A 46,784-nucleotide genomic window follows, 5' to 3' on the forward strand; every position below is an offset into this window, starting at 1 on the left:
CATGGCTAATACTTTCGTGATCGCCGCCGTCAAGGTCGTCTTGCCGTGGTCTACATGCCCGATCGTCCCCACATTCACATGCGGCTTTACCCTCTCAAATTTTGCCTTCGCCATATCTCCTCCTTGCGTAACCTTTTATCCCAATCTCGAGAAAACCGTAATATATGATCGTTATGCGCCCTTTACCTTGGCGACTATTGATTCCATGATATTCTTCGGCACGTCTTCATAATGAGAGAACTGCATGGTGTAGTTCGCCCTTCCCTGGGTCTTGGACCTGAGGTCCGTGGCGTAGCCGAACATCTCCGAAAGCGGGACCATCGCCTTGATCACCTGCGCGCTGCCCCTCTTCTCCATCGATTGGACCTTGCCGCGCCGGGAATTGAGGTCGCCGATCACATCGCCCATATACTCCTCGGGGGTGACGACCTCGACGCTCATGATCGGCTCGAGCAGCGAGAGCTGCGCCTTCTTAGCCCCCTCCTTCAGCGCCATCGAGCCGGCGATCTTGAAGGCCATTTCCGAAGAGTCGACCTCGTGATAGGAGCCGTCGATCAGCGTCACTTTCGCATCGACCAGCGGATAGCCCGCCAGCACGCCGCCGTCCATAGCCTCTTTCACGCCCTTCTCGACCGCGGGGATGTACTCTCTCGGGATCGCGCCGCCCACGATCTTGTTGACGAACTCGAATCCCTTGCCCCGCTCGAGCGGCTCGATATCGATCCAGACATGGCCGTACTGACCGCGGCCTCCGGACTGCCTGACGAACTTTCCTTCGACCTTCGCGGCGTTCCTGATCGTCTCCTTATAGGCGACCTGGGGCTTGCCGACATTGGCGCCCACCTTGAACTCCCGCAGCAGGCGGTCGACGATGATCTCGAGGTGGAGCTCACCCATGCCCGCGATGATCGTCTGGCCCGTCTCCTCGTCGTAGGAGACCCTGAACGAGGGGTCCTCCTGGGCGAGCTTGCCCAGGGAGAGGGAGAGCTTTTCCTGGTCCGCCTTGGTCTTCGGCTCGATGGCGACGGAGATGACCGGCTCCGGGAACTCGATCGACTCGAGAACGACGGGGTTATTTTCGTCGCAGAGGGTATCGCCGGTGAGCGTGTTCTTCAGGCCCACGACCGCCGCGATATCGCCCGCCCGCACTTCCTTTATCTCTTCCCGTTTGTTGGCGTGCATCTTCAGCAGCCTGCCGATCCTCTCCTTCGCGTCCTTCTTCGAGTTGTAGACGTAGGAGCCCGCGCTCAGCACGCCCGAATAGACCCGGACAAAGGTGAGCTGCCCCACAAAGGGGTCGGTCATGATCTTGAAGGCCAGAGCAGAAAAAGGCTCGTCATCGGACGCACGGCGCTCGACCTCGGCGTCATTGTCCGGATTGATCCCTTTGATGGGCGGGACATCGAGCGGCGAGGGAAGGTAATCGACAATGGCGTCGAGCAGGAGCTGCACGCCCTTGTTCTTGAACGCCGAACCGCAGACCACGGGAGTGATCTCGAGGCTGACCGTCCCCTTCCGGATGGCCTTCTTTATCTCGGCAGCCGAGGGCTCCTCGCCCGAGAGGTACTTCTCCATGATCCCCTCATCGACATCCGCGAGCGCCTCGAGCATCTTGTCCCTGTACTCTTTCGCCTTGCCGGCAAGCTCGGCGGGTATATCGCCTTCGACGTATTTAGCGCCGAGGGTCTCGTCATCGAAGAAGAAGCCCTTCATCGTCACGAGATCGACCGAGCCTCTCAATTTATCTTCGCTTCCGATGGGGATCTGGATGGGAACGGGCCGCGCGCCGAGCTTCTCGACCATGCTCTCGACGGCCATATAGAAATCGGCCCCCACCCGGTCCATTTTATTCATGAAGGCGATACGCGGCACGCCGTACTTCGTGGCCTGCCTCCAGACCGTCTCGGACTGGGGCTCGACCCCGGCGACGGCGTCGAAGGCCGCCACGGCGCCGTCGAGCACCCTCAGGGAGCGCTCGACCTCGATGGTGAAATCGACATGGCCCGGCGTATCGATGATATTTATCTGGTGATCCTTCCAGGTGCAAGTCGTCGCAGCCGAGGTTATGGTAATGCCCCGCTCCTGCTCCTGGACCATCCAGTCCATGACCGCCGTACCCTCATGGACCTCGCCGATCTTATAGGTAACACCCGTATAATAGAGTATGCGCTCGGTCGTCGTCGTCTTACCGGCATCGATATGCGCCATGATGCCGATATTGCGCATCCTTTCTAATGGAAACCGTGACATCAGTAGAAACTCTCCTTACCACCTGTAGTGAGCAAAAGCCCTGTTCGCTTCTGCCATTTTATGCGTATCTTCCTTTTTCTTTATGGAGGCGCCGGTATTGTTGTAGGCGTCCAGCAGCTCGCCGGCGATGCGCTCGCGCATCGTGGTCTCTTTGCGGTTCCGGGCGTAGCTCGTGATCCACCGCAGGGCCAGCGCGATCTTCCGCTGCGGCCGCACTTCCATCGGGACCTGATAGGTGGCGCCGCCCACCCTTCTCGGCTTCACCTCGAGGAGCGGCTTTACGTTCTCCACCGCGGTCTTGAATACCTTCAACGGGTCGGACCCGGTCTTATCCTTGAGGATATCGAAGGCGCCGTAGCATATCCGTTCGGCCGTCGCCCTCTTGCCGTCCTTGAGCAGCACGGTGATGAACCTGCTCACCAGCTTGCTGCTGAACTTCGGGTCCGGTAAAATCTCTCTCTTTTCTGGTACTCTTCTTCTTGCCATGCTCTATCGCTCCCGAATCGGTTCCTCACAGCGGCCTCAGCGAGGCACTGCGGGTAGACTGTAATGGTGTACTATTTCGGCCTCTTCGCCCCGTACTTGGAACGGCCCTGCTTCCGGTCCGCCACGCCCGCGCAGTCGAGGGCGCCTCTCAGGATATGGTATCTCACACCGGGAAGGTCCTTGACCCTGCCGCCCCTGATCAATACGATCGAGTGCTCCTGAAGGTTGTGGCCGACGCCCGGGATATACGCGGTGACTTCCATACCGTTCGTGAGCCGCACTCTCGCCACTTTCCGCAGCGCCGAGTTCGGCTTCTTCGGGGTCGTGGTATACACCCTCGTACAAACGCCGCGCTTCTGCGGGCAGCTCTTCAGCGCAGGGCTCTTCGTCTTCTTCTCAACCTTCTTGCGCCCATTCCTTACCAGTTGTGCGATTGTCGGCACCTTTCCTCCAATGCATTAAGCTATTGATAAATAAAATCTCCGATTTATCGGAAAACCTGTTAAGCTTACCAGAGAATTCTTTCTTTGTCAAGCACTAACGAGCACGCTTGATGAAAACGGCACGCGGCACTAGGAAAGAGAAATATAACACATATTTTCAAAAAAATAAAGAGGTGCTCCGTATGCTATACTTCTCCCGTCGGGAGCGATTACCGTGCCCGCACCAGGCAGTTACCGCAGCGGCGGCAGCATCATTAATCATTTATCTCTTATCTCTCTTCGCACGCTCATGGGCAGCAAGATAAACAACGAGACCGTGATCCGCCTCTTCAGGGAGCGGCAGGGCTTTCTCTCGGGCGAGGAAGTCGCCCGGGAGCTCGGCGTCACGAGGGCGGCGGTCTGGAAGAAGATCACCGCTCTCAAGAGAAACGGGTATGTCTTCGAGACATCGGCGGCACGGGGCTATCGCCTCGTCCGGTCGCCCGACCTCTCCGTCGAGGATCTCCGCAACGCCCTGTCGGGCAGGGAGCGGGTCATCGGGCGGGAGGTTCTTTTCTACAGCGCCGCAGATTCGACCAACACCCTCGCCGCCGAACTGGCCGGAGCCGGTGCAGCCGAAGGGACCGTGGTGATCGCCGACAGCCAGACCGGCGGCAGGGGACGGCGCGGGCGTACGTGGCTTTCGCCGCCGGGAAAGAACCTTTATATGAGCGTTATCGTGCGGCCGGCGCTCTCTCCCCGGGACGCGACGCTCCTCACGCTCATGACCGCCGTCGCCGCAACAGCCGCGATGAGAACCAGAACGCATCTCCCGGTGAGCATAAAATGGCCCAACGATCTCATGGTGCGGGGCAAGAAGCTGGGAGGGATCCTGACCGAGATAAAAGCCGACATGGACCGCATCTTTCACGCCGTCATCGGCATAGGGATAAACATCAACCTCGAGCACGATGATATGCCGGACGATATCAAGGATACGGCGACCTCGGTGAGCATCGAGGCTGGAGCGCCCCGTATGAGGACCCCCTTCGCCGTAGAGCTGCTCGAAGAGCTCGACCGCTGGTACGGTCTTCTCGTGAGAGAGGGCAGAGGACCGATAACCGCAGCATGGCGGCGGATGTCCTCGACCATCGGCAGGGCGGTCCGTGTCGTACTGAACGATGAGGTCCTGACGGGCATCGCCGAGGATATCGATGAGGAGGGCATGCTCCTCGTCAGAGAGGACACCGGCGGAGAGGCGCCCCCTGCGCTGCGAAAAATAAGCGCAGGAGATATCACCATCCTGAGGTAAAAAGACAAGCAAGAAGTAAGAAGTGAGAAGTAGGAAGTGAAGACAAGATTCAGAACTCAGGAGCCAGTCGGAGCGACCCTTCGCGCAGACCCGCTTCGGGGAGCCAGAATAAAAGAACTCCCCTAAGCTCCCCCTTCTTCTTACTTCTCACTTCTTACTTGCCTTACCTCGGCAGAAATTCCATGATGAGCGGGTAGAAGTCCCGTATGAAGGCTACGCCGGCTGCATAGGCGCTCTCCCTGTCGGCATTGAAAGGAACGGAGACCCTGATGAATGCGGACTCTCTCCGGCTGTACAGCATCGAGTTCACGATTTCGTAGAGCTTGAGGGAATACTCGTCGGAGAGCGCCCGGTCCTTTACCTGGAACCAATAGAGGAAGAGCTCGCTGTCGCCGCCCTTCTGGTAAACCGCCTTCACCAGTCGCACACGGCTCTGCCCGCCGAGGTCCACCGCGACCCGCTCCTCGGCAGCCTGGTACCACCCGCTGCCGGGCATGCAGTGCTTCGGGGAGTGGATGCCCCCGCTCTCCTTGCCGCCGCTGTGATAGCCGACATATATATGGACGGGAACACCGTCCCCGTTGACGTACACTCTATAAATGTAGTCGGTAGGCTTCAGCACTTTGAGCACGTTCGTACTGAACGAGGATTGCGACACCATGCGCCACTCCCGGTGGTGCCGGGGGAGTTCGGCAAAAGGCCTGTTTATCGGGACCGCAACATCCTCGTGGAGATGGAGGAAGAGCGTCGTTCCTGCGAGGAGAGCAAAGACTAGGATAAATCTCCACCGCGGTATCATCTGCGCCGCCCTCTCAGGAGGATGGAGCAGCCGATCAGCAGCGCCAGGGCGAGACCGAAGACCGCCAGACCTGCAAACTCATGGAAGCCCCCCCCGGCGATGACCGGCACGAGGAAGCCGTGCGAATAGGTGGAGGCGTCGTACCACTGCTTTACCATCAAGGGCACGATGGAATAATAGATGCTCCCCAGGAGCGCGAGGGTAATAGTCAGGCATCCCGCGTTTCTCCTCAAATTTTCCGGAAGGGTCTGATGCACAGCCTGCTCCACGCTATCCATTCTAAAATTATAGTAGGCATTGCGCCGTTGCACAATTCTTTCTTTCGGCCCCTGTTCACCTGGAGGCGAGCTGCCGATAGCTATTGTCCCGGAGGGTGAGGTACAATAAAAAGCTTTGTAATGCGCCGATAGTGTCGTATTATTTTTAGAGCGTCTCACAGAGTGAGAGGGGGAGGAGGAGAAGGGGACGGCGATGCTCATTGCGGTAGACATCGGCAATTCGACGATCGGTATCGGCCTCTTCACGAACCCCGAAAGAAGCAGCCGCCTTATCGTGAGAAAGGTTCCCGTCCCTCCCACCACCAGAGCCGGCAGGACCGCCGGGAGCGCGGCAGCGTACAGAAGAATCGTTGCGGCCCTCATCAACGAGGCGGCGCCATCGTCCCGCACCGCGCGGAGCGCGTCCGGGAAAAGCCCGGTCAGCGCCGTGCTCTCTTCCGTAGTGCCCGCGCTTACCGGGCCTATGGCCGAAGCGCTCACCGCGCTCTGCGGTGAGCAGCCGCTCGCAGTTACCGCCCGGCTCGAGAGCGGGCTCTCGTTCGGCGTCAGGCATCCTGAGAAGACAGGAGCCGACCGGATCGCCACTGCCGTGGCGGGCTGGGGGATAGTCGGGGCGCCGGTGGCGGTCATCGATTTCGGGACCGCGACCACCGTAACCGTTGTCGGCAAGGGCCCCCGCTTTCTTGGCGGCGCCATCCTCCCCGGCATCCGCCTTATGCAGCAGTCGCTCCACACCGGCACGGCAAGGCTCCCGCTCATCTCCCTGACGCGTCCGAAGGCCGCCCTCGGCAGGGATACCGCTGCAGCAATGACATCTGGTATTATTAACGGGACCGCCGGGGCTGTCGAATATCTCATTGAGGGGATAGAGAAAGAGCTGGGGTATGCGGTAGAATTAATCCTGACAGGCGGCAATGCGGCGATGCTTTCGCCCCTGCTGCGGCGGAAGCACCGGGTGGCGCCCGCGCTGATCTTCGAGGGAATGCGCCTGCTTTATGTGATGCACAGGGAACAGCGCCGTAACGAGCAGTCGCAGACTTCTGCCGGGAGAGACGTACGCTGAGGGATGCGCTTCTTCAGCGGTGGTGATACCATATTTCAAAGGGAGGATACCAGCAATGCTGACCAGGAGAATTCTTTTTCCCACCGATTTTTCCGAAGGCGCCCTGAGCGCCCTGCCTCACGCCGTCGATTATGCGAAGAACTGCGGAGCGAAGCTCTACATGCTGCATGTCGTCTACGACATCGCCACCGCCTCCGGCCTCTATGTCCCCCACGTCTCGGTCGATGAAATGTACAAGGAGCTCGAGGCAGGAGCGCGGAAGCAGCTCGAGAATTTCGGCGTGGAGCTGCGGCGGGACATCAAAGAGGTGGAGTATGCGGTGCTCCGCGGGGTGCCGTATGAAGAGATCCTGCACTTCGCCCGGGAGAACAAGATAGACCTGATTGTCATCGGCACCCACGGCAGAAAGGGGCTCGACCGGTTCCTCTTCGGCAGTACCGCGGAAAAGGTGGTGCGCTATGCGCCGTGTCCGGTGCTGACCGTGCGGGGAGAGGAACAGAAATAAGGGACGCCGTATGGCGTGGGGAGGCAGGGGGCGTCCTTTACCGGCCTCTTCTTCGGTTGAGCGATGCTGCGAACCAAGGTGTTGATCATCGGCGGCGGTCCTGCAGGCGCTACGGCGGCAAAGTTTCTGGCCGGCAGCGGCGTCGATACCGTGCTCGTGGAGCGCGACCTTTCCTATAAGAAGCCCTGCGGCGGCGGCATCCCCTCCTCTGCCTTCGACGAGCTGGATATCCCGAGAGACGCCGTCACCAACGAGATAAGCACCGTACGGATCGTCTCCCCGCGGGGCGAGACGGTCGACGTGGAGCTGAAAGGGGGGTGGATCTGCATTGCGGAGCGGGGCGTCCTCGACAGGTCGCTCAGAGACCAGGCAGGGCAGAAGGGCGCCCATATCATAGAGGGAGCGTTCGACCGTTTCGAGACGGTCGGGACACCGATCGTCTCCCTCGTCAGGAGACGCCAGGACGGCAGAGAGCTCGCCATCGCCTCAGACTATGTCATCGCCTCTGACGGCATAACCTCCCGCGTTGCCGCTGCAGCAGGAGCCCTGAAGCAGGACTTCCTCTATACGATAAGCGCCCGTGTTGTACCGTCCCAGGGAAAGGTCTGCGAGTTCTGGTTCGGGGAGGAGCATGCCGCGAATTTCTACTCCTGGGTGTTTCCGTCCCGGGGGTACGCCTCGGTCGGCACCGGCAGCAGCACGCCGCGGGGACTCACGACGCTGCTCGACGCCTTCGTCAGGCGGCGCTACAGCGACTCCCTGCAGAGCCTCGCCGGGAAAGGCGTCCTCGAGAAGACCCGGGCCTTCAGGATACCCGTCTGGAAAGGGACTCCCTTCAGCATCAACAATATCCTTTTTGCGGGCGACGCCGCCGGCGCCGTCATGCCGGTGACCTATGAGGGGATTTACTACGCCATGAAGTCCGGGGAGTTCGCTGCGCGTGCGCTCATCGAGCGGAATCCCGCGGCATACGGAAAACTATGGAACAGCCGCTTCAGAGCCCGCTTTCTCTTCATGAACAGGGTGCGGAAGCATCTCTTCAAAAGCAACGCGACGATCGAGAAGTGGGTCGCCCTTCACAAAAACGCCGATATCCAGGAGCTCGCCGTAAAACTCTGGCTCCATAAACGAAAGGACAAGAATCCTCTCGTCTCATATATGAACGTCTTCAAGCACCTGATTGCGGGTTAGATAATTCTTTACCCCCAATAATCCTCCTCTATGGCAAAAAAACATCTCGGACAGAACTTTCTCTTCGACCCGGCGATCCTGACGAAGATCGTCGAGGCAGCGGATATCGCCGCGGACGATACGGTGGTCGAGATCGGTCCGGGCCATGGCAGCCTGACCAGGCTGCTTGCGCAGAGGGCCCGCAGAGTGGTCGCCATAGAGCTCGACCCCGACCTTTACCAGAAATTGAGCGAGGACCCGCAGCTGCCGGAAGCGGTGACGCTCGTCTTCGGCGATGCCCTCACCTATGCGTACGAGGAGCTCGGTCCGTTCAAGGTCGTCGCCAATATCCCCTACTATATCACCACCCCGATCATCTTCAGGCTCCTCGAGGCGAAGGAGCAGCTCGTCTCGATGACGCTCACCATACAGAAAGAGGTGGCCGAACGCATCGTTGCGGGTCCGAACACCAAGGACTACGGCGTGCTTTCCCTCGGCGTGCAGTTCTATGCAGACCCGCGGATCGCGTTCATCATTCCCCGCAGCGCCTTCAGACCGGCGCCGAAGGTCGACTCCGCGGTCATCCATATGACGATCAGGAAGACTCCCCGCGTGCGGGTCAGGGACGAGCGGCTCTTCTTCAGGACCGTCAAGACCGCCTTCTCGCAGCGGAGGAAGACCCTCTCGAATGCGTTGAAACCGCTCGCGAAGGATGTACGGGACGTGCTCATTGAGGCAGGGATCGATCCTGCCAGGAGGGCTGAAACATTGAGCATCGAGGAATTTGCGAAGCTCGCGGATCTCCTTGCAGACCGGGCTCCGCATCGTTAACATCATTCTCCCCGGAGTATCCGCAATTACCATGCAGATCATGGGAAAAGGGATACACCGCCTGCACAAAACAGCATGAACGGCTATGCCTTGTGCAAGGCATAGCCGTTCATCATGCGTTCTACCGTTCTACTTATCCAGAGATACTTTCTTGGTTACCGAATGAATAGGATATTTGTTGTCGGGGTTGACTGCCTCGTAGACGAGGTCTACGGTGACATCCGCAGCCTTTACTCCTTCCGGAAGATCGAACTCGACGGTCTCCACTTTGGTCTGAAGGGGCTGCAGGCTGGTGTCGCGCAGGTTCGCAACTTTCCACTGGGCGCCGTACTTCATCTTCATGTCGCGACAGTTCGTCGCCTGAGGATGGAAATGCCGTTCAACCTTGCCGATCTCTTTGCCGTCCGACGACTTTGCGGTCACTACCATGACCACTCTGTTATGGGACGGTCAACCGTCGGGTATCCTGTGGCCCGCGGTCGTATTGATCCTCGTGTTCACCACGATCTTGGGGAAGTACGTGTTTGCTTTCCTCAGCCACTCATACGCGTACGCCTGGACATCGAGATTGATGGCATTGGCCAGAAGCTGGGAAGTCTGTTTGTCGTCATTGAAATTCGGGGCGATAAGGTGATCCCCCTTTTGCATATGACACTCCTGGCACGTCTTTGTCCCGCCGTTGGATACATAGTTGTGGAGATAGCTCCCGTAGAGGTTGGCGCACTGGAATGCCTGATCGAACTCGAGATTAGGACCGAGTCCGTGGCACTGACCGCAGTAGACCGAGTCGCTGAAGATAGCGCTCTTCTTGACCTTCGTGAATGTCTTGTCGGGATGGGACGCGATATCCCTTGTACTGTAAAGGACCCCCTTCTCCGGCTCGCCGAGCTCCCGCTTGTGAATAATCGCCTTGGTATTATGGCAGACGGTGCAGGTGATCTGGAGTTTCGCGACTTTGGCTGAATCCTTTGCGAGCAAGGCCTCGGTCAATTCGACCGCGACCGAGTCCTCGGCAGAGGTGATAGCTTGAGGAAGATGGCACTTGAAGCAGGGAAAATTCTTGATCGTCATCTTCTTCGGGTCATCCTCAGAAAAAGCCGTGCTGCCTTTCTCCCCTTTTTTCAATGCAAGGGGCGTCAGCATCAATCCGCCTTTTACCCCCATAAGCGGTCTGGCGTGGTGCGATTTCTCCCACTGAGCGTAGATTTCCGCATGGCACCCCTTACAGCCGGATGAGTCGTACATTTTGGCCAGCTCGTCGATGGTCTTCGCCTTCTCTGCGTTCGCTGTCAAAGGCAAAACGATCAAGAGAACAGCGAGCATCACTAATGCTACTCTCATACCTCCTCCTTTGGATACACCCTGGTTTCTACTGACCCCCTCCTGAAATCTCTCCCTCAGACCCTCCTTTCTTCCTCTTCTTTACGAGACTGAAGCAGAACGCGTCTCTTTATTGCGTGCTACTTACTTATAAGTTATACCACAGGGAAGCGGCAACTTTAAAGGGGAAAGAGAGAATTATCAGGTCATCTGACAGCGCCAGGTTCAGCGGGCACCGGCAAACCGGCGCCGGAGGCGATAGGAGTGGCCGGGGAGGCGCTCAGACCGGTCCGAGCGCCCCGTTGCTCATACGGAGCTGCCGCCCTGCCAGGCGCGCGAGATCGGTATTATGGGTGATCATGATGAAGGTGATGCCCCGCTCCTCGTTCATCGCCTTGAAGAACCTCACCATTTCGGCTTCCGTCGCCTCGTCCAGGTCACCCGTCGGCTCGTCGGCGAGGATGATCTCGGGGTCGTTCATGAACGCCCGCGCTATGGCGACGCGCCGCTGCTGGCCGCCCGACAGCTGCGAGGGGTAAGCGTTTACCTTGTCGCCGAGCCCTACCCTCTCCAGAAGCCCCACCGCTTTATCATGCGCCTGAGCGCCGGTCCCGCCGGGCATGAAGACGAGCGGCAGCAGGACGTTCTCACGGGCCGTCAGCATCGGCAGGAGGCTCGCAAACTGGAACATGAACCCGACCTTCTCGCACCGGTATGCCGAAAGCTCATCGCTCGTAAAGCGATAGATATCCCTCCCCTCGAAAAGGACCCTGCCCGATGTGGGCGCTGTCATGCCGCCGATCATCGAGAGCAGTGTCGTCTTGCCGGAACCGGAATGGCCCACGACAGATACGAACTCTCCCTTGCCCACGGCGAGCGAGACCCCGCGCACCGCCGTGATGGCTTCGCGGTCGACCGGATAGGTCTTGGTCACGCTCTCGATGCTGAGCTGGTCCACGTCATTCACCCTTCATCGCGGCGAGCGGCTCCATGCGCTTGAGCCGCTGCAGGGGCGCTACCGCACCGACGACGCAGACCCCTGTCCCGATCAGGAGTCCGAACAGGGCGATCGCCGCTCTCTCGAGGGAGCCGAGATCGGTCGTCACATGCTTCATGATCGAGAAGCCCTTCGCCAGCAGCATCGAGAGCGATGTCCCCGCCCCGATCCCCGCTATACTGCCTATGCCTCCTATGATGAGTATCTCGATGAGGAAGAGCTTCACGACCTGGGACTCTCTCGCGCCTATGGCCCGCATGATGCCGACCTCCCGGGCCCGCTCGTTGGCTACCGCCGAGAAGACCGCCCATGCCAGGAACACGGAGAGCACGGCAGCGAGCACTACCGTAACGGAGAAGACGCGGTTGATATCCGCCAGGGTGTCGAGCACACCCTTCCCGAGGTCCTTCCGGGCCACGGCGTCGACCTCGATGATCGAGTCCTCGATGAGGCCGGCCACCTTCCGGGGGTCCTGTCCCTTCTTCACTTTCGCGAAGACGATCGATATCTCTCCCGGCCTTATCTTCGCCTTGCCCTGCTTGAGGATGTCGTCGATGTTCGCTTGATCGATGAAGATGGCGTAATCGAGCCCGGTCCCGGTCTTTTCGAGGACGCCGACCATTTTGAAGATGCTGCCGAAGAGGATGCTGTCGACCTCCATCGCGCCGATATCGATATTGAAGGCAGACTCGCTGCCGACGATCGCCTCGCCCTTCTGGAGGCGGCGTCCCAGTTTTTTGGGAAGCCAGGGATTGACGACGAAGTCCGTCTCCTGGTCGAAGGCGATGACTACCGCGTCCGGCACATCGCAGCAGACCCCGGCGATGGTGGTGAGATAGATCTGGGGCGAGACCGCGGCGATGCCGTCGATCTTTCGTATCCGCTCGATGACAGCGCGGTCCATGAGGAACGACTTCACCTCGTTTTCGAGCAGGAAGTCCTCTGCAGCGCCGCGCGAGCCGGTCGGCAGGATGAGCAGGTCCGCTCCGAGGCGTTCAGAGGCGAGCCGTATGCTCGAATCGACACGCCGGATGAACGAGAGGGCGAAGACGAGGAGTGCAACGAGCAGCCCGATCGCGACGATCAGGATCGTCGTCCGCAAGGGCTTCCTCTTCACATTCCTCGCGGCGACGGAAAGCAGGGTGAATTCCTGAGCCATAGAGTCGTATTATAAAGGATTCGGCCTATTCTTTCTATGCGGCTCATCAGGCCGCATAGAAAGAATAGGGATAAGGAAAGGTACGGCGGCTACTTCCTGTAGTTGGCGTCCAGGCCGCAGAGGGTCGCCGGCTTGTCGCCGAGCCCCATCTCCTTGTGGCAGGCAAAGCAGACCGAAACCGACTTGCCCACGATCTTCTTCTCTCCTGCATCGTAAAGCATCACCACGCCGTCCATGATGGTCTTGCCGGGTATCGGCTTCCCCTCGACGTCGCAGGCTTCGGCCGTGCTCCTGACCGTCAGCACCGCGTATTTATCGTCGGGGGTCGGCATCGCGTCATGCACCTCGCCGCTGTTGGGGATCATCTTCTCGTCGACGAGCTTGAGCGTCTTTGCATCGAGCAGCCATACCCGGTCGCCTGCGGACTGGTAGAGATACTTATCGTCACTGGTGAAATACTGCCTGAAGGTGAGCGTCTTTTTCGGCTCTCCCGTGTGGGTCGCCCTGGCGAGCACCTTCCACGTGCCCTTCTCGAGCGCCGGGAGATCGACCATGACGAAGTCTACCTTGCCGTTCGGTTTCCCCTCGCTCTTCTGGTTGAGGACGACGACGAACTTCTTCATGTCGTTCGAGTTGATGCCGTGTACGAAGAGGTAGGAGTCGGGGTCCTTGTAGCCGATATCGCTCACGAACATGCGGTGCTTGAGCTTCAGGTCCTTCTTGTCGAAAACATCCACATACCCCTCGGCGCCCATGAACACCGGCAGGAAGGAACTCTTGGTCTGTCCCGAAGCGCAGTAGAGCGGCATCTTCTTTTCGCCGCCGGTCGCCCTCTTGTCGGGGTCCATGGCGACGTCCTTGATCACGGCGCCGGTCTTCAGGTCGGTCTTCCCGACATGCTGCTTGCCGTCGGGGTCGAGCTTGTAGGTGGACCAGAACATGACGTTCCGATCATTGACATCGATGCGCGCGTCATGTGTTGCATGGGTTGCCTTCGTGCCGATGTCGATCTTGTCGAGGGCGGTGACCTTTATCGGGTCTTCAGCGTTATTGGGATCGATGGTAACATCGGCTTTGGCGAAATGACCGCCCATACCCGCTACATAAATAACCGACGAATAGGTCTTCTTCGCCGCTGTCGCCACCGGCGTCTTCGCGTCGATAACGCTGAACGCGAGATACCCGGCAAACGCCATTACCATTACCCCCAGAACCGCCAGAAAACGTTTTTGCATTACTTCCTCCCCTTTGGAATTATTATTCGTTCACCCGGTCATCATGCAAGAGTGAAGGGTGGTGCTGCACTGTCTGCTGCAAAGATGCTCTGCGTTATTGACATTAACTCACCTCTGGACTAAAGTCAACCTGAAATTTTGGGTTTAGCTTTATTCCCTGGAACCGATACGGGACTTTCCCGCCGAGAGCCTCACCGGCACCGTAAGGGGCCCCGTCTTCCGGAAAGACAAGGTGAGCATGAACTCGTGCCCGCTCTTCAGGTCTCTCGACATCTTGAAGATCATGAGGTGGAGGCCCCCTGGCTTCAGCTCGACCGTCTCCCCTGCCGGGACCGGGATCTCCTCCCTCTTGACCATCTTCCCCTCCCTCGTATCGTGCAGCTCCACGCGGGCGCCGGGGAAGTCCGCCTGCGCACCGAGGAGCATATCGTCGCCCTCACCCGAATTCCTGATCCTCATGAAGACAGAGCCGACACCGAGGAAGACCGGCGAGAGGACCGCCTCCTGCGCCTCGATAGTTATCTGCGGAGCTCCCTGCTGGGAACCCCTTCCGCACCCTGCAAGAGCTGCAGCAGCGATGATCGCTGCCGTCGCAAAAAGGAAGCCCCCCCGGGCAAGGGCACGCCTTGCCGCGACCCGAAGCCCGGAGCGCGGGGTTCTCCCGGAGTCATGCATCGCGCTATTGCCCTTTCGGAAGAGAGAGCGTGCGGTAGGGGACCACGCTCCCCTTTCCCGTTTCGGCGACAAAGCGTTCGGCGCTCTGTCTGTCCTTGAATGCGACAATGCCATATCCCATCGGGGTCTTTACCCCGGAATCGACGACGAAAGAGGCGGCCTCGATAGCGACCGGCTCCCCGGTGGAGAAGTCGAACACCTCCGCATTGGTGTTGAACTGGAGCTCCTTGGTGGCGCACTGCTCCGCCCTCCAGAGGAGAGCGCAGCCGATATCGTCGAAAGCGACCTTATCCGTACTCTTGGTGTCGACCACCGAGAACCGCTTGTTCTGCCCCTCGATCGACATATTGCATGCCGTACAGACCGCCGGGGATGCCGGCTCGGCCCCTGCCGGGACAGGAATAGCGGAAATGCATGACAGGATCATAACGAGAAACAGCCAGACCTTGCGATGTGCCTTCATAAGCGCCTCCCCTTACCATTTATATATAAAGCGCGTGCTGTTTATTCTAAACGTCCTGTCTTCGCGAGCACAAGCCGGAGCCTGAAGCCGGGGTCGGCATGCGCATCGCGCCTCTTGATCAGGAGCCACTCCTTCTCTTTCCCCCTCATCCTGGTGAGGACAAAGCCTCCCTTCAGCTTCTCCCCTTCGAGCTGAAACTCGATCACGCCTTCGGCAATGCTCCCCTTCCGCAGCGCACAAGAGCCCCGGTCCCAGAGAGCGACAGCGCCCGCGCCGTAACTGCCTTCGGGGAGCGTCCCCTCGAACGAGCCGTACTCGAGCGGATGGTCCTCGACCATGACAGCGAGCCGCTTGTCGGCAGGATTCATCGAGGGACCTTTCGGAACCGCCCATGACTTGAGCACTCCCTCCATCTCGAGCCTGAAGTCGAAATGGAGATGGCGCGCGTGGTGCTCGTGGACAACAAAGCAGGGCATACCATCAGCATACCGGAATCAGGAGCGGATTACAATTATTATAAGGTCGAGATGTAGGTTATCGTCGAGGGAGGGTATGGTATGCGAGCGGTATGGTGAGCGTGCGATAGTTTAATTGTTTAGAAATCCCTTGACAATTGATCGTATAATCGTATATAAATATGTTTATGAAAGAAATGCTCACCCTCTTCAAGCTCGTCTCCGACGAATCGCGGCTGCGGATCATCCTGCTGCTCGAAGAGAAGGAGCTCTGCGTCTGCCAGATCATGGGGGTGCTGAACATGTCGCAGCCGCTCGTCTCCCGCAATCTCTCCCTCCTCTCGAGGGCGGGATTCCTCGAGGACCGGAGAGAGGGAAAGCTCATGTTTTACCGTATCAGGAAGGATGTCCCCCCGCGGCAGGCAGCGCTGCTGTCGATGATGCGGAAGTTCCTGAAAGATGATACGATTGCCGTAAAGGATATGGTTTCGCTCCGAGAGTGCGAAGAGTTCCAGAAAAAGACGGGCAAGTGCGACATGGAAACGTTCCTTTCCTATATGAGAACGAATGGTAAGAGTCACTAACGAAATGAAGGGGCTTGGAGTCGGGCGAGGCATAGTACATGAGCGGCTTGGGCAGCCTAGGCGAAACCAGGGATGGTGAAGCGGGATGCCCCGCCTCGGAGGACGGCCTGGATGCCGTCCGAGAATGAGCGAATGTACTATGCCTTGTCCGACTCCCCCTACACACTAAATCAACCACTCTAAATAACAAGGAGGACAGGGTGCTTAACGCAGTGAAAGAGAAGCGGAGCAGGCTCCAGATGATTACCTGGTATGGATTGCCGTTAGTGGTCGTGGGCGGGTGGTTTTTCCCGAAGCTGGGGTTCTTCCTCCTGGCCTGCATGGTCGGCGCGGTGGGCCTCGCCTTTTCCAAAGGCCGGTCGTGGTGCGACTGGATGTGCCCGCGGGGGAGCTTCTACGATCTCTTCCTCGGGAAGATCAGCGCCAAGAGGGAGATACCCGCGTTCTTCAGGAGGAAGGGCTTTCGCGTCTTCATGCTCGTCGTGCTCCTGAGCGTACTCGGAACGCAGATATATCTTTCCTGGGGCGATATCGACGCTATAGGTCGTGCGATGGTGACACTGCTCACCGTAACGACGCTGGTTGGAGCTGTCCTGGGAGTCGTGTACCACCAGCGCATCTGGTGCCACTTCTGTCCCATGGGCACGCTCGGGAACTTCATCGCCGAAGGGAAGCGTCCGCTCACGATCAGCTCTGCCTGCACCTCCTGCGCAGCCTGCGCAAAGGTCTGCCCGATGCAGCTGAAGCCGTACCAGTACAGGGGGAATGAGGTGATGGGCGACAACGACTGTATCAAGTGCTCGACCTGCGTCGCCGCCTGCCCCAAGAAGGCGCTGCTCTTCGCCCCTGCGAACGGAGAGCCGGAATACAAAAAAGCAGCCTGAGCATCGTGAGGGCGTTACGATCGGGAGCGTTATGCTGATCCCTATTCTCTCGAGCATACTTTTAGTGCTGGCGCTGTTCGCCGGAGCGGCCTTCGGCCAGGAGCAGCCGGTGACGCTCAGCGAGGCGGTTACCATCGCCCTCGACCGGAATTACGAGATACGGGCGTACCGGCATGCGCTCTCGGCGCAGCGGGAGGATATCGGCATAGCGCGGAGCTCCCTGCTGCCGAGGATCTCTTTCGAGGAGCGGTTTCTGCGCACCGACAACCCGACCTACTCGTTCATGGCCAAGCTGAACCAGGAGCGTTTCTCCCAGGAAGATTTTCGCATACGCTCCCTGAACGACCCGGAGGCCATCAGCGACTTCCAGACCACTCTCGCCTTCGAGCAGCCGCTCTTCGCGCCGCAGGCCTGGATCGGGCTCAGGATGGCGAGGCTCGACGATGCAGCCGGAGACGGAGCGTACCGCCGGAAGAGGGAGGAGATAGCCTTCAAGGTCACCCGCACCTATTTTTCGCTGCTCACGGCAAAGGAGCAGGCCGGCGCTGCGGAGAGGACGGTCGAAGACACCAGAGAGCACCTCAGGATCGCACGGGTGCGCCACGACGCCGGTCTGGGCCTCTATTCCGACGTACTGCGGGCATCGACCGCGGTCACCGGGGCCGAGCAGCGGCTCGTCACCGCGCAGAAGAATCTCGAAATAGCCCGCCGCGCGCTCGGCCTGCTGCTCGGCAGGGGAGAGCCGGTCACCGCAGCCGACGTCGCCCCTTCCGATATGCAGGTGAGCGACATCGCCTCCTACCTCGCCGCTGCATCAGGCAGAAACGACCTCCGTGCGCTCGCGATGCGCGCGGAGAGCGCGAAGAACGGCGTAACGCGCGCCGAAGCCGCTTACCTCCCCACCGTCGGCGTCGGGGGCGCCTATCAGCTCAACGACCACAACATACCCTTCGGCGCCGAAGGGCAGAGCTGGCAGGTGACCGCCTTTCTGCGCTGGACACTCTTCGACGGGACACGGCGGAAGCACGAACGGGCGCAGGCAGCATCGAGGGCCGCTGAAACGGAAGAGATGCTCCAGGGGCTGAGGGATACGGTATCGTTCCAGGTGCACGAGGCGTATCTCGAGGTGGCCGAGGCGAAGAAGAACACGGAGCTCGCCCGGTCGGCGCTCGAGACGGCCGAGGAGGGGACGCGGCTCGTGCGGATCCGGTACGAAAATTCCCTCTCGCCGCTCGTCGATCTCCTGGATGCGCAGATCAGCCTGGACCAGGCGCGCGCCGGGTATGCGGCGAGAAAGAACGAGTACCGCATTGCCGTTGCGAACCTCGCCTATGCGAGCGGGACCATCCTTAAAGACTTGAAGAGAGAGCAGTGAGGGAGGGAACAATGGAAAGAGGCCGGAATTTGCGAGGACTCCTTTTTTTTATTTCATTCTGGCTCCTGACTCCCGGCTTCTGGCTTCTGACAGCCGGCTGTTCGGACAAGGTCGGGCCCGGCGCGGTCGAGGTGAAGAGGCCGGTCGTTACCGGTGTCGCCCTCACGACGATCACCCCTGCGACAGTGGACGATTTCTATGAAACGTCCGGCACTGTTAAAGCGAAGACCGTAAGCGCCGTGGCGAGCAGGACGATGGGGACCATCACCGCCGTGCGGGTGAGAGAAGGAGACCGCGTAAGGGCAGGGCAGGTCCTGATGACCATAGACGACAGGGACATGGCACAGAGGGTGCAGGCTGCCGAAAGGGCGGTCGAGGCTGCGCAGCAGCAGAAAGCCCTCGAAGACATCACCTATCAGCGGTATCGGAAGCTCCTGGACGAAAAGGCGGTGTCGCGGCAGGAGTTCGACGAGGTCGAGACCCGCCGCACGGTGGCCGAGCTCGGATACGAACGGGCAAAGGCGCAGCTGCGGGAAGCGCAGGTGGGCCAGGGATATGCGCGCATCACCGCGCCCACCAGCGGCGTGGTCGTCGAGAAGAAGGCCGATGCAGGCAGCATGGCCGTGCCCGGCGTTCCCCTGCTCGTCATCGAGGACACTTCGTCGTTCACGGTCGAGGCACAGGTGGACGAGCGCCTCTCGGGCTCGCTGCGCGCAGGCATGCCCGTCGAGGTGGCGATCGATGCAACGGGGCAGAGGCTTACCGGAGCCGTCAGCGAAATCGTTCCCGCTGTCAATGCCCAGTCGCGCACCTTCCTGGTGAAGAGCGCTATCGCCGGTCCGGCGCTCAGGACCGGCCTCTATGCGAAGGTACGCATACCGGTCGGCGCTAAAGAGGTTATCGTCGTGCCGCAGCAGGCGGTCGTCGAAAAGGGGCAGCTAACGGGAGTCTATACGGTGGACGCCCGCGGCATCGTCACCTATCGCCTCGTGCGCCCCGGGAAAAAGCACGGCGGCATGGTCGAAATCCTCTCGGGCATCGCGCCGGGAGAGCGGGTGATAACGGACGGCCTCGAGCGGGCGGTGGACGGCGGGATTATACAGAGCACAGGGCAGCGGGTCCGGAGCCCGGAACAGAGATAAAAGGGAAGAAATGGGAACCATAGGGATCGCAGGCAGGATCGCAAAGACCTTCATCCAATCGAAGCTGACGCCGCTGATCGTCATCGCCTCGCTGATCCTCGGCGTCTTTGCGGTCGTCGTTACGCCTCGCGAAGAAGAGCCCCAGATCGTCGTGCCGATGATCGACGTCTTCGTCTCCTATCCCGGCGCCTCGCCGAAGGAGGTCGAGGAGCGGGTCACCAAGCCGATGGAAAAGTTCCTCTGGGAGATCAAGGGTGTCGAGTACGTCTATACCATTTCGCGCCCCGGCATGAGCATGGCGATCGTGCGTTTCTACGTGGGCGAAAATATGGAGGACAGCCTCGTCAAGCTCTACAACAAGCTGATGTCCAACTACGACAAGATCCCTCCCGGCGTATCGCAGCCCTTTGTTCGGCCGAAGTCGATCGACGATGTCCCGATAGCGACCTTTACGCTCTGGAGCGAACGCTACGGCGGCTACGAGCTGCGGAGGATCGCCGTCGAGGTCTGCGACGAGCTGAAGAAGGACCAGGACATAGCGGAATTCACGGTCATCGGCGGACAGCGGCGGCAGATGCGGATCAGCCTGGAGCCCTCGCGGCTCAGCGCCTACGGCATCACCCCGCTCCAGATAACGGATATGCTCCGGAAAGCCAACTTCGTCCTGCCTGCGGGGGCGTTCCCTTCGAAGAACAGGGAGCTCGTCGTCGACGCGGGCTCCTTCCTCCGCAGCGCCGAGGAGGTGGGCAGCGTCGTTGTCGGCGTCTACAACGGGAGCCCCGTCTATCTCAGGGATGTGGCTGCGGTGACCGACGGCCCGGAAGAGCCCGCGAACTACGTATTCATGGGGTTCGGCCCCGCGTATAACCGTATCGGCGCATCCGAAAATACGCCGGCGCATCGCCAGTACGAAGCGGTGACGATCGCCATCGCCAAGAAGAAGGGGACCAACGCGACGCATATCGCCGAGCGGGCGCTCGAGAAGATCGAGGCGATCAGAGGGGGCGTCATTCCTTCGGACGTGCAGATCACCACCACGAGGAACTACGGCGAAACGGCGAAGGAAAAGTCGGATGAGCTCCTCGAGCACATGCTCATCGCCGCCATCTCGGTCACCATACTCATCGCCCTCGCCCTCGGCTGGAGGGAGTCGCTCGTCGTAGCGGTGGCAGTGCCGGTCACGCTCGCGCTCACCATACTCGTCAATTATATGTACGGGTACACCCTGAACAGGGTGACGCTCTTTGCGCTGATCTTCTCGATCGGCATCCTCGTCGATGATGCCATCGTCGTGGTAGAGAATATCCACCGCCACTTCAAAATGGGGAGGGTCGATACCGATACGGCGGTGGCTGCCGTCGACGAGGTCGGCAACCCGACCATCCTCGCCACCTTCACGGTCATCGCCGCCCTCCTCCCCATGGCCTTCGTCTCGGGTCTCATGGGCCCCTATATGCGCCCCATCCCGGTCGGGGCCTCTGCAGCGATGCTCATCTCCCTGCTCATCGCCTTCATCATAAGCCCCTGGCTGAGCTACATCGTGCTGAAGGGGACCAGGAAAGAGGAGTCCGCGCGTGAGGACAGGGATGAAAGCAGGATCATCGGCGCGCTGAATCATGTCTACGAGAAAAACCTGAGAGGGCTTCTCGAAAGCAAGAGGAAACGCTTTTTCGGCCTGCTGCTCGTCCTGGGGCTCCTCGGCGCGGCCTTTCTGCTCGTGCCCCTGAAGTTCGTGACGGTCAAGATGCTTCCCTTCGATAACAAGAGCGAGCTGCAGGTGATCATCGACATGCCCGAAGGCTCCACGCTCGAGCAGAGCGCGGCAGTGACCCGCGCCATAGGCGACTACCTCGAGACCGTCCCCGAGGTGACGCACTACCAGTCCTATATCGGCACTGCAGCGCCCTTCAACTTCAACGGCCTGGTGCGGCACTACTTCATGCGTTCGGGAAGCACCATGGCCGATATCCAGGTGAATTTCGTTTCGAAAGACAGGCGGAAGGCGCAGAGCCACGAGATCGCAAAACGCCTCAGGCCCGAGATCAAGAGGATCGGCGATGCCTACCACGCCCGCATAAAAGTCGTCGAGATTCCGCCGGGCCCCCCGGTATTGAGCACCCTCGTTGCCGAGATCTACGGGCCCGACTTCGACCGGCAGCTCGCCATTGCCCGGACCGTCAGGGAGGTCTTCGAAAAGACCCCCGGCGTGGTGGATGTGGACTGGTACGTCGAGGACGACCAGAAAAAAATCGTCTTCGACGTGGATAAGGAGAAGGCGGCATACCACGGCATAAGCACCGATGCCGTAGCCCGGACCCTCGGGGTCGCCCTCGGAGGGAGCGTGGCAGGACTCGCCCATATCGAGAAGGACAAGGAGCCGGTCGAGCTCTTCCTCAGAACGCCCCTTGCGGAACGGGCCGGGACCGACGATCTCAGGGAGCTGACCCTGCCCTCGAGCTCGGGGAATCTCGTACCCCTCTCCGAGCTCGTCACGGTGAAAGAGGGCATAGAGGACAAGACCATCTACCGGAAAAACCTGAAGCGGGTCGTCTACGTCACCGGCGATGTAGCGGGCACCGAGGAGAGCCCGGTCTACGCCATACTGAAGATGAAGGAGACGATCAACACCATACGACTGCCTGAAGGATACGCCATGCAGCAGTATTCGGCGGTGCAGCCCTGGCTCGAAGACCGGTACGCGATGAAATGGGACGGCGAATGGCATATCACCTACGAGGTGTTCAGGGACCTCGGTATCGCCTTTGCCGCGGTGCTGATCCTCATCTACGTCATGGTGGTGGGATGGTTCCGCTCCTTCATCGTCCCCCTCGTCATCATGGCGCCGATCCCGCTCTCGCTCATCGGCATACTCCCGGGCCATGCGCTCATGGGCGCCTTCTTCACCGCCACCTCCATGATCGGTTTCATCGCCGGCGCAGGCATCGTGGTGAGGAACTCCATCATCCTCGTCGACTTTATCGAGCTGAAGCTCGCCGAGGGCGTGCCGCTCAAGGAAGCGGTGGTGCAGGCGGGGATCATCCGGTTCCGTCCGATGCTCCTGACCGCTGCCGCGGTCGTCGTCGGCTCGTCGGTCATTCTCTTCGACCCGATCTTCCAGGGCATGGCTATCTCCCTGATGGCGGGCGAGGTCGCGGCTACGCTGCTGTCGCGCACCATGGTGCCGGTTCTGTATTACGTGTATAAAAACCGGGAATCGGGCAAGGCGAAAGGATAGGGCCCCGGCAGAGCGCGGAGTCACGGAACGCCCTTGCCCTTGTTTAAGGAGGAAATTATGTACCTGGCTAAAACCGACGACTGGTATCTGGAGCGGTTCGTCCTGCTCCTTGCCGGGCTCTTCACCCTTGCGAGCGCGGTCCTCGCGTGGGTGTTCAGCCCTTACTGGCTTATCCTGACAGCATTGGTCGGGTTCAACCTGATCGTCTTCGCCCTTACCGGGTTCTGCCTGATGGCGAATATCCTGTACCGCCTGGGAGCAAAACCGCGATTGCAACGATAAGTCGTGACGAGTAATCCGTGATGCGTGATCGGTAAAAGACAGCCCCCATAGCCGTTTTACTCATTACTCATCACGGTCGTTAAAAATCGGTGCTAGAATGTAATTATGTGGAGCCGGATCAATAGCGGCATCGTCAGACTATTGTGGGGGAAGAGACTTCCGGCGCGCAGCAGGGCCGGGGCGTTCATAACGGAGCTGCTGCAGCTGCTCTACGTGGCGGTCCGCGATGTCTACGAGGGCCGGCTTACCCTGCGGGCGACGAGCCTCGTCTACACCACACTGCTCTCGCTCGTTCCGCTCATCGCGGTGAGCTTTTCCGTACTGAAGGCCTTCGGCGTACACAACCAGCTGTGGCCGCTCCTGCTCAGGTTCTTCGAGCCCCTCGGCGAGAAGGGTGTCGAGCTCAGCAGCAGGATCATCGGCTTCGTCGAGAATATCAATGTCGGCGTGCTCGGCGCGGTCGGCCTCGTCTTCCTGGTATACACCGTCATTTCAGTCATTCAGCAGATCGAAGAGGCCTTCAACGATATCTGGAAGATCAGCAGGCCCCGCAGCTTCATGCGGCGGTTCAGCGATTACCTCAGCGTCCTCCTGATCGGCCCGGTCCTCGTCTTTTCCGCCATGGGCATCACCGCCTCGGTCATGAGCACAAGCGTTGTCCGGTGGATCGTCGCCTTCGAGCCCTTCGGCACCGTCGCCTATCTCGCGAGCACCATCGCGCCGTTCATTCTCATTACTGCGGCCCTCACCTTCTTCTACAGCTTCATACCCAATGTAAAGGTACACCTCCGCTCGGCCCTGGCAGGGGGCATCTTTGCGGCTGTCCTCTGGGAGGCGTCGGGCTGGGCATACGCCTCGTTCATCGCTTCGTCGGCGCGGTACTCGGCCATCTACTCGGGGTTCGCGATCGTCATTCTTTTCATGCTCTGGCTCTATCTCAACTGGCTCATTCTCCTGGTCGGCGCGGAGATATCGTTTTACCACCAGCATCCCCAGTTGCTCACGCCCCGGAAACAGCTGGGGCTCATGAGCAGCCGGATCAAGGAGGCGCTCTCGCTCCAGGTAATGATCCTGGCCGGCTACAACCATTACTGCAATATCCCTCCCTGGACCCGGACCTCGCTCATGAGGCACCTCGGCATCCCGGTCGCCGCTCTTGCCGACGTGCTCTCGATCCTGACACAGAAGCGGCTGCTCCTCGAGACCTGCGACGATCCCCCGCTCTACCTCCCTGCGCGGGACATCGAAACGATCACCCTTAAAGATATCGTCACCGCGGTAAGGACCTTCGGCGATGATACGGTGACTTCCTACGGACAGCGTCCCGTGACCGCCGAGGCTGACCGCATCGTTCGCGAGATCGACGCCGCGGTGAGCGACACCCTGGAAGAAAGGACACTCAAGAGCGTCGTCCTCTCCTGCAGGGACGCTCACGCCGGCATGCGCCCCGGCCGCATGCAGACCGAAGAGCTGCCGGTCTCTTCGTAAGCCCCGGCCCGCTCCCTCCCGATTTGAAACAGCGGAAATATCGCTTATAATTAGTGTATATCTCCTCACCGTAAAAACCGCTGCACTCAAGCATCATCCATGAGGGAGGACGTCCCCATGATCGATAAAGCCAGACAAGAGAGAAAGACGATCACCGTCGACGGCTGCGCCGCGTGCGCTCATGTGGTCCATGCCACCAATGAGATCATCACCATCTATCCCATAACCCCGTCCACCCCTATCGCCCAGATATGCGACGAGAAGTCCGCAAAGGGAGAGACGAACATCTGGGGGAGCGTGCCGGAGGTCTACCAGATGCAGTCCGAGGCAGGGGTCGCCGGAGCAGTGCACGGCGCCCTGACGACCGGCGCCCTGGCTACGACCGTCTCGGCCTCGCAGGGGCTCCTGCTGATCATGCCGGTAATGTACAAGCTCGTCGGAGAGCTCACGCCGACGGTATTCCACATCACCGCCCGGGCGCTCGCCGTGCAGGGCCTCTCGATCTTCGGCGACCATTCGGATGTGATGGGGGTCCGCTCGACCGGCTTTGCGATGCTCTGCTCGAAGAGCGTCCAGGAGGCGATGGACTTCGCCCTCATCGCCCAGGCAGCCACGCTCGAATCGAGAATACCCTTCCTGCACTTCTTCGACGGCTTCAGGACCTCCCACGAGATACGGAAAATAGAAGAGCTCTCGTTCGACGATATGCGGGCCATGATCGATGACGACCTCGTCGCCGCGCACCGTACGAGAGGGCTCACCCCCGACCGGCCCATGATACGCGGCACCGCCCAGGACCCCGACGTCTACTTTCAGGGAAGGGAGACGGTCAACAGATTCTATAACGCCGCGCCCGGGATCGTACAGAACGCGATGGACCGCTTCGCCGGCATCGTGGGGCGGCAGTACCGTATATTCGAGTACCACGGCCACCCCGAGGCGGAGCGGGTCGGCGTCATCATGGGGTCCGCGGGCGAGGCGATGCTCCTCGCCATCGATGAGCTGAATAAGCGGGGCGAACGGCTCGGCCTGGTCCAGGTGAGGCTCTTCCGCCCCTTCTCGGTCGAGTCCTTTGCCGGGGCGCTCCCCGCGAGCGTCCGGGCCATCGCGGTGCTCGACCGGACCAAGGAGTCGGGCGCCGTCGGCGAGCCCCTCTACCTCGACGTGCGGACCGCGATCGGCGAGGCGATGGAAAAGGGCATCGCTCCCTTCAAGGAGTACCCGGCGATCATCGGCGGCCGCTACGGCCTCGCGTCCAAGGACTTCACCCCTGCCATGGCGAAAGCGGTCTTCGACAATCTCGCCGCAGCGCAGCCGAAGAACCACTTCACCGTCGGCATCAACGACGATGTCACGCATACCAGCCTCGACTACGACGAGAAGGCCTTCCGCATCGAGGGAGAGCGGATGTTCCGCGCCCTCTTCTACGGCCTCGGCGCGGACGGCACGGTCGGCGCCAACAAGGACGCGATCAAGATCATCGGGACCGAGACCGGCAACTACGCCCAGGCCTACTTCGTCTACGATTCGAAAAAGTCGGGCTCGGTCACCGTCTCCCACCTCCGCTTCGGCGAGGAGGAGATCCGGAGCCCCTATCTCGTGCTCTCGGCGAACTTCATCGCCTGCCACAACCCCTCGTTCCTCGAACGGCTCGACATGCTCTCCCAGGCCGAAGAAGGCGCAGTCTTCCTGCTCACCACGCCGTACGGCAAAGACGAGGCGTGGGATACGCTGCCGGTCGAGATCCAGGAGCAGCTCATCGCAAAGAAGATGAAGTTCTACGTCATCGACGCCATCTCGATCGCGAACGATATCGGGCTCGGCACCAAGATCAACATGATCATGCAGACCGCGTTCTTCATCATCTCGGGGATACTGCCGCAGGAGCAGGCGGTCGCCGCGCTCAAAGACCAGATCGAAAAGACCTACGGCAAGAAGGGGAAGGCGGTCGTCGCAATGAACTACGAGGCCGTGGACCGGGCGGTGAAGAGCATCGCCGAGGTCCCGGTGCCGGACAGGGTCACGAGCGGAAAGCGGCAGCGGCCTATCATGCCCGAGAACACCCCGGAGTTCATAAAGCGCGTCAATGGGGCGATCCTCGCCCGCAAAGGCCATTTCCTGCCGGTCTCCGCGCTCCCGGTCGACGGCGCCTGGCCCACGGGAGTCACCCAGTACGAGAAGAGGAATATCGCGGTCGAGATCCCCATCTGGGAACCGCAGATATGCATCCAGTGCGGGCTCTGCTCCTTCGTCTGCCCCCATGCCACGATCAGGATAAACGCCTGCGATCCCTCCCTTCTCGAAAACGCCCCGCCCTCCTTTAAATCGGCTGCTGCGAAAGGCAAGGGGCTCGAGGGGCTCAGGTTCACCGTGCAGGTGGCGCCCGAGGACTGCACCGGCTGCGGCTCCTGCGTCTTCGCCTGCCCTGCCTACGGGAAAGATGCGGACGGCAACAGGCTGCCGGACCTGAAGGCGATCAACCTGCGGTTCCAGGAGGAGCACCGGGACGAAGAGGTGCGGAACTTCAATTTCTTCATGACCCTCCCGGAGCTCGATCTCCCGCGCTACAACATAGCCACGGTAAAGGGGAGCCAGTTCAGGCGGCCGCTCTTCGAATTCCACAGCGCCTGCGCCGGCTGCGGCGAGACGCCCTACCTCCGCCTGCTCAGCCAGCTCTTCGGCGACCGGATGCTCATCGCCAATGCCACGGGCTGCTCCTCGATCTATACGGCGAACCTGCCGGACGCCGCCTATACCGTACGCCACGACGGCAAGGGCCCGGCGTGGTCGAACTCGCTCTTCGAGGACAACGCCGAGTTCGGCTTCGGCATGCGCCAGACAATAGACTTCTTCCGCAGCGAAGCGCTCCGGCTGCTGAACTATTTCATAGCCCATCCCTCCTACGGAGACGCCTGGCACCTCTTCGAACAGCTGAAGACCGCGGATCAGTCATCACAACAGGGTATCGAGGAACAGCGGTCACGGGTGGCGGAGCTCAAAGAACGCATCAGGAACGACACCGCCCCCCAGGCGATCAACCTCCGTTTACTGGCCGACTACCTGGTGAAGAAGTCGGTCTGGGCCGTCGGCGGCGATGGATGGGCCTACGACATCGGCTACGGCGGGGTCGATCATGTGCTCGCCTCGGGCAGGAATATCAACCTCCTCATCCTCGACAGCGAGGTCTACTCCAATACCGGGGGGCAGACCTCCAAGTCGACCCCGCTCTCGGCAGTGGCGCAGTTCGCCGCAGGCGGGAAGAGGACGCCGAAAAAGAACATCGGGATGATCATGTCGACCTACGGCAGCATCTATATCGCGCAGGTAGCCTTCGGCGCCAACCCGGGCCAGACGGTCAAGGCGTTCCTCGAAGCAGAGGCCTTCAACGGCCCCTCGCTCATCATCGCCTATGCGACCTGCATCGCCCAGGGGTTCAACCTGGCCGAGACGGTCGAGCACAACAAGAAGGCGGTCGCCTCGGGCCATTGGCCGCTCTACCGCTACAACCCCGATCTCGAGAAAGAGGGCAGGAATCCCCTGACCATCGACAGCAGCGAGCCGACCATCTCCTTTGCCGACTACGCCTACAGCGAAAACCGCTACCGCATGCTCCAGCGCTTCAACCCCGACCTCGCCGCCAGGCTGATGCAGCAGGCCGAGGCGGACGCAAAGAGGCGGTGGAGCTACCTGAAGCACATGGCGTCATGGAACCCGGCAGGGGCGAAGAGCGAGGAGCACGCCGAGAGCAAGCAGGGCTGAAAGGAGGGGATCCATGTCCTGGAAGATGGACGCCGATCCGCTCGACAATGTCTTTCTCTCGGCCCTCATCGCCGCCATCCCGATCCTGGCGATGTTCTGGGCCCTGGCGGTGAGGCGGATGAAGGGACACCACGCCGCCCTCATCGCCGCGGGCAGCGCCTTTGCCGTTGCGGTCATCGGCTTCGGCATGCCGGCCGGGCTCGCCCTGCTCGCTCTCGTCGACGGGATGCTCTTCGGCCTCTTCCCCATCGCCTGGATCGTGGTCACCGCCGTCTTTCTCTTCAATATCACCGTCAAAGCCGGGCAGTTCGAGGTCATCAAGAACTCCATCGCCGCCATCACCGACGACCGCCGGCTCCAGGCCCTGCTCATCGCCTTCTCGTTCGGCTCCTTTCTCGAGGGAGCGGCCGGGTTCGGCGCGCCGGTAGCCATCTCGGCGGCGATGCTCGCGGGCCTGGGCTTCACGCCCCTCTATGCAGCGGGCATCTGCCTGCTCGCCAACACCGCGCCCGTCGCCTTCGGCGCGATCGGCATCCCGATCATCGTCGCAGGCCAGGTCACGAATGTAGACTTCATGGCCATCAGCAGGCTCGTCGGCCTCAACCTGCTCTTCCTGTCCGCGGTCATCCCCTTCTATCTCGTCGGATTGATGGCAGGACGGAGAGGAGTGGCCGAGGCATGGCCGGCCGTGCTCGTCAGCGGCGTATCCTTCGGCGTTTCCCAATGGGTCACCGCAGCCTACCTGGGACCGTTCCTGCCGGATATCATCGCCTCCCTCGTCTCGATCGTCCTGCTCACTCTCTTCCTGAGGGTCTGGCACCCTGCCGTGAGCTGGCGGTTCGCCGAGGAGCCCCCGAGCAGGGGCAAGACGAGACTCGTCTACACCGGAGGGCAGGTCTTCAGGGCCTGGGCGCCGTTCGTCATTCTCACTATCGTTGTCGCTGCCTGGGGCCTCCCGCCGGTCAAGCAGACCCTCGATGCCCTCGGCCTCGTCACCTTCGCCATCCCCGGACTCCACGCCGCGGTCATCAGCGACGGGCAGCCGATGCCCGCCCTCTTCACCTTCAACTATCTCAGCTCACCCGGCACCGCGATCTTCCTGGCAGGCATAGCGACCCTCCTGCTCCTCAAGGCGCCTGTCCGCGAGGGGGCGAGGATCTTCGGGGAGACCGCGAAGACCATGCGCTTCTCGATCGTCACCATCGCCGTGGTCCTGGGCTTCGCCTACCTCTCGAACTTCTCCGGCATCTCGATCGCCCTCGCTCATGCCTTTGCAGCGACCGGGGCGCTCTTCCCCTTCTTCTCTCCGTTCATAGGATGGCTGGGCGTCTTCATCACCGGGTCCGACACCTCGGCGAATGCGCTCTTCGGCAAGCTCCAGGAAGTGACGGCGCTGCAGACAGGGATCAACCCGGTGATCGCCGTTGCCGCGAACAGCACCGGCGGGGTTACGGCGAAGATGATCTCTCCCCAATCGATAGCGATCGCTACGGCAGCGGTGGGCCTGGCAGGCCGCGAGGCGGATCTCTTCCGTTTCACCCTCAAACACTCGCTCCTGCTCACCCTGCTGATCGGCGTCATGACGCTCATGGAGGCATACGCAGTCCCGTGGGCCGCGCCGGAATACCGGAGAGTCGCGGCAGCAGAAGAGGCAGCGCGGACGCCGATGATGACGATAGAGGGAGTGCTCTCCCTGGCGGTCTCCCTGGCGCTGGTGCTGCTCGTCTTCCTTGCGGCGAGCCGGCTTGCTACACGGCGCCGCGCACGGCAATGATAAAGGGGCGCCCGGCTCCTGCTCGAGTGGGCAGGGCGGGCGTTCCGGTCAGTATTCTTCGAGATGATACCACTCGGCGTTTTCGAGCCAGGTGAAGGGCCGGGAGACGAACTCGATGATATTCTCGAGAATGAGGTAGTGCCGCTGCTCTTCGTCCGCGATCTTCAGGAGTGCCTGCTTCTGGCGGGGATCTGCCACCTCTCCCGCCTTCTCACGGTAGAAGTCACGGGTCTTCTCCTCGATCTGCTGCGCCCTCGCGTAGAGGTCCACTTCCGACCCGTTGTCGGTTATCGCTTCACCCTCGTCCCGCATCTTGACGAAGATATTCTTCACGTCGTCGAGGATCGGGGAGTCGGGCACCTCGACCGGCTCGTTCCGCTTCATCTTGCCGAAGAGCTCATAGTGCTTCACCTCGGCATCGGCGAGCATCGTCAGTATATTCTTCAGCCCCGCATTGACCACCCTCCCGGAGAGCTCGCGGTAGTAGAGCTCCCCGTCCTTCTCGAGCTGCATCGCATAGTCATAGATATCCATGTCATCACCTCCAGGCATATTGAGGCTATAGGGTGTGAATACAAACTATTTTCTACTGCGACCGGCTGCACCGTGCACTGACTTCGCTGTCCCGGACAAAACGTCCTCACCGCAGCTCCGCTACGCCTCCGGACGTACTTTCACCCCGAAGATTTCCGATCTTCGGGGACCCCGTCCAGTTACCATAACTTTGGGGCCGCCTTGCCCGAGCACGGTGCGCTCGGTCTCGTGACGAATACAGTTTGTATTCACACCCTAAAAAAATTATATCAGACTATTGTTCAAGAGGCTTGCGCTTAAAAGAAAGGGGGACCGGCCTGAACGCCGAAGCAGGGACAGCGATTTATTCAGGGTACCAGTTTGGGCTAAAGAGCAGCGAAGCACGAAGAGGTTGGGAGATTGCGCACTAGATGTAGCTGATACTACTTGACCCTACAGGCAGTGTACGGTCAGCTCATGCCTTTCGTTGGCGCTTACAGCGATAAGGCAACCGGAGATGACGTCCTCTTCAATCTCAGGAAGAAACCGCAGAGTATATGTGTAAATTTGAGTGCCATCCTGTTTGTCATGTTATCGAGTTTTCTGCTCAACATTGGTTAGCTGACTACCAATCGGCACATCGCATCCTCTGGGCTGTTGTTGCAGCGAGGACTTGAATGTGGAGTCCGCCGCGATCGGCTCAATTCCCCAGCGTTTAATTCCAGAAATAATGCTCGACAGCTCGGTTGCCCGTAAGCTGCGATGCAGGAGGAATAACTCGCAATCGACATGCCCATATGTGCGGTTCTACTTCTCCGTGAGGCTCAGAATTTTCCAGGGAAGCCCGGGGAAATGTCGAACCCGACATATGTGATATAATTTCTTAACAAAACAAACTATGAGCATGCCTCCATGAGGAACAGTGACGACATAAAACGCATTGCCGACTATTTCAAAGACCGGAACGAGGTTTCGGCCCTGTTTTTGTTCGGCAGTCTCGCAAAAGGCAGGGAGACAGCCGAGAGCGATATCGATATCGCGGTGCTCGTGGATGAATCCAAAATGGGAGGGAACACCTTTCAACAGCTAAAAAGGGCTTATTATGCGGCTTCCCCTCGGTTTTCCCTGCGGCCGGTCGATATCGTCATACTGAATACCGCCTCATCTTTTTTGAAACATCATGTGCTCGCTGCAAGCAAGGTGCTCTTTGACAGGAACCGGAAACTGAGAGTGAGGTTCAGGACAAGGGCGATCATTGAGTACCTGGATTTTACCTATACGGAAAACATCTGCCGCAAAGCAGTGGCAGATCGCTTCAGGAGGTCTTCTTGTGGTCGATAAAGCTCTCATCGGCAAAAAACTGGAACGGATAGCGAAATACCTGAAGACAATACGTCAAAAAAAAGATCCCGGCCTTCGATTATTCAAGAAGGATGAAGATCTCCAGAGCCTTATTCTCTTTAATCTTGTCCAGGCGATCCAGGCATGCAGCGATATAGGCGCCCATATTATAAGCGACCAGGAATGGGAATCACCTGATACCCAGGCAAGCATTTTTGAAATTCTGGCGAACAAGAAAGTAATTACAGCGTCTCTTTCGAAGAAGATGAAACAGATGGTCGGGTTCAGGAATATCGTTGTCCATGAATACGAGAAAGTAGACCTGGATATAGTCTATACGGTGTGGAAAAAACATCTTTCCGACATCGAGAAGTTCTGCAAAGCGGTTATTCTGAAATATAATCTTTAGCCGGCCCGCCCCGCTTTACCCGCAAACGGGGCAATAAAAGATTTACGCCGGCGCCGCCCTGAAGTTTTTCTCTCTTCGTATCAGGTCGTTCGGCCGCACGCCGGGAGGAACGTTCATGAAAATGGTATCCTCATTCCGTGCAGAGGCAATACTCATGCCTTCCACATCGCGCATCGCTTCAACAGTAAAGCGCTGCTCTTCAACGCCGGACGAGAGGTACTCGATTACATCTCCGAGGTCGAGTCTGTTTCGCAATCCGATCCTTGCACGATCACCGTTGACCTCGAGGACCACGCCGACGAGCTCGTGGCTCGTGCGGTAGCTCTCGCCGTCGAAGTTGTAATCGTTGTCGGGCTGCCTGCCGAAGAACATGCCCGCCGTATATCCCCTGCTGCTGAACATCGAGAGCTCCCTGAGCCAGCGGGGATCGACGCGGTATTCGCCTCCGCGGGCCACTGCGTCGACCGCCTCGCGGTAAGTCTTCACCACCCCGGCGACATAATTGATCCCCTTCATCCTTCCTTCGATCTTGAAGCTGTCGATGCCGGCAGCGGCGAGGAGCGGCAGGTGCCCGACCATGCAGAGGTCCTTCGAGCTCATGATATAGGTGCCCCGGTCGTCCTCGAAGACCGGGAAGTACTCTCCCGGACGCTTCTCTTCCATGAGCGCATAGCTCCACCGGCAGGAATTGGTGCACTCCCCCGTGTTGGCGCTCCGGGAGGCGAGAAAGCTGCTGATATAGCAGCGGCCCGAGTAGGAGAGGCAGAGCGACCCGTGGACGAAGACCTCGAGCTCGATGCCGACCGCATCGCGGATCTCCTTTATTTCGCCGATCGACAGCTCCCGTGCAAGGATGAGCCGCTTCGCGCCCAGCTCTTCCCAGAACCGCGCCGATTCCGTATTGGTGATATTCGCCTGCGTGCTGACGTGGATATCGATTTCCGGGGCCCTCTTCCTGAAGAGGGAGAAGACGCCGGGGTCCGAGAGGATGACCGCATCGGGTCTGATCTCCCTGAGGACCCGTATATGCTCCCCGATCTCACCCAGATCCCTGTTGTGAGGGAAGATATTCACGGTCGCATAGACCCTCGCTCCCCGGGCGCGGGCATAGGAGACCGCTGCCGCAAGCTCTTCGGGCTGGAAGTTCCGCGCCTTGCCCCTGAGGCTGAAGCGCGAATCGCCGAGGTAGACCGCATCGGCCCCGTAATGGAGCGCGGTCACCAGCTTCTCGAAGTCGCCCGCAGGGGCGAGCAGCTCAGGCTTTCTCATGCAGCATCCTCGTACGGCATTCCTCTATCGCCTCGCGTGCGAGCCGGTCGCAGCGCTCGTTCTCCGGGTGCCCGTCATGCCCCTTGATCCAGTGCCACGTCGCTTCGTGAGGCTCCGCCGCCCTGATCAGCCGTTCCCAGAGGTCGCGGTTGAGCACCTCTTTTTTCTGGGAGTTCCTCCAGTTGTTCCGGAGCCAGCCCGAGAGCCACTCGCTCATGCCCTTCACCACATAGTTCGAATCCGTGGTGACCCTGACCCTGCAGGGACGCTTGAGCGCCTCGAGCGCGGCGATGACGCCGAGCAGCTCCATGCGGTTATTGGTGGTCAACGGCTCGCACCCCGACAGCTCGCGCTCCTTTTCCCCTGACCTGAGGATCGCCCCGAAGCCGCCGACGCCCGGATTGCCGCTGCACGCGCCGTCCGCAAAGATCTCGACGAGCGGCTTACCGCCCTGTTTATCGCGATGGGTATCGTGCGCCATAAGACCTTTATATTACCGTTTTTCATACTCCCGGTGCCAGCCGGTATCCGCTCTTTTAATGGAGAGGTCTCTTTTGCTAGTATAGGTACTCACACAGCTCGATTGCCCGACCCAGGAGGAAAATTATGAAGAGGATTATCGCGATTGTTCTATTGCTCTTTACCATAGGCGCGTGCCAGCAGCAGCAGGAGCCGAAAGGCCAGCTGCCCCATGCAGGGGCGCCGCTGCAGATGCCGCAGCAGAATGCCCAGGAGATAGCACTGCTGCAGGATGCGGTAAGGAAGGACCCCGGTAATGTCACTGCATGGATACAGCTCGGCAATATCATGATGGACACCTCGCGTTTCAGCGAAGCTGTCGATGCCTACCAGAAGGCGCTCGCCATAGACCCCAGGAACGTAGACGTGCGCGTCGATATGGCGACCTGCTACCGGGGTATGGGCAACTCGGCCAAGGCGGTCGAGGAGTACCGGAAAGCGATCGAGATCAATCCCAAGCACCCCTATGCACACAGGAATCTCGGGGTAACGCTGCTCTTCGACCTCAAGGACAAGACAGGGGCGGCAAAAGAGTTCGAGAAGTATCTCGAGCTCTCCCCCTTCGCTCAGGATGCGTCCCAGATACGACAAACCCTGAAAGAGCTCAAGGCGGGGAATTAGACGCCAGCAAGGGGGGCCGGGGATCATGGAAGCATATTTTAACATTCACCAGCTCGCAAAGTACCTGAAGCTTACCGAGCAGGCGATCAACCGCCTCGTTGCGGCAAACAAGATACCTTCCGTCACGACCCCGGCCGGGGTCGTCATTTTCAAGAAGAGCGACATCGACCAATGGATCGAGGAGCACAGGAAAAAGGCGCAGGAGATTCTCGAGAATAACGAGATCATCTGAAAAAGACAAGTGAGAAGGAGGAACTGAGAAGGAAGAAGTAAATTGCGGTAATCATTAGTTTCGTTGATGAAAACTACAAGCGCCCTTCATGGCTTCACCAGGAAATTGAGAGGTCAGGTGTCTATTCCCAGAGGTTGTATAACCTGAATACTCCGCAGGCTCGGAGAACTAAAGCTGCCGCTGATTATCGAAGGGCACGAATTCAATGCAGCAGAAAAATTCTGTTGAGGCCTGAAGATAAATGTGCTATGTAATTATGTAAGGGCCACATTCCGATTCCATCTAAAGAACATTGCGGATACGGAAGGGGGAGTTAACAATGAAGAGGAGCTGCGGCAGAGGCGGATTCTGCGTGCATGTCTTACTGATTGCTTCGCTGGTGCTGGTGCTGCTGGGTCATCAGAGGGCGTTTGCCGCTGAGCAGAAGGAGGTTATCTCGGTGGATTCGCTCGGGAGCATCACGAAGGATACGACGCCGAGCGGGGCCAGGATCCATCTCATAGGCAGCCTGGGCATCAGCACGGCTGACTACACACGCGGAAGATTCGACGACGTCAGGGAAGAGCTGAACGATATCGCGGTATCCGGAACACTGAAGGTCGTTTTCAGGCTTATCGAGCGAAACCAGGGCTGGCTGCGCAACCTGAACCTCACGCTCGCCACCCAGAACGCCGTGAGCGACGAGGAGCCGTTCGACAATGCGACCAGCCCGGAGATCTGGTACGAGTCCAACAACTTTGCCGCATTGACAACGCGGACCTCCAATGATCTGCTGTTCGGACTGACCTACACCGCCTTTACCAGCCCCAATGACGTTTCCGATACTGCGGAGGAGGTTGCCGCGGCAGTGATGTACACCGGGAAGAACTTCATAGGCAGCCTTTCACCGCAAGCCAAGATAGTCTTTCCCGCAGATGAGGGCGACGGCTATTTTGCAGGGGTGTCTATTACTCCCAGCTTCAACCCGATACAGGGCAGCGGTCTTACCCTCAAGGTGCCGATCGAGGCGGGCCTGGGATTCGATAAGTACTATACTCCCGATGATGACGATGTCCTAGCGTTCGGAAGCGCAGGGCTCGCTGCAGCGCTCCCCCTGGAATTCATCCCGAAGGAGTACGGCAACTGGAACTTCAGCGCCGGGATCCATCTGATTGTCCGTGACAAAGCCATAGCCGATGCCGGAAGGCCCCTCGATGATGCAGACAACACGATCGTCTACGGCACCGCGGGGTTCAGCTTCGTCTACTGAGGACCGGGCGCGCACTTCTTCCGCAGTGGTTCCGGGTGCGGCAGGCCGGAGCTGCCTCCCCTTAGTCTGCCGATTCGAAAAAGCGCAGCGCCGCAGGGATAAGCCCGCCTATAGCCAATGCAACAAGCCCGGCCCGCCAGAGCCACGGCGCCTCACCGGTCGCCCCGAAGCTGATGAGCGGAAAGGAGACGAGCATCAGGACCAGTGCGATACCTTGTATAAGCATTCGCGCTACCTCACAAACGTCACGTTATTTATCAGAACAGTGACAATACCGGTCAATACCGCGGCAACGGCTGCCCAGGGGAGCGTCATCTTCAGGATCTCGCCGAGCTTGCCGGTCTGCTGCGTCGTGCTCGTCCCCAGAATGATATTGGCGGGCGCTATCGCGTTGCCGATCGCGCCGCCCGTGGACTGGGCTGCGATGAGCGTTGTCTGGGAGAGCGCCTGCTCCGTCTGTGCCACGGTATCGTGAAGAGGCGAGAAGAGGATGTTCGAGGCGGTGTTGCTCGATGTGATGAAGGCCCCCACAATCCCGATCCAGTTCGCAAAGAACGCGTATACCAGGGGAGGAGATACCGCCGAGATGCCGAACGCCAGCACATTCGTCTGTCCCGAATCGTCCATTGTCTTGCTCAGCACCAGGAACGAGGTGACCGCGATCGAGGCGGGGATCGCATTGCCGGTCAGTCCGCTCCAGATGCCCTCCTTCTCTCCGCCGGCTTTCCGGTAATAGCCTTTAGCACGGTATACTGCCCAGCCTATAAGCGACGCGAGCAGGAGGTACGTGCCGGGATGGGTGAAAAGACTGAACGGTGAATAGGGTCGGGTCGCCTCTGTGGTGAGCCCGTATCCGGTCGTCGTCTCCGGGAAAGGCAAGCCGATCTCGAACCGGCCCAGAATGCTTTCGACCTGGGGGATGCCGGACCCTATTACAATTGATACCGCCAGAACGATATAGGGCAATACGGACATCCAGAGCCCCATGACAGGCTCTCTCTCTTCCGTCTCATTCTTTCCCTTCCGCTCCTGCATGACGTCGCTCTCGATGTCTTGAGGCTCACTGTACCTCTCCCAGCGCGAAAGAGGATAGAGCGCACCCAATGCGACGGTTGCGGGGATGAAGGTCGAAACGACCGGATTCCAGAGCACCAGCGCGAGCTGTCCCCCGCCGTGGATGAGAGAGATGATGAGGACGAGGGGCCATGCATGCCGGACCCCGCTCATCCTGCCGAAGAGCCACGCAATGGTAAAGCCCGCCAGGAGGTCGGGGATCCAGAGCAGGAGCGCCGCTTGAAATGCGGTCCCGGTCACATTCTCAAGCTCCACCACCTTGATGGTCGCGAGCCAGCCGACCGCGAGGGTCCCGAACATGTTCGCCCAGGCGTGGCCGATCAGCGCAATGGCTACGGCATAAAGCGGCCTCACTCCTATTGCGACGAGTAGGGGCGCGGCAACCGCTATCGGAACGCCGAATCCCGCAATCCCCTGGAGAAAGGAGACGAAGACCCAGCCGAAGGCGAGCACCAGAAAGAGCCTGTTCCGGCTGAAATGGCGTATGCCCAGCCTGAGCGCTTCGAAGGCCCCGGCACGGTCAGCTACTTTATAGAGGAGAAGGGCCGGCCAGATAACGTAGAGAATGAAGATCGCGTCCCAGACGCCCTTTGCGCTGGCGACCGCCAGAGTTTCGAAGGGGGTGCGAAAGAAAAGAAGTGCGATCGCCCAGGCGGTGAACATGCTCACCGGGCCTGCCTGCGGCCCCTTCCACCTGCGGAAGACGAGGAGAAAGAGGAGGACGAGGATCGGAAGAAGGGCCACTATCCAGTGAAGCAGCGTTATGGGGAGTTGATTCTGCATTGCATCACCTCTCGTTGCTGCGTTCCGTAAAGGGCATGAATACTTCGCCTCGCGCTGAAGAATATCTGTGGCGGATTCTTTCGATCATTCTTTGCGGCGCCCCCGATCGCTCCAGTGCGAAGCGAGGGAAAGGATCATTGCCAGAACGATCGTCCATAAGCCGGTGTGCCACAACCATGGTGTTTCGGCCTGCAAGCCGTACACAATGAGAGCCAATGAAACCGCAAGAAGCAGGGCGGCAGCGGTAAACAGCGTCTTTTTTCTCATCCTCGCTCTCACATTAAGAAGTAGATCCCGAGCGTGAACGCCGAGACGAGCGCGCCGGTTATCAATGTCCACGGCAGCGCTCTCGCCAGCACAGCCCCTATCCTCCCCGACAGGCCCGCCACCGTGGCGCCCAGGAGGGCATCGCCGGGAGCCATCGCATTGCCCACCGCTCCTCCGGCGGACTGCGCCGCGAGGATCAGGTTGACCGAAAGCTCCTGGGCGCGCGCGGCAGTGGCTTGCAGCGGGGCGAACAGGACATTCGAGGCCGTGTTGGATGAGGTGACCAGCGACCCCAGGATGCCGATGAAGTCGCTCGCTCCCACATAGACCGCAGGAGAGGATACCTGCGCTATTCCCAGGGCCAGCACCGTCGTTTCACCCGAGTGGTCCATCACCTTGCTGATCAGCAGCAGGGCGGCGATCGCGGTGGTGGCGGGCAAGGCGTCCTCCGCCGCCTGCGAGAGCAGGGATCCGGGCGTATCCTCTTTTCCATATAAGCCTCTTCCGCGGTAAAGCAGATAGCCCGCCGCAGCCGAGAGCAGCAGCAGGGTGCCGGGATGCGTCAGCGGAGTAAAGGCGGCGTAAGCGTCGACCGCTTTCTGCTCCACTCCGAACCCGGTAGTAGCGTCCGGGAAGGGCAGGCCCACCCGGAACTGCTCGAGGAGACGGTTGACAGGCGGTATCAGCAGCGCAGTGACGGCGAGGACGGCAAGTATGGCGTAGGGAGCAAAGGCGAGCGTCAGCGACATGCCCGGTCTCTCGCGCGGTCCCCGTTTTCCTGAAGCCGCCGTTCGCTTCGCCGATGTTTCTGCTTCATGCTCTTCGTTCTCTTCGTAAAAGGCCCGCTTCCCCGACTCGGTGAAAATCAGGTGCGGCTCATCCCGGTCCTGCTGACGATAGAACCCCCAGCGATTAAGAATAAAGAGCGCCCCGAGAGCGGCGGAGGTTGCGAGGAACGTACCTATGGCAGGGATTATCGGCACCAGGAGAAACTGCAATCCGCCTTGAATCAGCGAGAGCGCTGCTATGGCGGGACCGCCGCGCTTCAGCGCCCAGGTCTTTCCGTAAAACCAGGCGATCGCAATCCCTGCCATCAGGTTGGGAACCCAGATGAGCGCCGCAGCATACCGCAGCATAACGGTGGTATCGGGAATATCGACGACGGTTTGGGTGGCCAGCCATGCGGTACCCAGCGAGCCGAACATATTGGCCCACGACGCCCCGATCATCGGCAGCAGGACGGCATACACCGGCTGTACGCCCAGCCCGATCAGCAGGGGCGTCGTTACCGCCAGGTTCGTGCCGAAGCCGGCGATGCTCTGTATGAATGAGGCAAGCACCCACGCGAAGGCCAGCACTACCAGCAGCCGGTCGGGTATGAGGCGGCGCAGGCCCCGCTGCATGGCGCCGAAGGCCCCGGCCTCGTTGGCCACATTGTAAAGAATGAGCGCGGGCCAGATGACATACAGCACGAAAATAGCGTCCCAGATACCCTTTCCTGCCGCAACCACCAGCGTGTGCAGCGGGGTGCGGTAAAGAAGCAGCGCGGCAGCTACCGCACCGGCCAGAGCGAGGGGGGCTGCGGCCGAGCTGCTCCAGCGGCGCCACACCAGCAGCGCCAGGAGAACCAGAATAGGGAGGAACGCCGCGAGCCAGGTAAGGGGCGTGACCGGCGGAGCGGCGTTCATCAGCTTTCGTCCTCCTCCCCTTCTTTATCCTGCGCAGCTTCGAGGGCTTTTGCCAGAAGGGGCACGAGAAGTCCGAAAAAAATGAGGGCAAGGGCGGTCCACAGGAGCGGAGTGTTCGTCACTTCCCTTGCGGCAGCGCTGTAGGCGAGCCATGCGCCGAACAGAATCATCAGTGCTCCTGCTCCCATCTGCCACACCCGCTGCTTGTACCATTTCATTGTGCAGGCCCTCCTGCTCCTCCCGACAAAAAGAGCACATAGAGAAGCGACACGGCTCCCGCCAGGAGCACACCGACCAGCATGTAGATGATTGTACGGCGAATTACTTCGCCGGTCTTGCCGGTCAAACCCACCGAACCGATACCGAGCAGGACATTGCTCGGCGCGATGCTGTTGCCTACCGCAGCGCCCGCAGTCTGCCCTGCAAGGATCGCCGCCTGCGCAACGCCCAGGGCGGCTGCGGTGCGTTCCTGGAGCGGGCCGAAGAGGATGTTCGACGACAGATTACTGGAGGTCATGAACGATCCGACTGCTCCGATCAGCGGCGCGACGAATGCGTACACCGTTCCGGTCGCGACACCGGCAATGCCGAGCGCCAGCTCGAGGGTCTGCCCGGAGCCTTCCATCACTTTTGCCAGGGGCACCAGGGCGAAAAGGGCAACAGCGGAAGGGATACTGGTGCGAATGGTCCTGATCAGCACCTCATCCATCCTGCCCCGATCTATTGTGCCCGCCCTGCGGAACGCCACAAAGGCAAAGATCGCAGAGAGAAGCAGAAACGTGCCAGGATGTGTCAAAGGAGAGAAGGCGCTGTATGCATCGGCAGCCTCTGTTACGACTCCCCGTCCCGTCTCGAGCTCCGGGAAGGAAAGGCCGATCTGAAAGGCGGAAAGAGCGTCTTTAACGGGAGGAATGAGCAGCACCAGGACTATCAGGGCGATCAGCACAAGATAGGGAGAGAGGGCCAGCGGGAGTGATATCTCTTTCTGCTCGGAACCGCCCTCCTCCCTCTCTTTTTTCCGGTCTTCTCCCCGCTGCTGTTGCAGCTCGCCTTTCTGCATGACCCGGCTGGTCTCGACCCCGGTGGGGTTCCGGTACCAGCGGCTCCTTCCCAGCATGATCACGACGCCCACCGCTATGGTCGCCGGAAGGAAGCCGGCCAGCTCGGGCACGAGCGGCGCGAGGATAAGCTGTCCGACACCATGGACCGCTGCTATGATCAGCACCACGGGCAGGCCCTCACGAATGCCCCTCCCTTTGCCGAAGAGCCAGGCGATGGTGAGTCCGGCCAGAAGGTTGGCCAGGAGCAGCATTACCGCGGCTATGATAGCGGTCGTAGCCGGGCTCTGCATCTCGGTTACCAGCTGCAGCCCGTTCCAGGCCACAGCCAGTGTGCCGAAAGTATTGGCCCAGGCATGGCCGATCAAAGGGATGATGACCGCCCAGACCGGGACTACGCCGACGGCGACCAGCAGCGGCGCGGTTACGGCTATGGGGGCTCCGAAGCCGGTGATGCCCTGCAGGAAGCTGGCGAAGACCCAGCCGAAGGCGAGGACATGCAGCAGGTCGTTCGGGGTGTACGCCTCGATACCGCGCCGCAATGCTTGAAACGCGCCGGCCTCTTTCGAGACCTGATAGAGGAGCAGCGCCGGGACAATCACATAGAGAATGAAGATCGCATCCCACACTCCCTTGACCGTCTGCAGGGCGATGATGCGGGGCGATGCCTGGAAGAGCGTCAGGGCCGCGATCGTGGCGATGAAGTACCCGACGGGAGCGGCAGTCGCCGCTTTCCACCGAAGCCCCACCAGCAGGATGAGTATCGCCGCCAGAGGAGCGGCGGCAACGATCCAGAGCCAAAAGGATACGTCAATGCTTTCCTTCATGACCGCCTCTCCTCCGGGAATCCTCTTCCGGCGGCTTAGTGGCCGATAGCGAGCCCTTCACCGCGGGGGTCGGCGCCGCCATGCAGCACACCCTGCTCTCTATCGATCCATATCGCCTGGGCATGTCCCATCTTCTGCGACCAGTCCTCCATCATCTGGACATCGTGGCCGCGACGCTTCAGCTCCGTAACGATGCCGTCCGGTATGCGTCCCTCCAGTTTGAGCGACCGTGAGGATTCGCCCCAGGTCCTTCCATAGAGCCAGCGCGGCGCCTCGATCGCTTCCTGGACATTGAAGCCGAAGTCCGCCATACGGGTGAGCATCGCCGTCTGGGTCTGGGGCTGGCCCTCCCCGCCCATAGTCCCGAACAGAAGCGCAGGCTTGCCGTCCTTGAGCGCCATCGCCGGGATGATAGTATGAAAGGTGCGTTTCCGCGGCGCGAGCGCATTGGGATGGTCGGGGTCGAGCTTGAAGAACGAGCCCCTGTTCTGCAGGAGTATGCCGGTGCCGGGCGGGATGAACGCTGATCCGAACTCGAAATAGACGCTCTGGATGAGCGACACGCAGAGACCGTCCTCATCCGCCGCGCACATATAAACAGTATCGCCGCCGCCGTGCCCCGCCATTGCGGGCTCGGTGGCGCCGGGTTGGATATCGCCCTCGGGCGTGGCCCGGTTCATATCGATCATGCGGCGGCGCTCCGCGGCATACTCCTTCGAGAGCAGCCGGTCGTAGGGGATGTCAAGGGTCGCAGGATCGGTTACCCAGCGGTCGCGGTCCGCAAAGGCGAGCTTCACCGCCTCGGCCATCAGGTGGTAGTAATCCGCAGTTCCCTCGCCGATCTCCTGCAGATCCATTGCCTCGATCAGGTTCAGGATCATCAGGGTGGCGACGCCCTGGGTGTTCGGCGGGAGCTCGGTGACCTCGTATCCTTTATAGTTGGTGCGCAGCGGCTCCACCCAATCGGAGGAGTGGGAAGCGAAATCATCTTCGGTCAGGAGTCCGCCCGCCTGTTTGAGCCCGTTTACTATCTTTTCCGCCAGTTCTCCCCGGTAAAAGACATCCGAGCCTTTCTCGGCGACAAGGGAAAGACTGCTCGCCAAGTCCGGCTGACGCAGGATGGCGCCTGCCCTCGGTGCCCGCCCGCCCGGCAGAAGGATAGAGGATGCGGTCTCGAACCCCTGCAGCATGTCAGAATACTGTTCGATGTAGTCGCGGAACTTCTGCGAGATAGGGAATCCCCGTGCATGCTGAATAGCCGGTCGAAACAGCTCTTTCCACTCCAGTTTGCCGTACCGCTGATGAAGCTGCTTCCAGGCATCAACCGCACCGGGAACGGTATTGGCGGCGAGCGGGCCCCTCGGGTGAATTTTATCCCACCCCTTGGAACGATACGCATCGATCGTGACCCGTTCACCGGAGCGGCCGGACCCGTTCAATGCCTCTACCTTCGACGTCTTCGGGTCCCATACCTGGGCAAACAGATCGCCGCCGAGGCCTGCCATATGGTTGTAAACTACTGCAAGCGTCGCATTGGCGGCGATGAGCGCGTCAACAGCGGAACCTCCCCTGTCGAGCATTGAAAATCCTGCCGCGCTGGCGAGATAGTGAGAAGTGCTCACCATGGCCCTGGTTCCCATAGTAACGGGACGTCCTGTAGATTGCCGGTACTGCTGAGATGCTACGCTCATAAGCGCCTCCTCTTAATGGTTATGATATTTCAGCTCAGTCTAAAGCGCTTGAGAGAGAGGTGAGGGCAGGTCTTGTATGACCTCAATGCGGTTGTCTTATCCTACTTAAAAGTTTAGGGTATAAGGTGAGTACATTCAAGGAGACGTTCTTGTTAACGGGGGGCATCGACCTCGGGGAGCGCCGGGGCCGCCCCACCATGACCGCCTCCGGCGCCCGGCGCTGCGGGTGAGAGCATCTCTTACTTCTTACTTCTTACTTCCTACTTGTCTTTTTACCGGGGCAGAATAAAATAGAAGTTGTTCCCGTACTGCGTCGGCTCGTATCCCACGATGCCGCCGTGTATCTCGACCGCGTTCCTGATGAACGCCAGACCGTGGCCGGTGCCGGGCCGGTCCTTGGCGTTCGAGCCCCGGTAGCCCTCCTCGAAGATGATCTGGCGCTCATCGGGATTTATGTGGGGCCCGGTGCTGAAGACATTGTACTTCACGCCGTCCTTTCCCGGGCCGAAATAGTCCGGGACCACCTCGCGGCCGTAGGAGATGTATTTCTTTCTCCCGCCGCTCTCGTCCACGACCTCCCTGGTGTACTTCAGCGCATTCGAGAAGAGATTTGCATAGACCTGGGCGATGAGCCCCACGTCGACGACGCTGATCACCTCTTCATCGGGAATACCGCTCACCGCGTCGTTGATCGCGATGCCCATGTCCCTGAACTGGTCGATATACCGCTCGAGCTGGGGTTGGATCACCTCCCGCTTCATGTTGCACGGCTTGGTGCGCAGGGTGAGACGCCCCTGGTCGAAGTGGCTTCTGCGCAGGAGCGTCTCGAGGAAGAGGCTCATGTTCCGGTAGTGCTTCTCGATGTTTTCGAACTCTTCGGTCAATCCCTGGTTCACCTCGACGAGCTCCGCAAAGATGCGCTCGATGCAGGTCTCGTCCCCGCCCTCGGCGCAGCGGCAGAGGAGCTTCTCTATCTCGATGTTCTTTTCGATCTTTCCTTTCAGCCGCCGCAGGAAGAGCTTGTAGACCATATTGGGGACGATGATGTTGTGCTCGATGTCGGCGACGAGGGAGCGTATGAAGCGGAGGTGCTCGACGTTCTTCTCGGCGAGGTAACGGTTGTGGAGATTGAAGCCGATGCGGTTCGCATACTTCTCGAAGAAGAGCTCGAGGTGGAGGTCCTTCTCCCTGATCGGGAAGACCTCGAGCAGGCCCAACACTTCGTTCGAGGTCTCGAAGGGAAGCTGGTCGATCAATGGCCGCTTGCCCCTGATCGTGAGCACGAGGCTCCTGTCTTCGGTGTAATAAGGATGCTCGTCGGGATGCATGCCGGCGGGCGGGGCTGCGGAGAGCCCCTCTTCGGGGCCTTCCGTCTTTGCGACGAGGGAGAGGTCGCTGTGCCGGGGGGTGATGAGATAAAGGCGCGTATCGAGGCCGAGGAAGACCTTCGGGACAAAGGCGCAGACCTGGCAGAAATCGTCGATCTCGTCGAATTCCTGGGAGAGGTCGAAAAAGGCCTTGAGGGCGTTGTTCTCCCGCTGTGTGAAATTGTAGAAATTGTAATCGTTCTTTTTGGTCTCGATACGCTCGAGTATATAGTCCAACGTATGCATAGCCGGAAGAGAAGAGCTCCTGGTATCGTCCACTGCACCGGAGCCCTGTCGTGGAAGGCCGATTCGGACATGAGCACCGTACCCTCATTATAGCAAATCGCCGCAAAGGAAGGGCTTAGACACCGGTGTCTAAGCCCTTTTCTGTCCCCCTGAGGTCTGGTGGAGGACGTGGGAAGAGGCGGGATAGTGATGAGGACTGCTATCGTGCCGCCATCGCGGGCATCCTGAACTCCTCGAGAGGGTGCGGGCCCTTCACCTCATGGCGGTACTCTCTGCCGCTCTTCACCCTGTTCTGTTCGATGACGAGCTCGGTGGGCACGCCGTCCGTATTGACGTCCTTCTGGTACTTGAAGTAGCGCGCGTTCGGCTCGAGCTCGCTGCTGCGGATGAAGCCCGTCTCGAGCGCCGTCAGGTCGGTCTGGGTCGCTATGATATCGCGCACATAGTCGATGTTCGACTCCAGGACGATGGGCGCCGGCATCTCTCTGGGAAGGATGGCTTCCGGGTCCTTCTTGTCATACTTCCGCATCAGGTCGCAGGCGTACTTCAGATGCTCGATCTCCATGTTCAGATGCATCTCCCATACGCTCTTCACCCGCGGATCGGTCTCGGTCTGCAAGCAGGAGTAGTAGAGATAGCACTCGTTGTACTCGTGCATCACCATCATCTCGTACATCGACATGCGGGGGTCGATCATCGATTCATAGTGCGATACATGCTGCTCCTCGATCTGGCCGATCTCGAGGTATATCCCCCTCCCGAGGCTGTCGGTAAGGCGGTTGCCGACGTTCATATAGTAGTTCATCGTCTGCTGCTCCGCAGCGGTGATCGTCAGCGCATAGAGCTGGTTCAGCGGCGGGCCTGCCGTACGGTCGACGAAATTCCTGATTTCATCATAGGGATGGCGGTGCTCCTTGATGGTGGGGCGCCCCGGCATGATCTCGGTGTAGTCGCCGACGAGCGTCTCCGCCTTTTTCCCTTCCGACATCTCCATGAGGTTGGCATACCGGTAGAGGTGGTCGAAATCTTCGATGAGGGCGAAGTCGAGGACCTGCTTGAAGTAGGGGTCCGGGACCGTCCTCGCAAGATAGGCCGTGAGATCGACCGCCAGCTGCTCGTACCCTATGGTCACTTCGAGAGTCGACTCATCCCCCGGAATCATCCAGTTGACCGCCTTCTGCTGCTGCTGCTCGAGCCTGCGGATGAAGGCGAGATTCCTCTTCAGATCGAGGTCGGCGATATGGCGGGCGCACTCGTGAGAGCAGAGCGCCGCCTCGACCTCGATGCCGTTCATCAGTATGCCCCTCGTGCGCGTGTAGGGATGCACTTCGTTTTTATTATAGGGCTGAACGTTCAGCTCGGCCCAGCCGCGTATCTGCTTTTCAAGGGGAATGCCCTTCTCTTGCAGCGGATTGAATGCCATGCTCTACCCTCCTTATCGCTTCTCGCTTTTAATACCGGTAATCATGCCATGAGTGTACCTGTCTCCTTCCTCAAGTAAAGTATAGTGGATGATCTACTTACAGTCAAAAAGCTCTTCAGCCGTCCTTCCTGACGATTTTTTTTTCGATCTGGGAGATGATGCCGTGGAGCATCTTCAGCTCCCAGTCGTTGAGCCCTGCCCTCCCGATGAAGTGCTTCAGGTTCTGCATGATGTGCTGCTCGATGTCGCGGTCGCCCCTCGGGA

45 protein-coding genes are annotated in these 46,784 nt (G+C 59.9%); 20 read left to right on the top strand and 25 right to left on the bottom strand.

Annotated elements, in window-relative coordinates; genetic code table 11:
* The 4 genes from AB1805_15115 to rpsL form a co-directional block, all read right to left on the bottom strand.
* On the bottom strand, window positions 1-114 hold a 114-nt coding region (locus AB1805_15115), incomplete at its 3' end, for a GTP-binding protein (GenBank protein ID MEW5746758.1).
* Between the two features lie 57 nt (window positions 115-171).
* On the bottom strand, window positions 172-2,250 hold the full coding sequence (gene fusA, locus AB1805_15120) for an elongation factor G (GenBank protein MEW5746759.1): 2,079 nt from the start codon (window positions 2,248-2,250) through the stop codon (window positions 172-174).
* A gap of 15 nt (window positions 2,251-2,265) precedes the next feature.
* Window positions 2,266-2,736, bottom strand: a complete 471-nt coding sequence (gene rpsG / locus AB1805_15125; protein ID MEW5746760.1) for a 30S ribosomal protein S7 — start codon at window positions 2,734-2,736, stop codon at window positions 2,266-2,268.
* Window positions 2,737-2,807: 71 nt separating this feature from the next.
* Window positions 2,808-3,179 (bottom strand): 30S ribosomal protein S12, encoded by a 372-nt coding sequence (rpsL, locus tag AB1805_15130; protein MEW5746761.1) that lies wholly within the window; start codon window positions 3,177-3,179, stop codon window positions 2,808-2,810.
* A 214-nt stretch (window positions 3,180-3,393) separates the two neighbouring features.
* Between rpsL and AB1805_15135 the strand changes: the two genes are divergently transcribed.
* Window positions 3,394-4,470, top strand: coding sequence for a biotin--[acetyl-CoA-carboxylase] ligase (locus AB1805_15135; protein MEW5746762.1), 1,077 nt, complete (start codon window positions 3,394-3,396; stop codon window positions 4,468-4,470).
* 163 nt (window positions 4,471-4,633) lie between these two features.
* Here AB1805_15135 and AB1805_15140 read toward each other — a convergent pair whose 3' ends face one another.
* Together AB1805_15140 and AB1805_15145 are read right to left on the bottom strand one after the other, a co-directional pair.
* A complete protein-coding gene (locus AB1805_15140; GenBank protein MEW5746763.1) occupies window positions 4,634-5,269 on the bottom strand; it encodes an exosortase C-terminal domain/associated protein EpsI in 636 nt (211 codons plus the stop codon).
* Window positions 5,266-5,526, bottom strand: a complete 261-nt coding sequence (locus AB1805_15145) for a hypothetical protein (GenBank protein ID MEW5746764.1) — start codon at window positions 5,524-5,526, stop codon at window positions 5,266-5,268. Before AB1805_15145 ends, AB1805_15140 begins: the two co-directional genes overlap by 4 nt.
* A 214-nt stretch (window positions 5,527-5,740) precedes the next feature.
* On the opposite strand from AB1805_15145, the gene AB1805_15150 reads away from it, so the two are divergent.
* The 4 genes from AB1805_15150 (at window position 5,741) to rsmA (ending at window position 9,116) form a co-directional block, all read left to right on the top strand.
* Complete coding sequence (locus AB1805_15150; protein MEW5746765.1) at window positions 5,741-6,610, top strand: type III pantothenate kinase; 870 nt, start codon at window positions 5,741-5,743, stop codon at window positions 6,608-6,610.
* 55 nt (window positions 6,611-6,665) lie between these two features.
* Entirely contained in the window at window positions 6,666-7,115 is a 450-nt protein-coding gene (locus AB1805_15155) for a universal stress protein (GenBank protein MEW5746766.1), read from the top strand.
* Between the two features lie 63 nt (window positions 7,116-7,178).
* Complete coding sequence (locus AB1805_15160) at window positions 7,179-8,306, top strand: geranylgeranyl reductase family protein (GenBank protein ID MEW5746767.1); 1,128 nt, start codon at window positions 7,179-7,181, stop codon at window positions 8,304-8,306.
* A 30-nt stretch (window positions 8,307-8,336) separates the two neighbouring features.
* On the top strand, window positions 8,337-9,116 hold the full coding sequence (rsmA, locus tag AB1805_15165) for a 16S rRNA (adenine(1518)-N(6)/adenine(1519)-N(6))-dimethyltransferase RsmA (protein MEW5746768.1): 780 nt from the start codon (window positions 8,337-8,339) through the stop codon (window positions 9,114-9,116).
* Between the two features lie 129 nt (window positions 9,117-9,245).
* Here rsmA and extKL read toward each other — a convergent pair whose 3' ends face one another.
* The 7 genes from extKL to AB1805_15200 all read right to left on the bottom strand — a co-directional run bounded on the left by extKL (window position 9,246) and on the right by AB1805_15200 (window position 15,441).
* Window positions 9,246-10,457 (bottom strand): multiheme c-type cytochrome (seleno)protein ExtKL, encoded by a 1,212-nt coding sequence (gene extKL, locus AB1805_15170; protein MEW5746769.1) that lies wholly within the window; start codon window positions 10,455-10,457, stop codon window positions 9,246-9,248.
* A gap of 259 nt (window positions 10,458-10,716) precedes the next feature.
* Entirely contained in the window at window positions 10,717-11,394 is a 678-nt protein-coding gene (locus tag AB1805_15175; protein ID MEW5746770.1) for an ABC transporter ATP-binding protein, read from the bottom strand.
* A gap of 1 nt (window position 11,395) precedes the next feature.
* Window positions 11,396-12,592, bottom strand: a complete 1,197-nt coding sequence (locus tag AB1805_15180) for an ABC transporter permease (protein ID MEW5746771.1) — start codon at window positions 12,590-12,592, stop codon at window positions 11,396-11,398.
* An 89-nt stretch (window positions 12,593-12,681) separates the two neighbouring features.
* Entirely contained in the window at window positions 12,682-13,827 is a 1,146-nt protein-coding gene (locus AB1805_15185; protein MEW5746772.1) for a hypothetical protein, read from the bottom strand.
* A gap of 150 nt (window positions 13,828-13,977) precedes the next feature.
* Window positions 13,978-14,502, bottom strand: coding sequence for a copper chaperone PCu(A)C (locus AB1805_15190; protein ID MEW5746773.1), 525 nt, complete (start codon window positions 14,500-14,502; stop codon window positions 13,978-13,980).
* Between the two features lie 4 nt (window positions 14,503-14,506).
* Entirely contained in the window at window positions 14,507-14,965 is a 459-nt protein-coding gene (locus AB1805_15195; protein ID MEW5746774.1) for a nitrous oxide reductase accessory protein NosL, read from the bottom strand.
* 41 nt (window positions 14,966-15,006) lie between these two features.
* On the bottom strand, window positions 15,007-15,441 hold the full coding sequence (locus AB1805_15200; GenBank protein MEW5746775.1) for a DNA polymerase ligase N-terminal domain-containing protein: 435 nt from the start codon (window positions 15,439-15,441) through the stop codon (window positions 15,007-15,009).
* A gap of 161 nt (window positions 15,442-15,602) precedes the next feature.
* Here AB1805_15200 and AB1805_15205 point away from each other — a divergent pair, with 161 nt between their 5' ends.
* The 9 genes from AB1805_15205 to AB1805_15245 all read left to right on the top strand — a co-directional run bounded on the left by AB1805_15205 (window position 15,603) and on the right by AB1805_15245 (window position 29,943).
* Window positions 15,603-16,004 carry a metalloregulator ArsR/SmtB family transcription factor gene (locus AB1805_15205; protein ID MEW5746776.1) on the top strand — a complete coding sequence of 134 codons (402 nt, stop codon included), beginning with the start codon at window positions 15,603-15,605 and terminating at the stop codon, window positions 16,002-16,004.
* A gap of 200 nt (window positions 16,005-16,204) precedes the next feature.
* A complete protein-coding gene (locus AB1805_15210; GenBank protein ID MEW5746777.1) occupies window positions 16,205-16,888 on the top strand; it encodes a 4Fe-4S binding protein in 684 nt (227 codons plus the stop codon).
* A gap of 31 nt (window positions 16,889-16,919) precedes the next feature.
* A complete protein-coding gene (locus AB1805_15215) occupies window positions 16,920-18,263 on the top strand; it encodes a TolC family protein (protein MEW5746778.1) in 1,344 nt (447 codons plus the stop codon).
* 11 nt (window positions 18,264-18,274) lie between these two features.
* A complete protein-coding gene (locus AB1805_15220; GenBank protein ID MEW5746779.1) occupies window positions 18,275-19,405 on the top strand; it encodes an efflux RND transporter periplasmic adaptor subunit in 1,131 nt (376 codons plus the stop codon).
* A gap of 10 nt (window positions 19,406-19,415) precedes the next feature.
* On the top strand, window positions 19,416-22,640 hold the full coding sequence (locus AB1805_15225; GenBank protein ID MEW5746780.1) for an efflux RND transporter permease subunit: 3,225 nt from the start codon (window positions 19,416-19,418) through the stop codon (window positions 22,638-22,640).
* Window positions 22,641-22,697: 57 nt separating this feature from the next.
* Window positions 22,698-22,922, top strand: a complete 225-nt coding sequence (locus tag AB1805_15230) for a DUF2892 domain-containing protein (protein ID MEW5746781.1) — start codon at window positions 22,698-22,700, stop codon at window positions 22,920-22,922.
* Between the two features lie 105 nt (window positions 22,923-23,027).
* Complete coding sequence (locus AB1805_15235; GenBank protein MEW5746782.1) at window positions 23,028-24,410, top strand: YihY/virulence factor BrkB family protein; 1,383 nt, start codon at window positions 23,028-23,030, stop codon at window positions 24,408-24,410.
* A gap of 117 nt (window positions 24,411-24,527) precedes the next feature.
* Complete coding sequence (nifJ, locus tag AB1805_15240; protein MEW5746783.1) at window positions 24,528-28,169, top strand: pyruvate:ferredoxin (flavodoxin) oxidoreductase; 3,642 nt, start codon at window positions 24,528-24,530, stop codon at window positions 28,167-28,169.
* A gap of 13 nt (window positions 28,170-28,182) precedes the next feature.
* Complete coding sequence (locus AB1805_15245; GenBank protein ID MEW5746784.1) at window positions 28,183-29,943, top strand: lactate permease LctP family transporter; 1,761 nt, start codon at window positions 28,183-28,185, stop codon at window positions 29,941-29,943.
* A gap of 48 nt (window positions 29,944-29,991) precedes the next feature.
* On the opposite strand, the gene AB1805_15250 is transcribed toward AB1805_15245, so the two are convergent.
* Window positions 29,992-30,477: a ferritin family protein gene (locus tag AB1805_15250; protein ID MEW5746785.1), complete on the bottom strand. Its 486-nt coding sequence runs from the start codon at window positions 30,475-30,477 to the stop codon at window positions 29,992-29,994.
* Between the two features lie 891 nt (window positions 30,478-31,368).
* On the opposite strand from AB1805_15250, the gene AB1805_15255 reads away from it, so the two are divergent.
* Both AB1805_15255 and AB1805_15260 read left to right on the top strand, forming a co-directional pair.
* Window positions 31,369-31,797, top strand: a complete 429-nt coding sequence (locus AB1805_15255) for a nucleotidyltransferase domain-containing protein (GenBank protein MEW5746786.1) — start codon at window positions 31,369-31,371, stop codon at window positions 31,795-31,797.
* Complete coding sequence (locus AB1805_15260) at window positions 31,787-32,206, top strand: DUF86 domain-containing protein (protein MEW5746787.1); 420 nt, start codon at window positions 31,787-31,789, stop codon at window positions 32,204-32,206. Before AB1805_15255 ends, AB1805_15260 begins: the two co-directional genes overlap by 11 nt.
* 42 nt (window positions 32,207-32,248) lie before the next feature.
* Here the strand turns inward: AB1805_15260 and AB1805_15265 are convergent, their stop codons facing one another.
* A complete protein-coding gene (locus AB1805_15265; protein MEW5746788.1) occupies window positions 32,249-33,475 on the bottom strand; it encodes a U32 family peptidase in 1,227 nt (408 codons plus the stop codon).
* Window positions 33,462-33,956 carry a ribonuclease HI gene (gene rnhA, locus AB1805_15270; GenBank protein ID MEW5746789.1) on the bottom strand — a complete coding sequence of 165 codons (495 nt, stop codon included), beginning with the start codon at window positions 33,954-33,956 and terminating at the stop codon, window positions 33,462-33,464. Before rnhA ends, AB1805_15265 begins: the two co-directional genes overlap by 14 nt.
* Window positions 33,957-34,081: 125 nt before the next feature.
* On the opposite strand from rnhA, the gene AB1805_15275 reads away from it, so the two are divergent.
* The 3 genes from AB1805_15275 (at window position 34,082) to AB1805_15285 (ending at window position 36,096) form a co-directional block, all read left to right on the top strand.
* Window positions 34,082-34,615, top strand: coding sequence for a tetratricopeptide repeat protein (locus tag AB1805_15275; protein MEW5746790.1), 534 nt, complete (start codon window positions 34,082-34,084; stop codon window positions 34,613-34,615).
* A gap of 25 nt (window positions 34,616-34,640) precedes the next feature.
* On the top strand, window positions 34,641-34,847 hold the full coding sequence (locus AB1805_15280; protein MEW5746791.1) for a helix-turn-helix domain-containing protein: 207 nt from the start codon (window positions 34,641-34,643) through the stop codon (window positions 34,845-34,847).
* Between the two features lie 319 nt (window positions 34,848-35,166).
* A complete protein-coding gene (locus tag AB1805_15285) occupies window positions 35,167-36,096 on the top strand; it encodes a hypothetical protein (GenBank protein MEW5746792.1) in 930 nt (309 codons plus the stop codon).
* 61 nt (window positions 36,097-36,157) lie between these two features.
* On the opposite strand, the gene AB1805_15290 is transcribed toward AB1805_15285, so the two are convergent.
* The 6 genes from AB1805_15290 to AB1805_15315 form a co-directional block, all read right to left on the bottom strand.
* Window positions 36,158-36,322: a hypothetical protein gene (locus tag AB1805_15290; GenBank protein MEW5746793.1), complete on the bottom strand. Its 165-nt coding sequence runs from the start codon at window positions 36,320-36,322 to the stop codon at window positions 36,158-36,160.
* A gap of 5 nt (window positions 36,323-36,327) precedes the next feature.
* Entirely contained in the window at window positions 36,328-37,953 is a 1,626-nt protein-coding gene (locus tag AB1805_15295; GenBank protein ID MEW5746794.1) for an L-lactate permease, read from the bottom strand.
* An 84-nt stretch (window positions 37,954-38,037) separates the two neighbouring features.
* Window positions 38,038-38,220: a hypothetical protein gene (locus tag AB1805_15300; protein MEW5746795.1), complete on the bottom strand. Its 183-nt coding sequence runs from the start codon at window positions 38,218-38,220 to the stop codon at window positions 38,038-38,040.
* 8 nt (window positions 38,221-38,228) lie between these two features.
* The gene (locus tag AB1805_15305) at window positions 38,229-39,908 is read right to left on the bottom strand and encodes an L-lactate permease (protein ID MEW5746796.1); all 1,680 of its coding nucleotides are present in this window, start codon (window positions 39,906-39,908) and stop codon (window positions 38,229-38,231) included.
* On the bottom strand, window positions 39,908-40,126 hold the full coding sequence (locus tag AB1805_15310) for a hypothetical protein (GenBank protein ID MEW5746797.1): 219 nt from the start codon (window positions 40,124-40,126) through the stop codon (window positions 39,908-39,910). The genes AB1805_15305 and AB1805_15310 overlap by 1 nt, the downstream gene beginning before the upstream one ends.
* Window positions 40,123-41,793: an L-lactate permease gene (locus tag AB1805_15315; protein ID MEW5746798.1), complete on the bottom strand. Its 1,671-nt coding sequence runs from the start codon at window positions 41,791-41,793 to the stop codon at window positions 40,123-40,125. The genes AB1805_15310 and AB1805_15315 overlap by 4 nt, the downstream gene beginning before the upstream one ends.
* On the opposite strand from AB1805_15315, the gene AB1805_15320 reads away from it, so the two are divergent.
* Complete coding sequence (locus tag AB1805_15320; protein MEW5746799.1) at window positions 41,756-41,842, top strand: hypothetical protein; 87 nt, start codon at window positions 41,756-41,758, stop codon at window positions 41,840-41,842. The genes AB1805_15315 and AB1805_15320 overlap by 38 nt on opposite strands.
* Here the strand turns inward: AB1805_15320 and ggt are convergent.
* The 3 genes from ggt to AB1805_15335 all read right to left on the bottom strand — a co-directional run bounded on the left by ggt (window position 41,829) and on the right by AB1805_15335 (window position 46,520).
* On the bottom strand, window positions 41,829-43,484 hold the full coding sequence (gene ggt / locus AB1805_15325; GenBank protein ID MEW5746800.1) for a gamma-glutamyltransferase: 1,656 nt from the start codon (window positions 43,482-43,484) through the stop codon (window positions 41,829-41,831). The two genes, AB1805_15320 and ggt, sit on opposite strands and share 14 nt — an antisense overlap.
* Before the next feature lie 272 nt (window positions 43,485-43,756).
* On the bottom strand, window positions 43,757-45,088 hold the full coding sequence (locus tag AB1805_15330) for an ATP-binding protein (GenBank protein ID MEW5746801.1): 1,332 nt from the start codon (window positions 45,086-45,088) through the stop codon (window positions 43,757-43,759).
* A 208-nt stretch (window positions 45,089-45,296) separates the two neighbouring features.
* Window positions 45,297-46,520, bottom strand: a complete 1,224-nt coding sequence (locus AB1805_15335; GenBank protein MEW5746802.1) for a hypothetical protein — start codon at window positions 46,518-46,520, stop codon at window positions 45,297-45,299.
* Window positions 46,521-46,784 lie beyond the last annotated feature (264 nt).

Source organism: Nitrospirota bacterium, assembly GCA_040752355.1.
Lineage (GTDB): Bacteria > Nitrospirota > Thermodesulfovibrionia > Thermodesulfovibrionales > Dissulfurispiraceae > JBFMCP01.

Excerpts from the sequence above, each read along its gene's own strand:
- fusA (MEW5746759.1), bottom strand. The coding sequence starts at position 2,250 with ATGTCACGGTTTCCATTAGAAAGGATGCGCAATATCGGCATCATGGCG.
- rpsG (MEW5746760.1), bottom strand. The coding sequence starts at position 2,736 with ATGGCAAGAAGAAGAGTACCAGAAAAGAGAGAGATTTTACCGGACCCG.
- AB1805_15140 (MEW5746763.1), bottom strand. The coding sequence starts at position 5,269 with ATGATACCGCGGTGGAGATTTATCCTAGTCTTTGCTCTCCTCGCAGGA.
- AB1805_15150 (MEW5746765.1), top strand. The coding sequence starts at position 5,741 with ATGCTCATTGCGGTAGACATCGGCAATTCGACGATCGGTATCGGCCTC.
- AB1805_15155 (MEW5746766.1), top strand. The coding sequence starts at position 6,666 with ATGCTGACCAGGAGAATTCTTTTTCCCACCGATTTTTCCGAAGGCGCC.
- AB1805_15160 (MEW5746767.1), top strand. The coding sequence starts at position 7,179 with ATGCTGCGAACCAAGGTGTTGATCATCGGCGGCGGTCCTGCAGGCGCT.
- rsmA (MEW5746768.1), top strand. The coding sequence starts at position 8,337 with ATGGCAAAAAAACATCTCGGACAGAACTTTCTCTTCGACCCGGCGATC.
- AB1805_15180 (MEW5746771.1), bottom strand. The coding sequence starts at position 12,592 with ATGGCTCAGGAATTCACCCTGCTTTCCGTCGCCGCGAGGAATGTGAAG.
- AB1805_15185 (MEW5746772.1), bottom strand. The coding sequence starts at position 13,827 with ATGCAAAAACGTTTTCTGGCGGTTCTGGGGGTAATGGTAATGGCGTTT.
- AB1805_15190 (MEW5746773.1), bottom strand. The coding sequence starts at position 14,502 with ATGCATGACTCCGGGAGAACCCCGCGCTCCGGGCTTCGGGTCGCGGCA.
- AB1805_15195 (MEW5746774.1), bottom strand. The coding sequence starts at position 14,965 with ATGAAGGCACATCGCAAGGTCTGGCTGTTTCTCGTTATGATCCTGTCA.
- AB1805_15200 (MEW5746775.1), bottom strand. The coding sequence starts at position 15,441 with ATGCCCTGCTTTGTTGTCCACGAGCACCACGCGCGCCATCTCCATTTC.
- AB1805_15205 (MEW5746776.1), top strand. The coding sequence starts at position 15,603 with ATGTTTATGAAAGAAATGCTCACCCTCTTCAAGCTCGTCTCCGACGAA.
- AB1805_15215 (MEW5746778.1), top strand. The coding sequence starts at position 16,920 with ATGCTGATCCCTATTCTCTCGAGCATACTTTTAGTGCTGGCGCTGTTC.
- AB1805_15220 (MEW5746779.1), top strand. The coding sequence starts at position 18,275 with ATGGAAAGAGGCCGGAATTTGCGAGGACTCCTTTTTTTTATTTCATTC.
- AB1805_15225 (MEW5746780.1), top strand. The coding sequence starts at position 19,416 with ATGGGAACCATAGGGATCGCAGGCAGGATCGCAAAGACCTTCATCCAA.
- AB1805_15230 (MEW5746781.1), top strand. The coding sequence starts at position 22,698 with ATGTACCTGGCTAAAACCGACGACTGGTATCTGGAGCGGTTCGTCCTG.
- AB1805_15235 (MEW5746782.1), top strand. The coding sequence starts at position 23,028 with ATGTGGAGCCGGATCAATAGCGGCATCGTCAGACTATTGTGGGGGAAG.
- nifJ (MEW5746783.1), top strand. The coding sequence starts at position 24,528 with ATGATCGATAAAGCCAGACAAGAGAGAAAGACGATCACCGTCGACGGC.
- AB1805_15245 (MEW5746784.1), top strand. The coding sequence starts at position 28,183 with ATGTCCTGGAAGATGGACGCCGATCCGCTCGACAATGTCTTTCTCTCG.
- AB1805_15250 (MEW5746785.1), bottom strand. The coding sequence starts at position 30,477 with ATGGATATCTATGACTATGCGATGCAGCTCGAGAAGGACGGGGAGCTC.
- AB1805_15255 (MEW5746786.1), top strand. The coding sequence starts at position 31,369 with ATGAGGAACAGTGACGACATAAAACGCATTGCCGACTATTTCAAAGAC.
- AB1805_15265 (MEW5746788.1), bottom strand. The coding sequence starts at position 33,475 with ATGAGAAAGCCTGAGCTGCTCGCCCCTGCGGGCGACTTCGAGAAGCTG.
- rnhA (MEW5746789.1), bottom strand. The coding sequence starts at position 33,956 with ATGGCGCACGATACCCATCGCGATAAACAGGGCGGTAAGCCGCTCGTC.
- AB1805_15275 (MEW5746790.1), top strand. The coding sequence starts at position 34,082 with ATGAAGAGGATTATCGCGATTGTTCTATTGCTCTTTACCATAGGCGCG.
- AB1805_15280 (MEW5746791.1), top strand. The coding sequence starts at position 34,641 with ATGGAAGCATATTTTAACATTCACCAGCTCGCAAAGTACCTGAAGCTT.
- AB1805_15285 (MEW5746792.1), top strand. The coding sequence starts at position 35,167 with ATGAAGAGGAGCTGCGGCAGAGGCGGATTCTGCGTGCATGTCTTACTG.
- AB1805_15290 (MEW5746793.1), bottom strand. The coding sequence starts at position 36,322 with ATGCTTATACAAGGTATCGCACTGGTCCTGATGCTCGTCTCCTTTCCG.
- AB1805_15295 (MEW5746794.1), bottom strand. The coding sequence starts at position 37,953 with ATGCAGAATCAACTCCCCATAACGCTGCTTCACTGGATAGTGGCCCTT.
- AB1805_15300 (MEW5746795.1), bottom strand. The coding sequence starts at position 38,220 with ATGAGAAAAAAGACGCTGTTTACCGCTGCCGCCCTGCTTCTTGCGGTT.
- AB1805_15305 (MEW5746796.1), bottom strand. The coding sequence starts at position 39,908 with ATGAACGCCGCTCCGCCGGTCACGCCCCTTACCTGGCTCGCGGCGTTC.
- AB1805_15310 (MEW5746797.1), bottom strand. The coding sequence starts at position 40,126 with ATGAAATGGTACAAGCAGCGGGTGTGGCAGATGGGAGCAGGAGCACTG.
- AB1805_15315 (MEW5746798.1), bottom strand. The coding sequence starts at position 41,793 with ATGAAGGAAAGCATTGACGTATCCTTTTGGCTCTGGATCGTTGCCGCC.
- ggt (MEW5746800.1), bottom strand. The coding sequence starts at position 43,484 with ATGAGCGTAGCATCTCAGCAGTACCGGCAATCTACAGGACGTCCCGTT.
- AB1805_15335 (MEW5746802.1), bottom strand. The coding sequence starts at position 46,520 with ATGGCATTCAATCCGCTGCAAGAGAAGGGCATTCCCCTTGAAAAGCAG.